Origin of the sequence: Pseudomonas sp. NBRC 111131 (assembly GCF_001320525.1) — a bacterium.
GTDB classification, from domain to species: Bacteria; Pseudomonadota; Gammaproteobacteria; order Pseudomonadales; family Pseudomonadaceae; genus Aquipseudomonas; species Aquipseudomonas ceruminis.
Genome location: NZ_BCBH01000007.1, coordinates 1 through 56213, shown reverse-complemented (window position 1 = coordinate 56213; position 56213 = coordinate 1). Strand labels below are relative to the sequence as shown.

General features: G+C 63.5%; 55 protein-coding genes, 1 tRNA gene, 1 pseudogene and 1 riboswitch (1 of these 58 running past the window's edge). Of the genes and pseudogenes, 32 read left to right on the top strand and 25 right to left on the bottom strand.

What is annotated here, in order from left to right; translation table 11 throughout:
• The 13 genes from eutC to APH34_RS08985 form a co-directional block, all read left to right on the top strand.
• Positions 1-693, top strand: the 3' portion of a protein-coding gene (eutC, locus tag APH34_RS09045; RefSeq protein ID WP_054900838.1) for an ethanolamine ammonia-lyase subunit EutC. 126 nt of this gene lie to the left of the window's left edge; the window shows 693 of its 819 coding nt (coding positions 127-819); its start codon lies off the left edge, out of view; the stop codon is at positions 691-693.
• A gap of 107 nt (positions 694-800) precedes the next feature.
• Entirely contained in the window at positions 801-1259 is a 459-nt protein-coding gene (locus APH34_RS09040; RefSeq protein ID WP_054900837.1) for an N-acetyltransferase, read from the top strand.
• Positions 1260-1451: 192 nt separating this feature from the next.
• Positions 1452-2099, top strand: a complete 648-nt coding sequence (locus APH34_RS09035) for a DedA family protein (protein WP_054900836.1) — start codon at positions 1452-1454, stop codon at positions 2097-2099.
• A gap of 9 nt (positions 2100-2108) precedes the next feature.
• On the top strand, positions 2109-2924 hold the full coding sequence (locus APH34_RS09030) for a zinc-dependent peptidase (RefSeq protein WP_054900835.1): 816 nt from the start codon (positions 2109-2111) through the stop codon (positions 2922-2924).
• Between the two features lie 93 nt (positions 2925-3017).
• A complete protein-coding gene (ppa, locus tag APH34_RS09025) occupies positions 3018-3545 on the top strand; it encodes an inorganic diphosphatase (protein WP_016484715.1) in 528 nt (175 codons plus the stop codon).
• A gap of 177 nt (positions 3546-3722) precedes the next feature.
• Positions 3723-4424 carry a S24 family peptidase gene (locus APH34_RS09020; protein ID WP_054900834.1) on the top strand — a complete coding sequence of 234 codons (702 nt, stop codon included), beginning with the start codon at positions 3723-3725 and terminating at the stop codon, positions 4422-4424.
• 317 nt (positions 4425-4741) lie between these two features.
• On the top strand, positions 4742-5248 hold the full coding sequence (locus tag APH34_RS09015; RefSeq protein ID WP_054900833.1) for a sigma-70 family RNA polymerase sigma factor: 507 nt from the start codon (positions 4742-4744) through the stop codon (positions 5246-5248).
• Positions 5245-6201 carry a FecR domain-containing protein gene (locus APH34_RS09010; protein WP_054900832.1) on the top strand — a complete coding sequence of 319 codons (957 nt, stop codon included), beginning with the start codon at positions 5245-5247 and terminating at the stop codon, positions 6199-6201. Before APH34_RS09015 ends, APH34_RS09010 begins: the two co-directional genes overlap by 4 nt.
• Before the next feature lie 96 nt (positions 6202-6297).
• Complete coding sequence (locus tag APH34_RS09005) at positions 6298-8760, top strand: TonB-dependent siderophore receptor (protein ID WP_054900831.1); 2463 nt, start codon at positions 6298-6300, stop codon at positions 8758-8760.
• A gap of 124 nt (positions 8761-8884) precedes the next feature.
• On the top strand, positions 8885-9577 hold the full coding sequence (locus APH34_RS09000) for a response regulator transcription factor (RefSeq protein WP_054900830.1): 693 nt from the start codon (positions 8885-8887) through the stop codon (positions 9575-9577).
• Positions 9577-10914 (top strand): sensor histidine kinase, encoded by a 1338-nt coding sequence (locus APH34_RS08995; RefSeq protein ID WP_054900829.1) that lies wholly within the window; start codon positions 9577-9579, stop codon positions 10912-10914. The genes APH34_RS09000 and APH34_RS08995 overlap by 1 nt, the downstream gene beginning before the upstream one ends.
• Positions 10915-10997: 83 nt before the next feature.
• Positions 10998-13229: a TonB-dependent siderophore receptor gene (locus tag APH34_RS08990; RefSeq protein ID WP_054900828.1), complete on the top strand. Its 2232-nt coding sequence runs from the start codon at positions 10998-11000 to the stop codon at positions 13227-13229.
• A gap of 20 nt (positions 13230-13249) precedes the next feature.
• Entirely contained in the window at positions 13250-14140 is an 891-nt protein-coding gene (locus APH34_RS08985; RefSeq protein ID WP_054900827.1) for an alpha/beta hydrolase, read from the top strand.
• Positions 14141-14179: 39 nt separating this feature from the next.
• On the opposite strand, the gene APH34_RS08980 is transcribed toward APH34_RS08985, so the two are convergent.
• A complete protein-coding gene (locus APH34_RS08980) occupies positions 14180-15385 on the bottom strand; it encodes an RtcB family protein (RefSeq protein WP_054900826.1) in 1206 nt (401 codons plus the stop codon).
• A gap of 92 nt (positions 15386-15477) precedes the next feature.
• Positions 15478-15619: riboswitch (FMN riboswitch) on the top strand.
• 80 nt (positions 15620-15699) lie between these two features.
• Here APH34_RS08980 and ribB point away from each other — a divergent pair.
• The 5 genes from ribB (at position 15700) to APH34_RS08955 (ending at position 21578) form a co-directional block, all read left to right on the top strand.
• Positions 15700-16350, top strand: a complete 651-nt coding sequence (gene ribB, locus APH34_RS08975) for a 3,4-dihydroxy-2-butanone-4-phosphate synthase (protein ID WP_054900825.1) — start codon at positions 15700-15702, stop codon at positions 16348-16350.
• Positions 16351-16448: 98 nt separating this feature from the next.
• Positions 16449-16691, top strand: coding sequence for an exodeoxyribonuclease VII small subunit (locus APH34_RS08970; RefSeq protein WP_054900824.1), 243 nt, complete (start codon positions 16449-16451; stop codon positions 16689-16691).
• A complete protein-coding gene (gene ispA / locus APH34_RS08965; protein ID WP_054900823.1) occupies positions 16688-17575 on the top strand; it encodes a (2E,6E)-farnesyl diphosphate synthase in 888 nt (295 codons plus the stop codon). The genes APH34_RS08970 and ispA overlap by 4 nt, the downstream gene beginning before the upstream one ends.
• A 125-nt stretch (positions 17576-17700) precedes the next feature.
• The gene (gene dxs, locus APH34_RS08960; RefSeq protein ID WP_054900822.1) at positions 17701-19596 is read left to right on the top strand and encodes a 1-deoxy-D-xylulose-5-phosphate synthase; all 1896 of its coding nucleotides are present in this window, start codon (positions 17701-17703) and stop codon (positions 19594-19596) included.
• 104 nt (positions 19597-19700) lie between these two features.
• Positions 19701-21578, top strand: coding sequence for a TonB-dependent receptor domain-containing protein (locus tag APH34_RS08955; RefSeq protein ID WP_054900821.1), 1878 nt, complete (start codon positions 19701-19703; stop codon positions 21576-21578).
• Here APH34_RS08955 and APH34_RS08950 read toward each other — a convergent pair.
• The 12 genes from APH34_RS08950 to nrdR all read right to left on the bottom strand — a co-directional run bounded on the left by APH34_RS08950 (position 21556) and on the right by nrdR (position 30253).
• Complete coding sequence (locus APH34_RS08950) at positions 21556-22368, bottom strand: cobalamin-binding protein (RefSeq protein ID WP_054900820.1); 813 nt, start codon at positions 22366-22368, stop codon at positions 21556-21558. The genes APH34_RS08955 and APH34_RS08950 overlap by 23 nt on opposite strands.
• A complete protein-coding gene (locus APH34_RS08945) occupies positions 22368-22787 on the bottom strand; it encodes a hypothetical protein (RefSeq protein ID WP_054900819.1) in 420 nt (139 codons plus the stop codon). Before APH34_RS08945 ends, APH34_RS08950 begins: the two co-directional genes overlap by 1 nt.
• Positions 22784-23401 carry a GTP cyclohydrolase II gene (gene ribA / locus APH34_RS08940; RefSeq protein WP_054900818.1) on the bottom strand — a complete coding sequence of 206 codons (618 nt, stop codon included), beginning with the start codon at positions 23399-23401 and terminating at the stop codon, positions 22784-22786. Before ribA ends, APH34_RS08945 begins: the two co-directional genes overlap by 4 nt.
• 133 nt (positions 23402-23534) lie before the next feature.
• A complete protein-coding gene (locus tag APH34_RS08935; protein WP_054900817.1) occupies positions 23535-24278 on the bottom strand; it encodes an ABC transporter substrate-binding protein in 744 nt (247 codons plus the stop codon).
• Between the two features lie 16 nt (positions 24279-24294).
• Entirely contained in the window at positions 24295-24798 is a 504-nt protein-coding gene (locus APH34_RS08930; protein WP_054900816.1) for a phosphatidylglycerophosphatase A, read from the bottom strand.
• The gene (thiL, locus tag APH34_RS08925) at positions 24795-25754 is read right to left on the bottom strand and encodes a thiamine-phosphate kinase (RefSeq protein WP_054900815.1); all 960 of its coding nucleotides are present in this window, start codon (positions 25752-25754) and stop codon (positions 24795-24797) included. The genes APH34_RS08930 and thiL overlap by 4 nt, the downstream gene beginning before the upstream one ends.
• A gap of 18 nt (positions 25755-25772) precedes the next feature.
• Positions 25773-26273 carry a transcription antitermination factor NusB gene (gene nusB, locus APH34_RS08920; RefSeq protein WP_054900814.1) on the bottom strand — a complete coding sequence of 167 codons (501 nt, stop codon included), beginning with the start codon at positions 26271-26273 and terminating at the stop codon, positions 25773-25775.
• Entirely contained in the window at positions 26270-26746 is a 477-nt protein-coding gene (ribE, locus tag APH34_RS08915; RefSeq protein ID WP_008092356.1) for a 6,7-dimethyl-8-ribityllumazine synthase, read from the bottom strand. Before ribE ends, nusB begins: the two co-directional genes overlap by 4 nt.
• 91 nt (positions 26747-26837) lie before the next feature.
• Positions 26838-27929 (bottom strand): bifunctional 3,4-dihydroxy-2-butanone-4-phosphate synthase/GTP cyclohydrolase II, encoded by a 1092-nt coding sequence (gene ribBA / locus APH34_RS08910; RefSeq protein ID WP_054900813.1) that lies wholly within the window; start codon positions 27927-27929, stop codon positions 26838-26840.
• Between the two features lie 18 nt (positions 27930-27947).
• Positions 27948-28613 (bottom strand): riboflavin synthase, encoded by a 666-nt coding sequence (locus APH34_RS08905; protein ID WP_003255399.1) that lies wholly within the window; start codon positions 28611-28613, stop codon positions 27948-27950.
• Positions 28614-28655: 42 nt separating this feature from the next.
• Positions 28656-29786 carry a bifunctional diaminohydroxyphosphoribosylaminopyrimidine deaminase/5-amino-6-(5-phosphoribosylamino)uracil reductase RibD gene (gene ribD, locus APH34_RS08900; RefSeq protein ID WP_054900812.1) on the bottom strand — a complete coding sequence of 377 codons (1131 nt, stop codon included), beginning with the start codon at positions 29784-29786 and terminating at the stop codon, positions 28656-28658.
• Between the two features lie 2 nt (positions 29787-29788).
• Entirely contained in the window at positions 29789-30253 is a 465-nt protein-coding gene (nrdR, locus tag APH34_RS08895; protein WP_016393425.1) for a transcriptional regulator NrdR, read from the bottom strand.
• A gap of 106 nt (positions 30254-30359) precedes the next feature.
• Between nrdR and APH34_RS08890 the strand changes: the two genes are divergently transcribed.
• The 3 genes from APH34_RS08890 to trxA are packed head-to-tail and all read left to right on the top strand — an operon-like array spanning position 30360 to position 32376.
• Positions 30360-30812 (top strand): YbaY family lipoprotein, encoded by a 453-nt coding sequence (locus APH34_RS08890; protein ID WP_054900811.1) that lies wholly within the window; start codon positions 30360-30362, stop codon positions 30810-30812.
• Positions 30813-31472, top strand: coding sequence for a methyltransferase (locus tag APH34_RS08885; RefSeq protein WP_054900810.1), 660 nt, complete (start codon positions 30813-30815; stop codon positions 31470-31472).
• Between the two features lie 31 nt (positions 31473-31503).
• The gene (gene trxA, locus APH34_RS08880; RefSeq protein WP_054900809.1) at positions 31504-32376 is read left to right on the top strand and encodes a thioredoxin; all 873 of its coding nucleotides are present in this window, start codon (positions 31504-31506) and stop codon (positions 32374-32376) included.
• Between the two features lie 54 nt (positions 32377-32430).
• Here trxA and APH34_RS08875 read toward each other — a convergent pair whose 3' ends face one another.
• Positions 32431-32775, bottom strand: coding sequence for a hypothetical protein (locus APH34_RS08875; protein WP_054900808.1), 345 nt, complete (start codon positions 32773-32775; stop codon positions 32431-32433).
• Positions 32776-32908: 133 nt separating this feature from the next.
• Here APH34_RS08875 and APH34_RS08870 point away from each other — a divergent pair, with 133 nt between their 5' ends.
• The 5 genes from APH34_RS08870 to APH34_RS08850 all read left to right on the top strand — a co-directional run bounded on the left by APH34_RS08870 (position 32909) and on the right by APH34_RS08850 (position 36865).
• Positions 32909-33478: a DUF2796 domain-containing protein gene (locus APH34_RS08870; RefSeq protein ID WP_054900807.1), complete on the top strand. Its 570-nt coding sequence runs from the start codon at positions 32909-32911 to the stop codon at positions 33476-33478.
• Positions 33479-34189, top strand: coding sequence for an ATP-binding cassette domain-containing protein (locus APH34_RS08865; RefSeq protein ID WP_054900806.1), 711 nt, complete (start codon positions 33479-33481; stop codon positions 34187-34189).
• Positions 34189-35454 carry an FtsX-like permease family protein gene (locus tag APH34_RS08860; protein ID WP_054900805.1) on the top strand — a complete coding sequence of 422 codons (1266 nt, stop codon included), beginning with the start codon at positions 34189-34191 and terminating at the stop codon, positions 35452-35454. The genes APH34_RS08865 and APH34_RS08860 overlap by 1 nt, the downstream gene beginning before the upstream one ends.
• A 123-nt stretch (positions 35455-35577) precedes the next feature.
• Positions 35578-36072 carry a DUF3299 domain-containing protein gene (locus APH34_RS08855; RefSeq protein WP_220462587.1) on the top strand — a complete coding sequence of 165 codons (495 nt, stop codon included), beginning with the start codon at positions 35578-35580 and terminating at the stop codon, positions 36070-36072.
• A 109-nt stretch (positions 36073-36181) separates the two neighbouring features.
• The gene (locus APH34_RS08850) at positions 36182-36865 is read left to right on the top strand and encodes an OmpW family protein (protein WP_054900804.1); all 684 of its coding nucleotides are present in this window, start codon (positions 36182-36184) and stop codon (positions 36863-36865) included.
• On the opposite strand, the gene APH34_RS08845 is transcribed toward APH34_RS08850, so the two are convergent.
• A complete protein-coding gene (locus APH34_RS08845; protein WP_054900803.1) occupies positions 36853-38046 on the bottom strand; it encodes an MFS transporter in 1194 nt (397 codons plus the stop codon). The two genes, APH34_RS08850 and APH34_RS08845, sit on opposite strands and share 13 nt — an antisense overlap.
• A gap of 102 nt (positions 38047-38148) precedes the next feature.
• On the opposite strand from APH34_RS08845, the gene APH34_RS08840 reads away from it, so the two are divergent.
• Positions 38149-38592 carry a helix-turn-helix domain-containing protein gene (locus APH34_RS08840; protein WP_054900802.1) on the top strand — a complete coding sequence of 148 codons (444 nt, stop codon included), beginning with the start codon at positions 38149-38151 and terminating at the stop codon, positions 38590-38592.
• A 69-nt stretch (positions 38593-38661) separates the two neighbouring features.
• Here the strand turns inward: APH34_RS08840 and APH34_RS08835 are convergent, their stop codons facing one another.
• Together APH34_RS08835 and APH34_RS08830 are read right to left on the bottom strand one after the other, a co-directional pair.
• Positions 38662-39594 carry an NAD-dependent epimerase/dehydratase family protein gene (locus tag APH34_RS08835; RefSeq protein ID WP_054900801.1) on the bottom strand — a complete coding sequence of 311 codons (933 nt, stop codon included), beginning with the start codon at positions 39592-39594 and terminating at the stop codon, positions 38662-38664.
• On the bottom strand, positions 39587-40471 hold the full coding sequence (locus APH34_RS08830) for a sugar nucleotide-binding protein (protein ID WP_054900800.1): 885 nt from the start codon (positions 40469-40471) through the stop codon (positions 39587-39589). The genes APH34_RS08835 and APH34_RS08830 overlap by 8 nt, the downstream gene beginning before the upstream one ends.
• Before the next feature lie 258 nt (positions 40472-40729).
• On the opposite strand from APH34_RS08830, the pseudogene APH34_RS08825 reads away from it, so the two are divergent.
• The 3 genes and pseudogenes from APH34_RS08825 (at position 40730) to APH34_RS08815 (ending at position 43284) form a co-directional block, all read left to right on the top strand.
• Positions 40730-41619, top strand: a pseudogene (locus APH34_RS08825) (hypothetical protein).
• A gap of 17 nt (positions 41620-41636) precedes the next feature.
• A complete protein-coding gene (locus APH34_RS08820) occupies positions 41637-42431 on the top strand; it encodes a TSUP family transporter (RefSeq protein WP_054900799.1) in 795 nt (264 codons plus the stop codon).
• Between the two features lie 13 nt (positions 42432-42444).
• Entirely contained in the window at positions 42445-43284 is an 840-nt protein-coding gene (locus APH34_RS08815; RefSeq protein ID WP_054900798.1) for an alpha/beta hydrolase, read from the top strand.
• Between the two features lie 11 nt (positions 43285-43295).
• Here APH34_RS08815 and APH34_RS08810 read toward each other — a convergent pair whose 3' ends face one another.
• Positions 43296-44105: a helix-turn-helix transcriptional regulator gene (locus APH34_RS08810; protein WP_054900797.1), complete on the bottom strand. Its 810-nt coding sequence runs from the start codon at positions 44103-44105 to the stop codon at positions 43296-43298.
• 179 nt (positions 44106-44284) lie between these two features.
• Between APH34_RS08810 and APH34_RS08805 the strand changes: the two genes are divergently transcribed.
• Both APH34_RS08805 and APH34_RS08800 read left to right on the top strand, forming a co-directional pair.
• Positions 44285-45727, top strand: coding sequence for a sodium:alanine symporter family protein (locus APH34_RS08805; protein WP_054900796.1), 1443 nt, complete (start codon positions 44285-44287; stop codon positions 45725-45727).
• Positions 45728-45803: 76 nt separating this feature from the next.
• Positions 45804-46793 (top strand): asparaginase, encoded by a 990-nt coding sequence (locus tag APH34_RS08800; protein ID WP_054900795.1) that lies wholly within the window; start codon positions 45804-45806, stop codon positions 46791-46793.
• Positions 46794-46877: 84 nt separating this feature from the next.
• Here APH34_RS08800 and APH34_RS08795 read toward each other — a convergent pair.
• From APH34_RS08795 to fdnG, 7 genes are all read right to left on the bottom strand, one after another.
• Positions 46878-46973, bottom strand: a tRNA-Sec gene (locus tag APH34_RS08795).
• A 6-nt stretch (positions 46974-46979) separates the two neighbouring features.
• On the bottom strand, positions 46980-48902 hold the full coding sequence (selB, locus tag APH34_RS08790) for a selenocysteine-specific translation elongation factor (protein WP_054900794.1): 1923 nt from the start codon (positions 48900-48902) through the stop codon (positions 46980-46982).
• On the bottom strand, positions 48899-50326 hold the full coding sequence (gene selA / locus APH34_RS08785; protein ID WP_054900793.1) for an L-seryl-tRNA(Sec) selenium transferase: 1428 nt from the start codon (positions 50324-50326) through the stop codon (positions 48899-48901). Before selA ends, selB begins: the two co-directional genes overlap by 4 nt.
• A gap of 85 nt (positions 50327-50411) precedes the next feature.
• The gene (gene fdhE, locus APH34_RS08780) at positions 50412-51338 is read right to left on the bottom strand and encodes a formate dehydrogenase accessory protein FdhE (protein ID WP_054900792.1); all 927 of its coding nucleotides are present in this window, start codon (positions 51336-51338) and stop codon (positions 50412-50414) included.
• A 4-nt stretch (positions 51339-51342) separates the two neighbouring features.
• On the bottom strand, positions 51343-51999 hold the full coding sequence (locus APH34_RS08775) for a formate dehydrogenase subunit gamma (RefSeq protein WP_054900791.1): 657 nt from the start codon (positions 51997-51999) through the stop codon (positions 51343-51345).
• Positions 51996-52946 (bottom strand): formate dehydrogenase subunit beta, encoded by a 951-nt coding sequence (gene fdxH, locus APH34_RS08770; RefSeq protein WP_054900790.1) that lies wholly within the window; start codon positions 52944-52946, stop codon positions 51996-51998. Before fdxH ends, APH34_RS08775 begins: the two co-directional genes overlap by 4 nt.
• Positions 52946-56014: a formate dehydrogenase-N subunit alpha gene (gene fdnG / locus APH34_RS08765; protein WP_156358073.1), complete on the bottom strand. Its 3069-nt coding sequence runs from the start codon at positions 56012-56014 to the stop codon at positions 52946-52948. Before fdnG ends, fdxH begins: the two co-directional genes overlap by 1 nt.
• Positions 56015-56213: the final 199 nt, after the last annotated feature.

The following is a 56213-nucleotide window of genomic DNA, read 5'->3' as shown; positions in this document are numbered from 1 at the left end:
GCCCATGCCCAGGCCCGCGACGCCGTACACCTGGCCTTCGACCACACTGCCCTGGCCGAGCAATTGAAGGGCCGCGGGCGCGACAGCCTGGTGCTGCACAGCGCCGCCAACGACCGTCATCAATATCTGCAACGCCCTGACTTGGGCAGGCGCCTGAACGAAGACTCGGCCGAGCAGTTGCGCCAGCACGCCCAGGCCAACCCGGGCGGAGTCGACCTGGCCATCGTCGTTGCCGATGGCCTTTCGGCCCTGGCCGTACATCGCCATACCCTGCCGTTCCTGGCCCGTTTCGATGAGCAAGCCGCCGCCGATGGCTGGAGCAGCGCACCGGTGGTGTTGGTGGAGCAGGGCCGAGTGGCCGTGGCCGACGAAGTGGGCCAACTGCTTGGCGCGCGCATGACCGTGATGTTGATTGGCGAACGCCCGGGGTTGAGCTCCCCTGACAGCCTGGGCCTGTATTTCACCTACGGGCCACGGGTCGGCCTGACGGACGCCTACCGCAACTGCATTTCCAACGTCCGCTTGGAAGGCCTCAGCTACGGCATGGCGGCCCATCGCCTGCTCTACCTGATGCGCGAGGCCTGCCGCAGGCAGCTGTCGGGCGTGAACCTGAAGGACGAAGCAGAAGTCCACGCCATCGACAGTGAACACACGCCAAATCAGAAAGGAAACTTCCTGCTCGGTGAAGGTTAAGCACATGTCACGGAAGGCGGATTGCGCTTCAGGCCGGCTTTGGGCAGCATGCCCTTGAACGCTGCTGGCATTCCGCTGTTTCCCCAAATGGACTCTGAGGACCGCACATGCGCATCATCAAGGCAAGCCTGCAACACCTCGACCTGCTCACCCCGCTGTTCGTCAGATACCGGGAGTTCTACGGGCAGTTGCCCTACCCGGACAGCTCGCGCAGCTTTCTGGAAAAGCGCTTGAAACGCGACGAGTCCGTCATCTACCTGGCGCTGCCGGATGATGACGACAACAAGTTGCTGGGCTTCTGCCAGTTGTATCCAAGTTTTTCGTCGCTGTCGCTCAAGCGGGTATGGATCCTCAATGACATCTACGTGGCCGAAGACTCGCGGCGCATGCTGGTGGCCGACCACCTGATGCGCGAAGCCAAGAAAATGGCCCGGGACACCAATGCCGTAAGGATGCGGGTTTCAACCAGTGCCAACAATGAGGTGGCGCAGAAGACCTATGAATCCATCGGCTTTCGCAAGGACACCGAATTCGAGAGCTACATCCTGCCGATCAGCCAGGACTGACTTGGGCCGGCCTCTTCGCACAAAACGCCGCGAAGAGGCCAGCACCGGCAGCTTCCGGTAACCCCCCGCTACAAACTCCCCGGGCATGATTCCGACTTAGTCGTATAATGCCTGCTCCTGACATGTGTGAAAATTTACCCTCCCGCAGGTCCCCGAGCCCGTAGCTGCGGGTCAAGAACACAGGTGCTGTACATGGATTTCAACCCGCTGGACCTTATCCTGCATCTCGATGCTTACCTCGATCTGCTGGTCGCCAACTACGGCCCCTGGATCTACGCCATCCTGTTTACCGTGATCTTCTGTGAAACCGGCCTGGTGGTAATGCCGTTCCTGCCTGGTGATTCCCTGCTGTTCATCGCCGGCGCCGTGGCTGCCGGTGGCGGCATGGACCCGGTGCTGCTGGCAGGCCTGCTGATGGTCGCGGCGATCCTGGGCGACAGTACCAACTACGTGATCGGGCGAACGGCGGGCGAACGGCTGTTCAACAACCCCAATTCGAAAATCTTCCGCCGCGACTACCTGCAGCGCACCCACGAGTTCTATGAACGCCATGGCGGCAAGACCGTGACCCTGGCGCGCTTCCTGCCGATCCTGCGCACCTTCGCGCCGTTCGTTGCCGGCATCGCCCACATGCATTACCCACGCTTCCTGGCGTTCAGCGTCGCCGGTACGCTGCTCTGGGTAGGCGGGCTGGTCACCCTCGGCTACTTCTTCGGCAATGTGCCCTTCATCAAACAGCACCTCTCCCTGATGGTGCTCGGCATCATCTTCCTGTCGCTGGTACCGATGATCCTCGGCCTGCTGCGGGGCCGCCTGAGCCGCGCGGCCAAGGCGCACTGACCCAAGGGCATGTGGTCCTTGAGCGCCTGGCGGCGCAAGCGCACCCTGGCGCGCTATCCGGTCGATGTACAGCAATGGCAGGCGGTTCGCCAACGTCTGCCAATGCTCGATGGCATCAGCGACGATGAAGACCGCTGGCTGCGCGAAGCCTGCATCCTGTTCCTGCTCGACAAGCACCTGACCACGCTGCCCGGCGTGGAGCTGGACGACGAGCAACGCCTGTTCCTCGCCGCCCAGGCTCAGTTGCCACTGCTGCACCTGGGCGAGCTGAACTGGTACCAGGGCTTTCACGAGATCATCCTCTACCCCGACGACTTCAAAAGCCCCCAGCGCCACCGCGACGCCAGTGGCGTGGAGCATGTATGGGACGGCGAGCACAGTGGCGAAGCCTGGCAGCAAGGGCCGGTGATCATGGCCTGGGCCGGGGTGCTGCACAGCGGCGGTTGGGAAGCCTACAACCTGGTGATCCACGAACTGGCGCATAAGCTCGACATGCTCAATGGCGATGCCAATGGCCTGCCTCCGCTGCACAGTGGCATGCACGTGGAGGAGTGGGCCAGCGCCATGCAGCAGGCCTATGACGACCTCAACCGTCAGCTTGACGCCAACCCTGACAGCGAAACCGCCATCGACCCTTACGCGGCCGAAAACCCGGCGGAATTCTTTGCCGTCACCAGCGAGTACTTCTTCAGCGCCCCGGACCTGCTGCACCAGGCTTATCCACAGGTGTACCGGCAGTTGTCGCTGTTCTACCGGCAAGACCCGCTGGCCCGCCTTGCCAAGCTGCAGGCCGAGCACCCGGACTACCGCGAAAGCCACGCCTGATGCGCCCGCGCATCTGGTCGGGCGTGGCATGCCCTGGCGGAATGTGCCTATAATCGCCGCCACTTTTTTGATCAAACACGGGGGCACTGCCCAATGAGCTACAGCAAGATTCCGGCAGGCAAAGACCTGCCGAACGACATCTACGTCGCCATCGAGATCCCGGCCAACCACGCGCCGATCAAATACGAGATCGACAAGGACAGCGACACCCTGTTCGTCGACCGTTTCATGGCTACCCCTATGTTCTACCCGGCCAACTATGGCTTCATCCCGAACACCCTGGCTGACGACGGTGATCCGCTGGACGTGCTGGTCGTTACCCCGTACCCGGTAGCGCCAGGTTCGGTCATCCGCGCCCGTCCGGTTGGCGTGCTGAACATGACTGACGACGGCGGCGGCGACGCCAAGGTCATCGCGGTGCCACACGACAAGCTGTCGCAGCTGTACGTCGACGTGAAGGAATACACCGACCTGCCAGCCCTGCTGATCCAGCAGATCGAGCACTTCTTCGCGAACTACAAGGACCTCGAGAAGGGCAAGTGGGTCAAGATCGAAGGCTGGGACGGCGCCGACGCCGCCCGCGCCGCGATCACCAAATCGGTCGCCGCCTACAAGGGCTGATACCGGTTGGTTCGCAAAAAGCCCCGCTTGTTCGGGGCTTTTTTGCGACCGCTGCTTAGGTAGTAAAAAACCCTACGCAGTCCTAATCCTGTGCCCTACACCCAGGCACTTTTCGCACAGAACGCGTCAACACCCAGTTCATATCCTTGCTAGCACTCGGCCGCTACACTCGGCCGCATGAACACATCCGGTGACCGCCTCAAGGCCCTCCTTCACGAGTGTGGCCTGACCCCTTCCGACTTCGCCGCCCAGCGCGGGGTCACCCCTCAGCACGTCAACAACTGGTTCAAGCGCGGCATTCCCCTGGCTCGCCTCGATGAACTGGCCGACCTGTTCTGCGTGCACCGCCGCTGGCTGCGCAGCGGCGAAGGCCCCAAGCACCCCTGCTCGATCCTGCGCACCTGCGCCACTCAGGTGGCATCGGGGGAGGCACCAACATCGCTGTGGAGCCACGATACCCAAGTGCTGCAAGTGCCCTATCACGAAGTGCGCGATGGCCAGCTCACGGTAATCGACGCCGTCTATCTGCGCCTTCCCGCCCAGGCGCTCAAGGCGCTGGGCGTTGCCGCACACCAGGCAGTCTGCCTGGCGATGCCCGCGGCCAACATGGCGCCCTGGATCCCCCGCGACGCGATGCTGGCCATCGACCTGAGCCAGACCCGCGTCATAGACGGTGAAACCTATGCCCTGCTGCACAATGGCCTGCTCAGGGTGAACAGCCTCAGCCTCGGGCACAACGGTACGTTGTGCTTGCATAGCTATGACCGGCGCAACTACACCGTGGAGCGCTTCACGCCCGCCCAGCGTCAGGCCGAACGCCTGAAAATACTCGGCTGGGTGTTTCACTGGTCACATTTCCGCCAGCAGCGCCCTGGCTGAAACACCCTGTGCCATTTTTTGCTGGGCATCCTGGGCGAGCCCTTGTATGCTACGCGGCACATTCAGCCCCGCCCGGCGTAAGCCGCGCAGCAGAGGGCTCGGCAGCGGTCCACACGATCGTTCGCCATCTCTTCAGGCCCTTGATGGCCACACAGTTAAGGCGGTTGCGGCTTACCATAAATTAGTCGGAAACGTCCCCGAGAAGCCGGCCACAAGCCGGCTTTTTAATGCCTGAAATCCACGCAGAATGTCGTTTTGCCAGTCTCCGCGTAACATGTAATGATAATCCCTATCATTACGGGCGTAGACCTTCCTCCATGGCCGCGACAGACAGCAGCGATACCCTTCATAGCCTTTATCGTGAAAACCATGGCTGGCTGCAGGCGTGGCTGCGCAGGCGCCTGGGCGATCGTGAACATGCCGCCGATGTCGCTCAGGATACGTTTGTGCGGCTGATGGTATCGGGGCGTTTGCCTGGCCCGCTGGAGAGTCGAAGTTACCTTGCGCAGATCGCCCGTAACCTCGTGATCGACCAGTGGCGGCGCCTGCGCATCGAACGCGCCTATCTGGAAAGCATCGCGCACTTGCCCGAGCCTGTGTCACCGTCGCTCGAAACCCGGGCGCTGATCCTTGAAACGCTGATGCAGATCGATGCGATGCTCGACCGCATGCCCGAGAACGTGCGCAAGGCGTTTTTGCTGTCGCAGTTCGAAGGCCTGAGTTACGCGCAGATTGCCGAGCGCCTTGGTGTCACGGTCAGCTCAGTGCAGAAGTACATGACCCAGGCGATTGTCGCCTGCTATCGCCTGGCCTACGAACCATGAGCAGGCCGGCCGATGGCCCGATCGACGCCCTGATCGTCGAACAAGCCAGTGAGTGGATGATGCTGCACTGGGGCGGTGAGCTGGACGCTGACCAGCGTCAGGCCTTCGCGGCCTGGCAGCACGCTCATCCTGAACATCGACGCGCCTGGCAGCGTTTACAGCAATTGCAGGAAACCTTCGGCGCGGTGCCGGTGGACTGTGCACGGGCGGTGCTGCGCGACAGGCCAGACCCCCAGCGACGCGCGGCCTTGAAGCAGCTCGGGCTACTGCTGGTCGCCGGCGGCGGTGCTTACCTGTTGCAGGATCAACTTCCCTGGCGTTCAACATTTGCCCAACACCGCACGGCCACCGGCGAAATCCGCCACATGGTCCTGAGCGACGGTACCCGGCTCGACCTCAATAGCAACAGCGCCATCGACCTTCGCTTCACTGCCCAGGAACGCCGGATCCGCCTGATCAGTGGCGAGATTCTGCTCACCAGCGGGCACGACGAAAACCGCCCATTGATCGTGGAAACCGGCAATGGTGACGTGCAAGCGCTGGGGACGCAGTTTTCGGTGCGTGAAGTGAACGACGGCACCCAGGTGCAGTTGTATGACGGCCAACTGCGCATCAGCCCGCGCCATGGCGCGGCGGTGTACATGAACGCCGGTAATAGCCTGTGGTTCAGTGACGATGCCGTCAGCCCCATCCGCCCCGTGAACCCCAACAGCAGCAGTTGGAGCACAGGCCGTCTGATAGCCGAACGTCAACCGTTGGGTCACTTCCTGGCTGAGCTGGCACGTTATCGGCCAGGCTGGATTCGTTGCGACGAGGCAGTTTCGAACCTGCTTCTGACCGGCGTGTTTCCGCTGGGCGACACCGACACCGTGCTCAACGCCCTCGAGCGTACGTTGCCGGTGCGGGTCGAGTCCGTCACCCGCTACTGGGTGACGGTGAAACGCCGCGCCTGAGCAAAAAAAATGTTCAGACAGCCTTGTCGGTTTTCGTCTCTCGTTCGGGATAGGTCTTGAAAGCAAATCAGACGCAATCTCACGGGGAGTTCCAGAGTGCCGTACCATCCGCCACAGAAAGTGTTTCCGTTGACAGGCGCGTTGCGCAAAGGCGTGTTCGCCACCTTGCTGGCCGCCGCGCCAACGCTGCCCAATCTGGCGTGGGCCGCCGACGCCAGCATGAGCCAGACGCGCCAATATGCCATCGCTGCCGGCAGCCTGGACCAAGTGCTGAATCGCTTTGCCAGCGACGCGGGCATTCTGCTGTCGGTGGATGCACAGTTGACCGAGGGCAAACGCAGCGCCGGCTTGCAGGGGCATTTCGACGTGGCCCAGGGGCTTGAGCGCCTGCTGGCCGGCAGTGGCTTGCAAGCCGTTTACACCCAAGGCGGCTGGTCCTTGCAACCGGTGCAAAGTGGCCCGCTGCAACTTGGCACCACCAACGTCAGCGCACCCGAGGCAGTTGAGAACGCCTGGGGGCCAGTGGAGGGTATCGTCGCCAAGCGCAGTGCAACCGGCTCCAAGACCGACTCGGCATTGGTGGAGATACCGCAAACCATCAACGTCGTGACGGCCACCGAGATTCAGTCCCGCGCCGCTCAAAGCGTGACCGAAGCGCTGCGCTACACCCCAGGCATCACCGGTGGCGGCTTTTCTGACCGGGTGAAGCTGTTTGATGAACCAACGTCGCGCGGCTTCTCGCCGACGCCGTTGTACCTGGATGGTCTGCACCTGCCCTATGGTGGCGGCAGCACTGGTGGCGCGCTGCAGATCGAACCCTACTCGCTGGAGCGCATCGAGGTGCTCAAGGGCCCGGCCTCGGTGCTGTACGGGCAAAACCAGCCTGGCGGCATCGTCAACCTGGTGAGCAAGCGCCCGACCGCCGAAGCGCTTCATCAGGTAAGGTTCGAGGCAGGCAGTTATGACCACAAAAGCGCCGCCATCGACCTCGGCGGGCCACTGGATGACGAAGGCAAATACCTGTACCGCTTGACCGCACTGGCCAACGACAGCAACGACGAAATCGATTACGTCGAGGACAAGCGCCAGTTCATCGCGCCCAGTTTTACCTGGCGGCCGAATGAAGACACCAGCCTGACGCTGTTCGCCCAGTACCAGAAAGACAAAGGCGTACCTGAAGCTCAGGGCCTGCCAGCAGTAGGCACGGTGTTCGACAACCCCAATGGCAAGATCGACCGCGACCTGTTTCTCGGTGAACCTGGTGTCAACGACTACCACCGTGAGCAATATGCTTTCGGCTATGAGTTCTCGCATCGGCTCAATGCCACCTGGACCCTCAAGCAGAATGCGCGCTATGCCCGGGTCAACGACCATTACACCGCGCCGTTGCATGGTTACCGTTTCGTCACCAACCCCATTACCGGGGTGAACGATCAGCGCTACACCACCCGGTATGGTGTGGACTGGCAACAGGACAACAAGGTCTTCGGCATCGATAACATCGCCCAGGCCGAATTCGACACGGGCCCGCTCAGCCATACCGCAATCGTTGGGCTGGATTACTACCACTTCAATTCGAAGTTCAATGGCCTGTACGACTACAACCCTCCGATCATCGACCTGTTCAACCCGGTCTACGGCCAGCCACTGCATTTTGGCAACAACTATCGCTGGGACAACACCATCACCCAGACCGGGTTGTACGCACAGGACCAGATCAAGCTCGACAAGTGGATTTTCGTCCTCGGCGGGCGCTACGACTGGGCCGAAACCAACAACAAGCAGCCACTGAGCAACGCCCGCACCGACAGCAAAAACGAAAAGTTCACCGGCCGTGGCGGGATCGTCTACCTGTTCGACAACGGTGTTGCCCCCTTCGTCAGCTACTCGGAGTCGTTCCTGCCGCTCACCGGCACCAATGCGCAGGGCAGCGCGTTCGACCCCTCGACCGGCAAGCAATACGAGGCCGGCGTAAAATACCAGCCGCCGGGGCAGAACAGTTTCGTGCAGGTTTCGGCGTATGAACTGGAACAGAAGAATATCCTGACCACCGACCTCGGCAACCCAGGCTTCAGCAATCAAACTGGCGCCATTCGCTCCAAGGGTGTCGAGCTGGAGGCCAAGGCCGAGCTGACCGAGGCCTTCAGTGTGATCGCGTCGGCATCGCGCAATGACATCAAGTACACCAAGGACAACGATGGCCGCAAAGGTCGTCACCCAGCAGGCAACCCACCGCTGACCGCAGCGCTCTGGCTCAATTACGTGGTGCTGGGTGAAACGCCATTGGCCGGTCTGGGTGCAGGCGTGGGCGCACGGTACGCCAGGAGCAACTACGGCGATGACTACGAAGGCGCATTCCAGATCCCGTCCTACACCGTGTACGACGCAAGCCTGACTTACGACCTGGGCCTCTCGGTGTTTCGCCTAAAAGGCTTGAAAATGGCGCTGAACGTTAAGAACCTTGCCGACAAGGAGTACGTCTCCAGTTGCATCAGCCAATGGGACTGCTACTACGGGGAAGGGCGCACCGTGGTATCGAGTGTGACGTACAACTGGTAATTGAAAGGCCCGGCGCAGCGATTTCGCGCAAAAGGCGTAGGCACTTGCACACTACGCCATTGCCCGAGATCGACGGCAGTGGGATGATTCGTAACTGATACGAATTCTCATCCAAGGCCCCGCCGTGCCCACCAAGCTGCTCCTCGCCGAAGACGATACGAACCTGCGCCAGGACCTGGAACGCCATTTCCTCAACCGTGGCTTCCTGGTCCAGGCCTGCGCCAGCGGCACCCAGGCACTGATCGCCATGCAGCAACACCGTTTCGACCTGATGCTGCTGGACATCATGCTGCCGGGTGTCGATGGCCTGACCCTGCTCGACGAACTGCGCCGCCAGCAGGCTGTACCGGTGGTGTTGATGTCGGCGCTGGGAGCAGAACAGGACCGTATCAGTGGCTTCACCCGGGGCGCCGACGATTACTTGCCCAAGCCGTTCAGCCTGGCCGAGCTGAACGCCCGCGTCGACGCCCTTCTGCGCCGCGTCGCCCTCGACCGGCAGCCGCCCGAACCACGCAGCGAAAGCTCAGTAACCCTCGACCAGGCGCGCCAGGATGTCATCCACCACGGCAAGCCTGCCGGCCTTACAGGCTCGGAGTACCGTCTGCTGGTCACCCTGCACGCGCACCCTGGCGAAGCGCTGAGCAAGGCATTCCTCTATCAGACCGTGCTGCACCGGGCTTACACGCGCCTGGACCGTGGCCTGGATGTACACGTCTGCAACCTGCGGCGCAAACTCACCGACATCGGCGCCCAGCACCTGCAGATTCAGGCCGTGCGCGGCCAGGGCTACATCCTGGTGGATACGGGAAACACCTGATGCGCCGCCACCCCTTGCTGTGGAAACTCGCACTGCTGCAGGTCGGCTTCTGCCTGCTGCTGACCTGGCTGATCTGGACCTGGGGCCTGTCGGTGGAACGCAGCACCTACTTCCTGTCCCCGGCGGACCAGGCGTATCTGGCCCGCTACGCACAACAGGCCGAAGACGCCTGGCGCAGCGGCGGTGCAGCGGGCGCCGAAGCCTACCGGCGGCAGCTGGAAGCCGACGAGGACACCTGGGTGGCGCTGGTCGGCCCGCGCCTGGAAAGCCTAGGCAGCACGCCGCTCACAGCCGAAGAAGCGAGCCACTTGACCTTCATGCGCAAGCTCGACTGGCCGATGAGCCGACGCCTGCAGGACGAGCTGCCCTATGTCAGCATCGCATTCCCCGAACACCCGCAAGACGGCCGCCTGGTCATTCAGTTGCCCGAGCGCCTGCTGCCCACCGGCCTTACGCCGTGGACCCACGTGATCACCCACGGCGTTGCGCCAGCGCTGCTCGCCCTGCTGATGGGGCTGGCCCTGTATCGCCATCTGGTGGCGCCCCTCAACCGCCTGCGCGACCGTGCCGACGCCTTGCGAGCCGACGACCTCGACAGCCCCGGCCTGCCGCTGCAAGAACGCCGGGATGAGCTGGGCGAGCTGGCCCAGGCCTTCGAGCACATGGCCGGGCGGCTGCGCCAGAGCCTGGACCAGCAGCGCCTGTTGCTGCGCACGCTGTCCCATGAACTGCGCACACCGCTGGCACGGCTGCGCATCGCTCACGACAGCGATCTGCCACCGGCCCAGTTGCGCGAGCGCCTGGACCGCGAAGTGGACGACATGCAAAAACTGCTCGAAGACACCCTCGATCTGGCATGGATGGATACCGAGCAGCCACAACTGCTCACCGAGCCTGTGCTGGTGCTGTCGGTGTGGGAGGCGCTGTGCCAGGACAGTTGCTTCGAAAGCGGTTGGGATCCGTCGCGTCTGCGCTGTTCGCTCGACACCACATGCGTGGTCCAGGCCCACCTGGACAGCCTGGCCCAAGCGCTGGAGAACCTGTTGCGCAACGCCATCCGCCATTCACCGGTCGACGGCAACATCAGCCTCGACGGGTGGCGCGAAGGCGATCACTGGCACCTGCGCCTGAGCGACCAAGGGCCAGGGGTGCCGCACGATGCGCTGGACCGCATCTTCAAGCCCTATCAGCGCCTGGCCGACAGTGGCGCCGGTTTTGGCCTGGGCCTGGCCATCGCCCGGCGGGCCATCGAGCTGCAAGGTGGCCGCCTGTGGGCCTGTAATGGCCACCCGGGCCTGCACCTGCACCTGCTGCTGCCGATCGCCAAGAATGTTTAGAAAGTTAATGCGCTTTACTCTCAATTAAGAGTAATTATCATCCGTGATCTCTTGCATTCCGCTCGATGTTCCGGAGATCGATGATGTCGCCCCGCCCGCTTCCTTTCGCCCCGTTCCTGCTGTTGTCCAGCTGCCTGCTGAGCAGCGCCGTGCATGCCGCCACCGACCAGCCTGCGCCCATCGAACTGGAGAGCCAGAATGTCGTGGCCACGGCACTGGAAGAAACCAAGCAGGCACCGGGTGTGTCGGTCATCACCGCCGAAGACATCAAGAAGCGTCCACCCGCCAACGACCTGTCACAGATCATCCGCACCATGCCTGGGGTCAACCTGACCGGTAACTCCACCAGCGGCCAGCGCGGCAACAACCGGCAGATCGACATCCGCGGCATGGGCCCGGAAAACACCCTGATCCTGGTCGATGGCAAACCGGTCAGCAGCCGCAGTTCAGTGCGCTATGGCTGGCGCGGCGAGCGTGACTCGCGTGGCGACACCAACTGGGTGCCCGCCGACCAGGTCGAGCGCATCGAAGTGATCCGCGGCCCGGCTGCCGCCCGCTACGGCTCCGGCGCCATGGGCGGGGTGATCAACATCATCACCAAGCAAGCCTCCGGCCAAACCCACGGCAACATGACCGTGTACCAGAACTTCCCCCAGCACGGTGACGAAGGCGCCACCAAGCGGGTGAGCTTCGGCCTCAACGGGCCGCTCACCGATGCCCTGAGCTACCGCGTGTACGGCAATGTCGCCAAGACCGACTCGGACGACTGGGATATCAATGCCGGCCATGAATCCGAGCGTAGCGGCAACCAGGTCGGCACCCTGCCCGCCGGCCGAGAGGGGGTACGCAACAAGGACATCAACGGCCTGCTCAGCTGGCGCCTGACGCCCGAGCAAACCTTGGAGCTGGAAGCGGGCTTCAGCCGCCAGGGCAACATCTACACCGGCGATACCCAGAACACCAACTCCAATGCCAACGTCAAGCGCATGCTGGGCAAGGAGACCAACATCCTGTACCGCGAAAACTTCGCCCTCACCCACCGGGGCGACTGGGACTTCGGCAGCAGCATGGCCTTCCTGCAATACGAAAAGACCCGTAACCAGCGGATCAACGAAGGGCTGGCCGGTGGTACCGAAGGCATCTTCAGCAGCACCGACTTCTACACCTCGACCCTGCGTGACCTGACCGCACACGGCGAGTTGAACCTGCCACTGCACGCCTGGCGCGACCAGACCCTGACCCTGGGCAGCGAATGGAGCCAGCAAAAGCTCGATGACCCGAGCGCCAACACCCAGACCACCAGCGAAGGCGGCGCCGTCGACGGCCTGACCAGCAGCGGCCGCGCCACCACTTCGCAGGCACAAATCTTCTCGCTGTTCGCCGAAGACAACATCGAGCTGCTCCCCGGCACCATGCTCACCCCGGCGCTGCGTTTCGATCACCACAGTATGGTCGGCGACAACTGGAGCCCCTCGCTCAACCTGTCCCATGCGCTGACCGACACACTCACCCTCAAGGCCGGCATCGCCCGTGCCTACAAGGCGCCGAACCTGTATCAGCTCAATTCCGACTACCTGCTCTACAGCCGTGGTCAGGGCTGTTATGGCCAGAGCACCAGCTGCTACCTGCAGGGCAACGACAACCTCAAGGCCGAAACCAGCGTCAACAAGGAACTGGGTATCGAGTACCAGCAGGGCGGCTGGGTGGCTGGCCTCACCTACTTCCGCAACGACTACAAGAACAAGATCGACTCCGGCCTGAGCCCGATCGGCACCGCCACAGGGGGTTCTGGCAGCTACGCCAACGCTGCGATCTACCAGTGGGAGAACATTCCCAAGGCGCTGGTCGAGGGCCTGGAGGGCACGCTGACCATCCCGCTGACCGAGCAGTTGAAGTGGAGCAACAACCTCACCTACATGCTGCAGTCCAAGAACAAGCAAACCGGCGAAACCCTGTCGGTAACCCCGGCCTACACCCTCAACTCGATGCTCGACTGGCAAGCCACCGACGACTTGTCGCTGCAGCTGAGCGTGGCCTGGTACGGCAAGCAGAAGCCGAAGAAATACGACTACCATGGCGACCGCGTCACCGGGTCTTCGAACGACCAACTGGCGCCCTATGCACTGGTCGGTACCAGCGGCACCTATGCGATCAGCAAAAACCTCAGCGTGACCGCAGGGGTCGACAATCTGTTCGACAAGCGCCTGTTCCGCGCGGGCAATGCCCAGGGGGTGAACGGTATCGACGGGGCTGGCGCAGCTACTTACAACGAGCCAGGCCGCACCCTGTACACCAGCCTGACCGCGTCGTTCTGACGCCCTGAGGAGACTGCCGGATGAGCAAGATGCCCTTGTACCTCGCGCTGGCGCTGGCCCTCACGGCCCCGGTGGCCCTGGCGCAGCCGCAGCGTGAGCAGAAAATGGATACGTCACTGCTACAGCGGCAGGACCTGGCCTATCACTTCAGCCACCTTGACCTGGATTCGGCCGATGGCCAGCGCCATTACCGCCTGTGGATCGGCAAGCCAGACCGCCCGGCGCCCGCCGCAGGCTACCCCGTGTTGTGGATGCTGGATGGCAATGCGGCGATCGGGGCGCTGGACAGCGCACAGCTGGAGAAGCTCGCCGCTGGCCAGGCGCCGCTGCTGGTCGCCGTGGGGTACCAGACCGAACAGCGTATCGAGCGTGCCGGGCGGACCTATGACTACACCCCGGCAATCCCTGGGCTGGCCGAACAGCGCGACCCGCTGACCGGCCAGCCCAGCGGTGGCGTGGATGCGTTTTTCGACCTGCTGACCCTACGTATGCGGCCGATGGTGGCCGGTGTGGCCCCCATCGACCTCCAGCGCCAGACGCTGTGGGGGCATTCCTATGGTGGGCTGGCGGTGCTGCATGCACTGTTCACTCGCCCGGGAGCGTTCAGTGACTACGCGGCTGCCAGCCCATCGTTATGGTGGCGCGACGGGGCCATCGTTGCCGAGGCGCAGGGCCTGCAACAGCGCTTGGGTAACAACCGGCCGCAGTTGCTGCTGATGCGCGGAGGCGAGGAACCGTCCAACCCGCGAGCAGCGGTAAAAGGGGATGTGGAGCGACCGGCGCGGGAACTGGCGGCTGACCTGGCCAAGGTGCAGGGGTTGCAGGTGCGCTTCGAGCGGTTCGAGGGGCTGGGGCATGGGCCGATGTTGCCTGCTTCGCTCAGAAAAGTGATCGAAGGGATGTCGCAGTAGACCTGTAAGGCCCTATCGCCGGCGATAGGGCCATTACGGTCAACCCTTCACGCAGACTACCTGCCGCAGCGTGTGTACCACCTCAACCAGCGCCTGTTGCGCCCGCATCACCGCATCGATGTCTTTGTAGGCCATCGGTATTTCATCGATGACCTCCTTGTCCTTGCGGCATTCCACATGCGCCGTGGCCCGCCGCTGATCTTCCACGCTGAAGCGGCTCTTGGCCTTGGTTCGGCTCATTACCCTTCCGGCACCGTGGCTGCATGAGCAGAACGCGTCCTCGTTACCCAGCCCTCGCACGATGAAACTCTTGGCCCCCATCGAACCGGGAATGATGCCCAGCTGCCCCTTCTGCGCCGACACCGCGCCCTTGCGCGTAATCAGCACTTCACGCCCGAAGTGCTGCTCACGCTGCACATAATTGTGATGGCAGTTGACCGCCTCCAAGCTGGCCTGGAACGGTTTGCCAAGCACCTTGCGCGTGGCTGCGACAACCGCTTGCATCATCAGCTCGCGGTTGTGGCGGGCAAAGTCCTGGGCCCATTCCACCGCTTCGACATAGTCGGCAAAGTGCCGGCTGCCCTCCTCGAAGTACGCCAGGTCCTTGTCCGGGAGGTTCGCCAGGTGCTGGCGCATGTCCGCCTGGGCAAGTTCGATGAACAGGTTGCCGATGGCATTGCCCACGCCCCGCGAACCACTGTGCAGCATGAACCACACGCGGTCGGCCTCGTCCAGGCAGACTTCGATGAAGTGGTTGCCGCCCCCTAGCGTACCCAGGTGGCGGCGGTTGTTGGTCTTTTCCAGCCTTGGGTACTTGTCGGTAATAACCTTGAAGCGCCCGGCAAGCTGGCCCCAGAGCCGCTCTGCCGTACCGGGCACGTTGTCCCACGCGCCGTGGTCACGACGGCCGAATGTCTTGCCATGGGGCACCGCCTGCTCGATGGCACTGCGCAGGCCGTGCAGGTTGTCTGGCAAGTCGCGGGCGTGCAGCGACGTGCGCGCAGCAATCATGCCGCAGCCGATATCCACACCCACCGCCGCCGGGATGATCGCACCGACGGTAGGGATGACGCTGCCGATGGTCGAGCCCTTGCCCAGGTGCACGTCCGGCATCACCGCCAGGTGCTTGAAGATGAACGGCATCCTGGCCGTGTTGAGCAACTGCCGGCGTGCGTCGTCTTCGACCGGAACACCGTCGGTCCACAGTTTGATCGGCTTGCCGCCGGCGGCTTGAAGAATGTCCATTGGGCTGTTCCAGAAAGGCCATTGCCCCATGATACCGCCGAAGGTCGTAGACAGCAGGCTTGCCAGCAGGGTGGCCCGGTGTTGTATGCTGGCCGGGTCTTCAGGGCGGGGTGAAAGTCCCCACCGGCGGTAAATCGAAAGATGAGCCCGCGAGCGCTCCGGCCATGCCGGGGGTCAGCAGATCTGGTGCGACTCCAGAGCCGACGGTCATAGTCCGGATGAAAGAAGGCGTCAGGCAAGCGCCATTCGGGCGCCCTTGCGCGCGCATTTTGTTCGCCCCGAGACGTTCATCGATCAATCACGAGGAGCGTTTCATGTCCACCACGTATCATCCGCAATTCCCCAATGTGTCCGCCGCCATCGCCGCCTTCCAGGCCGGGCGCCCTGTGCTGCTGCTCGACGATGACGACCGCGAGGACGAAGCAGACATCGTTGCTGCGGCAGAAAAGCTCTCCCTTCAGACCATGGCCATGATGATTCGCGACTGCAGCGGCATCGTCTGCCTGTGCCTGGACGAGGCCACCGTCGATGCCCTGCAACTGGCACCGATGGTGCAGAACAACCAGGCCCGCCATGGCACCGGCTTCACCGTTACCATCGAGGCGGCCGAAGGCGTTACCACGGGGGTTTCGGCCCAGGACCGCATTACCACCATCGAGGCAGCGCTGCGCTCCACGGCGGCGCAACGCCATATCGTCAGCCCTGGCCACGTGTTCCCGCTGCGCGCTCGCGACGGTGGGGTGCTGACCCGTCGCGGGCATACCGAAGGCTCGGTTGACCTGGCCCGCCTGGCCGGGTTGCGCCCGGCAGCGGTGCTGTGCGAGCTGATGAACCCCGACGGCAGCATGGCCCGCGGCGAACAGGTGGCGGTGTATGCCCGCCAGTACAATCTGCCCGTGCTGACCATCGAAGAGCTGGCGCGCTACCGTGAGGCGATGCTGGAGCTGGAAGCTGTGCCAGCCTGATCAATCGACGGGGCCGGGAAATTCACCCTCAAGTTTGCTCCCCCCGCCCCGCTCTGCTAGTGTCGCGCCGTTCTGAACAGCCTCCGAGACCCGTCGCCATGGCCCGCAAAAAAGCCTCCATCGATTTCGAGCAATCCCTCGCCGACCTGCAAACCCTGGTCGAACGCTTGGAGAACGGCGAGCTGTCGCTGGAGGACTCGCTGGCCGCCTTCGAGCAAGGTATCGCCCTGACCCGCGATTGCCAGGGCGCCCTGGCCCAGGCCGAGCAGAAAGTACAGATACTGCTCGAGCGCGACGGCGAGCTCGCCGCTCAGCCCTTCGATGCGGAGCCAGAGGCATGATCGGTGCCTACCAGGCCAGTAGCCAGGCGCGCGTCGATGCGGCCCTCGAACCCCTGTTCATCGCACCCACCAAGGAGCTTGAGCGGCTATACGCCGCGATGCGCTACAGCGTGATGAACGGTGGCAAGCGCGTGCGCCCGCTGCTCGCCTATGCCGCTTGCCAAGCGCTGGGCGCACCGGCCGAGCAGGCCAACGGCGCTGCCTGCGCGGTGGAGCTGATCCATGCGTATTCGCTGGTGCATGACGACCTGCCGGCCATGGACGATGACGACCTGCGCCGCGGCCAGCCGACCACCCACAAAGCCTTCGATGAAGCCTGCGCGATCCTCGCCGGCGACGGCCTGCAGAGCCTGGCCTTCAGCGCCCTGCTCGACCCACGGCTAAGCCCGCAGCCCGACGCCATACGCCTGGCCATGGTCCAGGCCCTGGCCAAGGCTGCTGGCCCTGCGGGCATGGTGGGCGGCCAGGCCATCGACCTCGGTTCCGTGGGCATCAAGCTGGACCAGAAGGCCTTGGAATTCATGCACCGGCACAAGACCGGCGCGCTGATCGAGGCCAGCGTACGCCTCGGCGCCCTGGCCAGTGCCCGCGCCGAACAGGCCCAACTGGACGCCCTGCAGGCCTATGCGCAGGCCATCGGCCTGGCGTTCCAGGTGCAGGATGACATTCTCGACGTGGAAAGCGACACCGCGACCCTTGGCAAACGCCAGGGCGCCGACATCGCCCGCGACAAACCGACCTACCCTGCCCTGCTTGGCCTGGAAGCGGCCAAGGCGTATGCGATCGAACTGCGCGACCAGGCGCTGGTCGCACTGGAAGGGTTTGGTGACAACGCAGAACCACTGCGGGCGCTGGCGCGTTACATCGTCGAACGCCGGCACTGATTGACCGGCGCCGTTCTGCGGCCCTTCGTCGGCAAGCCAGCTCCATACGACACCCGTCTGAATGGGCAGTATTTCCCACAATGGGGTAAACTGCCGCGTCTTAAACATCTATAACGACTCGCCTGATGCCCACGACGTTTCAAGAGATCCCCCGCGAACGCCCGGTCACGCCGCTGCTTGACCGTGCTGACACGCCTGCCGGCCTGCGTCGGCTGGCCGAAGCCGACCTGGAGACCCTGGCCGACGAGTTGCGCCAGGAGCTGCTCTATACCGTTGGCCAGACCGGTGGGCATTTTGGCGCCGGCCTGGGCGTCATCGAGCTGACGATCGCCCTGCACTACGTCTTCGACACCCCGGACGACCGGCTGGTGTGGGACGTAGGCCATCAGGCCTACCCGCACAAGATACTCACTGGCCGCCGCAACCGCATGCTGAGCCTGCGTCAGAAGGATGGCATCGCCGCCTTCCCGCGCCGCAGCGAGAGCGAATACGACACCTTTGGCGTGGGTCACTCCAGCACTTCGATCAGCGCAGCGCTGGGCATGGCCATTGCCGCCCGCCTGCAGAACAGCGCACGCAAGTCGATCGCGGTGATCGGCGACGGCGCCCTGACCGCCGGCATGGCCTTCGAGGCGCTGAATCACGCCCAGGAAGTCAACGCCGACATGCTTGTCATCCTCAACGACAACGACATGTCGATCTCGCGCAACGTCGGCGGGCTGTCCAACTACCTGGCCAAGATCCTCTCCAGCCGCACCTACGCGAGCATGCGCGAGGGCAGCAAGAAGGTCCTGTCGCGCCTGCCCGGTGCCTGGGAAATTGCCCGCCGCACCGAGGAATACGCCAAGGGCATGCTGGTACCCGGCACCCTGTTCGAAGAGCTGGGCTGGAACTACATCGGTCCGATCGACGGCCATGACCTGCCGACCATGATCGCCACCCTGCGCAACATGCGTGACCTCAAGGGCCCGCAGTTCCTGCACGTGGTGACCAAGAAGGGCAAGGGGTTCGCCCCGGCCGAGATCGACCCGATCGGCTATCACGCCATCACCAAGCTTGAGCCTGCCGACAAACCGGCTGCCCCGAAAAAAGCCAGCGGCCCGAAGTATTCCGCGGTGTTCGGCCAGTGGCTGTGCGACATGGCCGCCACCGACAAACGCCTGGTAGGCATCACGCCAGCGATGAAGGAAGGCTCCGACCTGGTCGCCTTCAGCGAGCGCTACCCGGAGCGCTACTTCGATGTGGCAATCGCCGAGCAGCACGCCGTCACCTTGGCGGCCGGCATGGCCTGCGAGGGCAGCAAGCCGGTGGTGGCGATCTACTCCACCTTCCTGCAGCGCGCCTACGATCAGCTGATCCACGACGTGGCAGTACAGAACCTTGATGTGCTGTTCGCCATTGACCGTGCAGGCCTTGTTGGCGAAGACGGCCCCACCCATGCAGGCAGCTACGACCTGTCGTACCTGCGCTGCATCCCGGGCATGCTGGTGATGACGCCAAGCGACGAGAATGAACTGCGCAAGATGCTCACCACCGGGCACCTGTACAACGGCCCCGCAGCCGTGCGCTACCCGCGTGGCAGCGGCCCCAACGCACCGATCACCGACGACCTGCTGCCGCTGGAAATCGGCAAGGGCGTGGTACGGCGCCAGGGCGAAAAAGTCGCACTGCTGGTGTTTGGCGTGCAGCTGGCCGAGGCGCTGCAAGTTGCCGAGCCACTCAATGCCACCGTGGTCGACATGCGCTTCGTCAAACCGCTGGACGAGGCCTTGGTACTTGAATTGGCCGCCAGCCATGAGCTGCTGGTGACCATCGAAGAAAACGCCATCATGGGCGGTGCCGGCGCTGCCGTGGGTGAGTTCCTGGCTAGCCAGGCTCTGCTCAAGCCGTTGTTGCACCTGGGGCTGCCGGACATCTATGTGGAACATGCCAAGCCGGCGCAGATGCTGGCCGAGTGCGGGCTGGATGCTGCCGGCATCGAGGTTTCGGTGAAGGCTCGGATGGCCAAGCTCGGCCTGTAAGGCTCACTGGCCAAGATGACCCATTCGCGGGTAAACCCACTCCCCCCGGGCTCAATACGGCCCCTGTGGGAGTGGGTTTACCCGCGAATGCTTTGGAAGCACCGATGAAACGTCCGACCCTTGTCACCTTGCTCTGCGTCCCCGCAACAGTCTTCGCCGGTGAAGCCGCCCGCGACGATGCGTTGAAACTGCCCGATGTACTGATCAGCGCCAACCGCCAGGTCGAGTCGCGCACCGCCACCAGCGCCGCCAACACCGTCTTTACCCGCAGCGACATCGACCGCCTGCAACCCACCAGTGTCACCGACCTGCTTGCCCGTGTGCCCGGTGTACAAGTCGCGCCCACCGGTGGTCGTGGCAGCCTGCCGGGCATCTTCATCCGGGGCACCAAGGCCGCCCAGAGCCTGGTGCTTGTCGATGGCGTGCGTATTGCCAACGCCACCTCCGGCGACAGTGGCCTGCAGTTTCTCGATGTCGACCAGATCGAGCGCGTCGAAGTGCTGCGAGGCTCGCGATCGGCCATCTATGGTAGCGACGCCATCGGCGGGGTCATCCAGATCTTCACCCGCCGAGGCGACAGTCAGGGTGTGCACCCCCGCCTGCGCCTGGCGGCAGGCAGCAATCAGACGTTCCAGCGCAGCCTGGGGCTTTCTGGCGGTGACGGCGCCACCCGCTTCAACCTTGGCGCCAGCCTCGACGAAACCGCCGGCATCGACTCGACCCGGCCGTCGTTCGCCAGCGACGCTGACCATGACGCCTACCGCAACCGGTCGTTCAACCTGAACCTGAGCCACACCTTGGGCGAACGCTTCGAGGCCGGCCTCACCCTGCTCGACAGCCGCGGCCGCAGCGAATACGACAACCCGTTCGGGCGCTTCGACCTCGCCACGTTCGAAAGCGTTGGGCAAAAGCCCTACACCGATTTCACTGTCAGCAGCCTCGGCACCTACTTCGACGCCCAGCTCAACGAACACTGGCATTCGCGGCTGGAACTGGGCCACAGCGAAAATCGCGATGACAAGCGTGACAAGCTGAGCGACGAACGCTTCGTCTTCAACACCTACCGCGACCAACTCACCTGGCAGAACGACCTGGCACTAACCGACCAGCACAGCCTGCTGATCGGTGGCGACTGGTATGAAGACCGTGTCCACGCCAGCACCGACTTCACCGAGGACAGCCGCTGGAACCGCGCCGCGTTCATCCAGCACCGCTTCAGTGGCGAGCAGTTCTCCACCGAAGTCGGCGTGCGTCGTGACCAGAACCAGCAGTTCGGCGGCCAGACCACCTGGGGTGGCAGCCTGACCGTGCCGCTGAATGCACACAACGATGTACTGCTGTCCTACAGCGAAGGTTTTCGGGCACCAACCTTCAACGACCTGTACTACCCGCAGTACAGCAACCCAGGCTTGAAACCCGAACACTCCAGGAGCTACGAGCTGCAGTGGCGTAGCCAGCTCACAGCCGACAGCCGCCTGGAAACCTCGCTGTACCGCACCGACCTGCGCGATGCGATCATCTTCGGCCAGGATTCGATCCCGGGGAACGTTGCCGCAGCGCGCATCAACGGCCTGGAAATGGCGCTGGACCAGCAGTGGGGCCAATGGCGCAGCCAGCTCGGCCTGGCCTTGACCGACCCGCGTGATCGCGACAGTGGCCACACCCTCGCCCGTCGCGCCCGGCGTACCTTGAGCCTGGACCTGGACCGCCAGTTCGAGCGCTTCAGTGTGGGGGGCAGTTGGCAGGCCGTGAGCGGCAGCTACGACGACGAGGCCAATGGCAACCGCCTCGGCGGCTATGGCCTATTGGGCCTGCGTGGCAGTTGGACGGCGAGCGATGCACTGAAGCTGGAAGTGAAGCTGGATAACCTCTTGGACAAGGCCTACAGCCGGGCGCTGTACCGCTACGACGATGCCAGCCACGGCTACCGCGAAGAGGGCCGCATGGCGCTGTTCAGCGTTACCTGGACACCGGCACTGTAGCCGCCAGCACTGCGCACAGGCGGGCAGTGGCTTCAATCATCTGCCCGCTTGGCCGCTCCAGGCCCTTGTCTGGCACTACCAGCAAACGGTCCCCCGCCACGGCACTGAGCCCAGGCCAGGCCTTCCAGCTTGCCAGCTGCGCCCGATCGCCTGCCAGGATCACCTGTGGATCGCGCTGCAGCACCGCCTCCACACTTACCTGCGGCGCCGGCTGGTTCAGGTCGGCAAAGATGTTGCGTGCGCCACACACCGCCAAGGCATCGGTGACCACCTGGTGCCCGCCGAGGGTGTACAACGGCCGGTCCCAGACCTGGTAGAACACCCGTAGCGGCTGCTCGCGCCGATACTGTTGACGCAACTGCTGCAGCCGACTGCGCAGGGCCAGTACCTGCTGCCGCCCCCGCTCGGCCCGGCCCACCTGCACCGCAACGGCTTCTATCTGCTCGAGCAATTGCTCAAGGTCATGGGGTTCGGCGCTGTAGGTCGCGATGCCCAGGCGCTTGAGCTGATCACGCTGGGCCGGTGCCACACCCCCTGGCCAGAGCAGCAGCAGGTTGGGCTTGAGGCTTAGCAAGCGCTCCATGTCCAATTGCCCCTGGCGCCCTACCGACGGCAGGTGGCGCAAGGCCGCCGGCCGCTCGCCGCCGTCGACCACGCCCACCAGCAGGTCGTCGGCCTGCAGCTCAAGCATGATTTCGCTCATAGAAGGCGCCAGGCTGACCACACGCAACGGTTCGCCAGCCTGGACGGCGCAGGCCAGCAGGGCCAGCAGGCAAAGCAGGCCGCGCATCACGCCAGTTGACGCGGTATGCGGTAGAGGTAGAGCAGCACCACGGTGGATAACGCCAGGAGGATCTGCGGCACCGCCTCCAGCCCAACCAGTACCGACAGTGCGGCGACCCAGGCGGGGAAGCAGGCGAACAACATGGCCATGCGCCGGACCTGCGCGAGGGTGATCCAGGCGGCAGGCTCTTCGGCAGTGCCCAGCACTTTGGACGTCGCGATCAAGGCGCGCTTGTACGCGCCGAAGCGCGGCAGGCTGAGGAACATGGTCGCCGCCCCCGCGATGAACAGTGGCATGGCCAGCACCGGAATCAGTGCTTCACCGCCGCCAAAGGCCCAGGCCATCACCGGCAGCGGCACCAGGCCGACCGCCAGGTACTGCCACCAGGCCAGCGCCAGACGCCGCTTCACCTCGCCCCGGGTCACGCCTGGGGCACCTCGCCCTGATGTTCGTTGCCCAGCATGTGACCGAGCTTGCCGGCCTTGGTCGCCAGGTAATAACGATTGTGCGGATTCTGCCCAGTGTGCAGCGGCACGCGCTCGGCGACCTTGATGTTCATGTCGGTCAGCGCCTTGACCTTGCGTGGGTTGTTGGTCATCAGACGCAGCGCTTTCACGCCCAGGTGCTCGAGCATCGGCAGGCATATGGCGTAGTCACGCTGGTCCGCGGCAAAGCCCAGGCGCTCATTGGCCTCGACCGTGTCGGCACCACCGTCCTGCAACTCGTAGGCACGGATCTTGTTCAGCAGGCCGATACCACGGCCTTCCTGGCGCAGGTACAGCAGCACGCCACGGCCTTCACGGGCGATGGCCTGCAGTGCCGCTTCAAGCTGCGAACCACAGTCGCAACGCTGGCTGAACAAGGCATCGCCAGTCAGGCACTCGGAATGCAGGCGCCCCAGCACCGGCTCGCCATCGGCGATATCACCCAGGCTGAGCACTACATGCTCACGGCCGGTGGCTTCGTCAAGGAAGCCATGCATGGTGAAAGTCGCAAAAGGGGTCGGGAGTTTAGAGGCGGCAACAAAGACGACGGGCACGTTGTGCTCCTGGATTAAGTTGGAAATTTCTCGTGGGCCGATTGTATCAGCAGGTCGGCGCCTGCGCGCTCGCTGAATACCGTGGCTTAAGATCGAAAAGTTCGATGCTTAGGCTGTCTGGACCGGGCCGGGGTCACAGCGGCTTGCTGTCAGTGGTGAAGGGGTACGGCTGCTTCCAGTGCTCGAAAATCGGCTTCAGCTCACCGCTGCGCACCAGCTCGGCCATACGCCTGTCGAACAGGTCGCGCAGTGCCTTGGCCTGTTCGCTGCGGGAAAACGCCAAGTACAACGGCAGTTCGGCCACGTGGCTACGGCGGAAGCGCTGCGGTTGCGGGCTCTGCCCGAGCACGTAATCGACCTCGGTTTGCGCGTCGATGTAGAAATCTACGCGGTCATGCTCGAGCATTGGCAGAATGCCTTCGCGGCGCTGGATTTCACGAAAGTTCTTCGCATTGGGCAGGTAGTTGCTGTAGTCGTAGCCACGCACCCAGGCCAGACGGTACTGGCCGACGGTGGCCAGGGTGGGCACCGGTTTGCTGGCGAGGCCAAGGGCATAGATGTGATCCATGTCGAAGTGCCAGCGAGGGTAGAGGTTGTCGCCGTTCTCCTCCTTGTAGGAGCCCACCCAGGCATCCGCCTCGCCACGCTTGACCAGCCCTACCGCACGGCTGTACGGCGCACTCTGGGTCACGACCTTGACCCCGGCAGGCTCGAAGACCTTGCGCAGCACATCCCAGGCCACCCCGGTGCCATCGGCATTGGTATAGTCGAACCACACTTCACTGACCAGGTGGACCTGCCTGGGCAGACCCTCGGCGGCCATGGCCCAAGGGGCAAGGCTCAGCATCATTGCCAGCAGCACAGTCCTTATGGCCATCAAAGCGCTCCCTGTTTCAGCCAACCGCCCATACCAGAACCTGCATGCCCAGCCAGGCGAACACGCCTGCCAGGATATCGTCGAGCATGATGCCGACCCCGCCGTGCACGTGGCGGTCGATCCAGCGAATCGGCCACGGCTTGAGGATGTCGAAGAAGCGGAACATCAGGAACCCCGCCAGGATCCACTGCCACCCGTCCGGCACCAGCCACAGGGTGATCCACATGCCGACCATCTCGTCCCAGACAATGCCTTCATGGTCATGCACACGCAAGTCATCGGCCACTTTGCCGCACAACCAGAAGCCGAACAGCATGGTTATGCCCAACAGCAGCCAGTAGCCCCAGTCGGGCAACATCTGCCACAGCGGGATGAACGGGATCGCCACCAACGAACCCCACGTACCGGGGGCCTTGGGTAGGGTGCCAGAGCCGAAGCCGAAGGCGATGAAGTGCCACGGATTGCGCCAGACCGAAGGCGGAACGAACTCCGCAGGCACCTGTTTGGGGTGGTCGGTCACGGTGTCTCCCTAAAGTGTTGATAACCCCGCTGTACGGGGGTGATGTCCTGGCCCTGGGGGTCAAGCAGGGTCACCCCCTGCCCTTCGAGCACACAACCGATGACATGCACATCGGCGTTAGCCAGGGTTGAAAGCGCCTCGGGCGGCAGGGTAAAGACCAGCACGTAATCATCGCCACCGGTGAGCGCCGCCTGCAGTGCCGCGTCCAGCCCGAGGAAAGCCACTAGAGCAGGAGACACTGGCACCTGCGCCAGGTTCACCTGCAGCGCGACCCCGGACCGTTTGGCGATATGCCCGCAGTCAGCGAGCAGGCCATCGGAGATGTCCATCGCGGCCGTGGCCCGGCCGCGCAGGCGTTGGCCAAGGGCGAGCTGCGGCATCGGCGACCAGTAGCGGGCCAGGAGCGGCTCGGCCTGCTCGGCGGGCGCGTTGCGCTCCCCCAATACCAGGGGCAACGCACCCGCCGCCTTGCCCAGATCGCCCCCGACACACAACAGGTCCCCAGGCCTGGCACCGCTGCGGCGCAAGGCCTGGCCGGCCGGCACGCTGCCGAACACAGTGACGGTGAGGCTCAGCGGGCCACGGGTCGTGTCACCGCCGATAAGGCTCATGCGGCATCGCTGAGCCATGTGGCTGAGGCCGTCAGCGAAGGCCTTGAGCCAGTCAGCGCCGACATCGGGGAGGGTCAGGGCGAGGGTGAAACCGATGGCCTGGGCGCCCATGGCTGCCAGGTCGCTGGCCGCCACGGCCAACGCACGCTGGCCAAGCAGGTACGGGTCGCAGACCGCCGGGAAGTGCACGCCAACGACCAGGGTGTCGGTAGACACCGCCAACTGCTCGCCAGCAGGCAGGTCCAGCAGCGCGCAGTCGTCACCGATCCCCAGGGCCACGCCTTCACCGCTCTGCGCACAGGGCGCGGCGGCGAAGTAATGGTTGATCAGCTCGAACTCACCCATGGCTCGGAAGCGCCAGGATCAGCGCTTGTTCGCCTTGACTTCTGCTTCGCGCAGCGAAGGTGCGAGCTTGTCCAGCACGCCGTTGACGAACTTGTGGCCGTCAGTGGCGCCAAAGACCTTGGCCAGTTCGACGCCTTCGTTGATCACTACGCGGTACGGTACGTCGACGCGCTTGATGAACTCCCAGGTGGACAGGCGCAGCACGGCCAGTTCGACCGGGTCGAGCTCTTCCAGGGCGATGTCCATGCACGGCTTGAGCGCGTTGTCGATGTCCGCCTTGATTGCCGGGACCCCATGCAGGATCTCGCGGAAATAGGCACCGTCGACATCGGTAAAATCGTTATCGACCCGAAATTGCGCTTCGATCTCGTTCAGCGAATGCTGAGCCATGTGCCATTGATACAGGGCCTGGGTCGCGAGCTTGCGGGCTTCGCGGCGCTTGGCGCTCTTCGATGGCTTGCCGGCATCCGCAGGTTTTGGATCGCGCGGGTTGAAACGATCGCTTTCGTCGCTAATCACTTGGCCTCCAACTGCGCCAGCAGGCTGACCATTTCCAGTGCGGACAGGGCAGCTTCAGCACCTTTGTTACCGGCCTTGGTGCCGGAACGCTCGATGGCTTGCTCGATGGAATCGACGGTCAGGACGCCAAAGGCAACCGGAACACCGAACTCCATGGACACCTGGGCCAGGCCCTTGGTGCATTCGCCCGCCACGTACTCGAAGTGCGGGGTACCGCCACGGATCACTGCGCCCAGGGCGATGATCGCGTCATATTCGCCTTGCTGGGCAACCTTCTGGGCCACCAGCGGGATTTCGAACGCACCCGGGGCACGGATGATGGTGATGTCGCTTTCGCTGACACCGTGGCGTACCAGGGCATCAACGGCACCGCTTACCAGGCTTTCGACGACGAAGCTGTTGAAGCGGCCAACCACCAAAGCATAGCGACCTTTGGGGGCGATGAAGGTACCTTCGATGGTCTTCAGGGTCATTCCGATGTTCTCATCTTCAAGAGCGAGGCCGCGCACTGGCGGCCTCGGGAGGGTTTGGACTCGAGCGTGAGGGCGCAAGCGCCGCCTCAAGTCACTCGGAGGGCACGTATTCTACAACTTCCAGATCGAATCCGGATATCGCATTGAACTTCATCGGCGAACTCATCAGGCGCATCTTGCGCACGCCGAGGTCACGCAGGATCTGCGAACCGGCACCCACGGTGCTGTAGGTGGTAGGGACCTTGGTCGGTGCATCGCCGGCGCTTTCGCGGATATGCGCCAGCAGCACATCGCCGTCCAGCGGATGGCCCAGCAGCAAGACCACGCCGCTGCCAGCATCGGCCACGGCGCTCATCGCGTTGCGCAGGCTCCAGCGGCCCGGCTGCTTGACCATCAGCAGGTCGCGCAGCGGGTCCATGTTGTGCACCCGTACCAGGGTAGGCTCTTCGGCGCAGATCTTGCCCAGGGTCAGGGCCATGTGCACATCGCCTTCCACCGCATCGCGGTAGGTGACCAGGTTGAACTGGCCCAGCTCGCTGTCCAGCGGCTGTTCGGAGACCCGCTGCACGGTACGCTCGTGAATCATGCGGTAGTGGATCAGGTCGGCGATGGTGCCAATTTTCAGGCCGTGTTCGGCAGCGAACACTTCCAGCTCGGCGCGCCGCGACATGGTGCCGTCGTCGTTCATCACTTCGCAGATCACGCCGCTGGGTTCGAAGCCGGCCATGCGGGCCAGGTCACACGCCGCCTCGGTGTGGCCGGCGCGGGCCAGGGTGCCGCCAGGCTGAGCCATCAGGGGGAAGATGTGGCCCGGGCTGACGATGTCCTCGGCCTTGGCATCCTTGGCAGCGGCGGCCTGCACGGTACGTGCACGGTCGGCAGCGGAAATGCCGGTAGTAACGCCTTCGGCGGCTTCGATCGACACGGTGAACTTGGTGCCGAAGCCCGAACCGTTGCGCGGTGCCATCAGGGGCAACTTGAGCGTTTCGCAGCGCTCGCGGGTCATCGGCATGCAGATCAAGCCGCGGGCGTGCTTGGCCATGAAGTTGATGTGCTCGGGCAGGCAGCACTCGGCCGCCATGATGATATCGCCTTCGTTTTCGCGGTCTTCGTCATCCATCAGGATGACCATTTTGCCCTGGCGGATGTCTTCGACCAGTTCTTCGATGCTGTTGAGCGCCACGCGGCACCCCCTTCTCAATCAGGATTTCAAGAAGCCGTTGGCGGCCAGGAAGCTTTCGGTAATGCCACTGCCCTTGCTCGGTTCGGCAGCCTTGTCGCCCAGCAGCAAGCGCTCCAGGTAACGGGCCAGCAGGTCGACCTCAAGGTTCACCCGACGCCCTGCGCGGTAGTCGGCCATGATGGTTTCGGACAGGGTGTGCGGGACAATGGTCAGCTCGAATTCGGCGCCATTGACCTCATTGACCGTCAGGCTGGTGCCGTCGACGGTGATCGAACCCTTGTGGGCGATGTACTTGGCCAGCTCCTTGGGTGCGCGCACGCGGAACTGGATGGCGCGGGCGTTATCGCTGCGCGAGATGATTTCACCAACACCGTCGACGTGGCCGCTGACCAGATGGCCGCCCAGGCGGGTGGTCGGGGTCAGGGCCTTTTCCAGGTTGACCTTGCTGCCGCTCTTGAGGTCGATGAAGGCGGTGCGCTTGAGGGTTTCGACGCTGACGTCAGCCCAGAAGCCATCGCCAGGCAGCTCGACGGCAGTCAGGCATACGCCGTTGACGGCAATGCTGTCGCCCAGCTTGACGTCACCGAGGTCGAGCTTGCCGGTCTCGACGTAGACGCGCACGTCCCCGCCCTTGGGCGTCAGGCTGCGGATGGTGCCGATGGATTCGATGATGCCGGTGAACATGGGGTCTTCCTCAAAAACGGATTGCGCGGGGCAAGCTCGGGATTATACGCCGGGCGCCGGCAGAGGGACGGCCGTGACCCGCCAGTCATCGCCCACTGCACGCATTTCGGTGATTTTCAGCCGCGGCGCTTCGCTCATCTTCGCCAATGGCCAATCCAGCAATGGGCGAGCCTGGGAGCCAAGGAAGGTACCGGCGACGAACAACTGGTACTCATCGACCAGGCCTAGTCGGGCAAAGGCGCCCACCAGGCCGGCGCCGGCCTCCAGCAGGATCTCGTTGATGCCGCGGGCCGCCAGCGCTTGCATCAGTGCGGGCAGGTCGACCTGGCCGGCGGTGCCTGGCAGGCTCAATAGCTCATGGCCAGCGGCGCTGTAGCGCGGGTCATCGCCCTGGGCAGTGACCACCAGAGCCGGGCCTGCCTGAAAGAACGGAGCGTCCAGTGGCAGGCGCAGGCGCCCATCGATCAGGATGCGCAGCGGCGTGCGGCTCAGGGCCAGCGCGGTGGTTGCTTCATCCAGGCCCAGCTCTGCCCCGCGCACGGTCATCCGTGCGTTGTCGGCCTGCACGCTGGTGGCGCTGGTCAATACTGCGCTGGCGCGCGCGCGCAGGCGCTGCACCGCCGAACGGGCCGCGGGGCCGGTGATCCACTGGCTCTCACCACTGGCCATGGCAGTGCGCCCGTCCAGGCTCATGGCCAGCTTGGCTCGCACGAATGGCAGACCATGCTCCATGCGTTTGAGAAACCCGGGGTTGAGTGCGCGAGCCTCGGTTTCGAGCACGCCGCTGGCCACGTCGATACCCGCTTCGGCCAGGCGCCGCAGGCCTTGGCCGGCGACTTGCGGGTTGGGGTCCTGCATGGCTGCCACCACACGCGCCACACCGGCGTTGACCAGCGCCTCGGCACACGGTGGAGTACGGCCATGGTGGCTGCACGGCTCCAGGGTTACATAGGCGCAGGCCCCCCGGGCACGCTCACCGGCCTGGCGCAAGGCATGCACCTCGGCGTGGGGCTCACCGGCGCGCACGTGCCAGCCTTCACCGACCACCTCGCCATCGCGGACGATCACACAGCCCACACGGGGGTTCGGGTGGGTGCTGTAGACGCCCTTGCGGGCCAGTTCGAGGGCGCGGGCCATGTAATGGGCGTCAAGAATCGCGGTCTGGCTCGGCATATTCACTCTTTGGCCGGCTCGCGGGCCAGGCGGTCGATTTCTTCGCGGAACTCGTCGAGGTCCTGGAAGCGGCGGTACACCGAAGCGAAACGGATGTAGGCGACTTCATCAAGCTTGCGCAGTTCAGCCATCACCAGCTCACCGACTACCAACGACTTGACCTCGCGTTCACCGGTGGCGCGCAACCGGCTCTTGATGTGGGCAAGCGCCGCTTCCAGGCGCTCGACGCTGACCGGGCGTTTCTCCAGCGCACGCTGCATGCCGGCGCGCAGCTTGTCTTCATCGAACGGCTGGCGGGTGCCGTCCTGCTTGATCAGCCGGGGCAACACCAGTTCGGCGGTTTCGAAGGTGGTGAAACGCTCGCCGCAGGCAACGCATTCACGCCGGCGGCGCACTTGTTCGCCCTCGGCGACCAGGCGCGAGTCGATGACCTTGGTGTCGTTGGCACCGCAAAAGGGACAGTGCATGGTGGCAGGCAACAAAAAAAGGGAGGGCCATGGTAGCGCATCCCACTGGCAAGACAAGCCAAAGGGGTTAACATCCAAGGGAAATCTGCCCGTGAAGGACTACCCCATGCATTATCGAGCGCTTGTCGTGCTGGGCTGCGCTGCCCTGCTCGCTGCCTGTGGCAGCGACCGGCCGAACACCGAGCAAGCCCCGGCGCCCGCGCCCGCCAAGGTGGCGAAAAAGGCCGTACCGCTTGGCCCGCTGCCTGCTTATCAACGTGAACTGAGCGGCACCCTGCTGGAGATTCCGGCAGGTGCCGACGTGGAATTGGCCTTGCTGGTCATCGACGATCGCGGCCGCCCGCAACAGCTACTGGCCAGCAGCACCCTGACCGGCACCGGCCAGGCCCTGCCCTACCAGTTGCGGTTCAACCCCGAGGCCTTCCCGGCTGGTGCCCGGGTCGAACTGCGCGGCCGTGCCAGCCGTTCCGGCCAACTGATCCTGCACCTGCCGCCGCTGCGTATTACCCAGGCCCAGACCCAGGCGACCGGCCCACTGCAATTCGAGAAGGCACCGTAGGTGGCGCCGCTGGCCTTGCAGCAGGCGCTCAGTGGCCTGATCGGTGAGGCGCGCCTGGTCGTCAGCGAGTTGCCGCACTGCGCGCTCAAGCTCTGGCTCATCGACGATCAGAACATGGACCGTGCCTTCAGCAGCGACGAAACCCGGCGCATCCTGGAAGAGCCACCGTACTGGAGTTTTTGCTGGGCCAGCGGCCTGGCCATGGCCCGCTACCTGGCCGCCAACCCCGCCTGGGTCGCCGGCAAGCGGGTGCTCGACTTTGGTGCGGGCTCTGGCATCGCTGGTATCGCCGCCGCCCATGCCGGAGCCGCGGAGGTGGTAGCCTGCGACCTCGACCCGCTGGCCCTGCAGGCATGCCGGGCCAATGCCCTGCTCAACGGGGTCGAACTTGGCTACAGCAGCGATTTTTTCGCCGAGGCAGACCGTTTCGACCTGATCCTGGTCGCCGATGTGCTGTATGACCGCGCCAACCTGCCGCTGCTCGACGCCTTTCTGGGGCGTGGCCGCCAGGCCCTGGTGGCGGACTCGCGGGTACGCGACTTCAGCCATCCGTTGTACCGGCAACTGGGGGTGCTTGAGGCGCTGACCCTGCCCGACCTGGCCGAGCCACACGAATTCCGCCGGGTCAGCCTGTACCACGCCAGCCGCGAGCCTTTATAGTGATGCCATACACGGATTTGCGAGAGTCGCGATGAGCCAGGAAACACCGTTTATCTTCGATGCCACCGATGCCAACTTCCAGCAACTGGTCATCGAAAACTCCTTCCACAAGCCGGTTTTGGTGGACTTCTGGGCCGAATGGTGCGCGCCGTGCAAAGCGCTGATGCCATTGCTGGCGAAAATCGCCGAGGGCTATCAGGGCGAGCTGCTGCTGGCCAAGATCAACTGTGACGTGGAGCAGCAGGTCGTCGCCCAGTTCGGTATCCGCAGCCTGCCGACCGTCGTGCTGTTCAAGGACGGCCAGCCGGTCGACGGCTTTGCCGGCGCCCAACCCGAGTCGGCGATCCGCGCCATGCTGGAGCCGCATGTGCAGTTGCCTGCCGCACCAACCGCGTCGCCGCTGGAGCACGCCAAGGGTTTGTTCGCAGAGAGCCGTTTTGCCGAAGCCGAAGCGCTGCTGCAAGCTCTGCTGGGCGAGGACAACAGCAATGTCGAGGCGCTGATTCTGTACGCCCGCTGCCTGGCCGAGCGTGGCGAACTGGGCGAGGCCCAGGTGGTGCTGGACGCGGTCAAGACCGACGAGCACAAGGCTGCCCTGGCCGGCGCCAAGGCCCAGCTGACCTTCCTGCGCCAGGCTGCCAGCCTGCCGGAGGTCGCCGACCTCAAGAGCCGCCTGGCACAAAACCCGGAAGATGATGAAGCAGCCTACCAGCTGAGCATTCAGCAGCTGGCCCGCCAGCAGTATGAAGCAGCGCTGGAAGGGCTGTTGAACCTGTTCAAGCGTAACCGTGGCTATGAGAACGGGTTGCCGCACAAGGCGATGCTGCAGGTGTTCGAGTTGCTGGGTGGCGATCATCCGTTAGTAGGTGTGTACCGCCGTCGGTTGTCTTCCGCCCTGTTCTGATGCTGTTCCGGCCCTGTCGCCGCCATCCCGGTGACAGGGCCAGCAACGCGCCCTTCAGCCGACCCAGTGATACACCGGCGCATCCGTGCCACTTTCCACCTTCACCTCACTGCTGTGTCGCAACCGCACCAACAGCCGCTTGCCTGCAGCGGTGCTGCCCGCCAGCCCTTCCAGACGGTCCAATAGCTGCGGCCCATTCATCTGGCCCGCCTCGCGCAGCACTTCGCGCGCTGCAGTCCACAGTCCGTCGTCCTGGCGCGGCGCCGCTACCGTAGTGGACGGCGCAGCCTCGGTACCGGCAGACGTTTCGAGCTGCCGCCCCAGCTGGGCCCATTCCGCCGGCTCAAGCTCGATAGTCAGGTCCACCGGCCAGTCACCAATCTGTCCACGAATTCTCACGATGCACTCCCTCACGCCCAGTCAATGTTGCCATGCTACAGCAACATGAAACCTGCGCCAGGCAGGCTGGCGGCAACGAGAAAAGTTGTTATAACATTACCAAATCATCCTCAGCCCGCTCCTGGAGTCCTCCATGCGTCGCCTGCTGCTCGCCCTGCCGTTCGCCCTGCTGCCCGTTGTCGCGGCCTATGCCCATGATGAACATGACCACGCCCACGGTACGCTCGCTGCACACGAGCACGGCGTGGCCAAGCTCAATGCTGTGTTGGACGGCAACACCCTGGAACTGGAACTGGACAGCCCGGCCATGAACCTGGTTGGCTTCGAACACAGCGCCACCAGCGATGCCGACAAGGCCAAGGTCGCTGCGGTGCGCCAACTGCTCGAACAACCGCTGAAGCTGTTCGGCCTGGCGGCGGCCGCTGGTTGCAAGGAAGACGCCCAGGAGCTGCAGAGCCCGCTGTTTGGCGATGCGGCAAAAGCAGATGACGACGGCGATGAACACGAACATGGTCACCAGCACAGTGACATCAACGCTCATTACCAACTGAACTGCTCGGCCCCGGAAAAACTCACCCAGCTTGACCTCACGCCACTGTTCAAGACCTTCCCGGCCACCCAGAAGATCAACGTGCAACTGATCGGCCCAAGTGGGCAGAAGGGCGTGGAAACCTCGCCTGCCAAGGCCGTGGTCACGTTCTGAATGAGCCAGCCGCTAATCGAACTGCATGACCTGGTGTTCGCCTGGCCAGGTCAGCCGCCGCTACTGGACATCCCGGCGTTTCGCCTGGATGCCGGCGAGGCCTTGTTCCTCAAAGGCCCCAGCGGCAGTGGCAAGACCACCCTGCTGGGCCTGCTGGGGGGCGTCAACCTGCCAGGCCAGGGCCGTATCCAGTTGCTCGGCAATGACTTGGGGGCCCTGGGCCAGGGCGCCCGCGACCGCTTCCGCGTCGACCATACCGGCTATATCTTCCAGCAGTTCAACCTGCTGCCGTTCTTGTCGGTACGCGAAAATGTCGAGCTGCCCTGCCGCTTCTCGCATAGCCGCGCAGCGCGTGCCCGCCAACGCCACGGCAGTGTCGACCAGGCGGCCAACGAGCTGCTCGCCCACCTTGGCCTGGGCGACCCTGCGCTGCTCGCCCGCCGCGCCGACAGCCTGTCCATCGGCCAGCAGCAACGCGTGGCTGCCGCCCGTGCGCTGATCGGCCAACCCGAGCTGGTGATCGCTGATGAACCGACCTCGGCGCTGGATGCCGACACCCGTGAGGCTTTTATCCGCCTGTTGTTCGATGAGTGTCGCGCCGCCGGCTCCAGCCTGCTGTTCGTCAGCCATGACCAGAGCCTTGCGCCGCTGTTCGACCGTCATCTGTCCCTGGCCGAGCTCAATCGCACGGCCAAGCCCCGGGAGGCCTGATGTACCTGCTTCGCCTTGCCCTGGCCAGCCTGGCCAATCGCCGTTTCACCGCTTTCCTGACCGCCTTCGCCATCGCCCTATCGGTGTGCCTGCTGCTGGCCGTGGAACGCGTGCGCACCGAAGCCCGTGCCAGTTTTGCCAGCACCATCAGCGGCACCGACCTGATCGTCGGAGCCCGCTCGGGGTCGGTGAACTTGCTGCTGTACTCGGTGTTTCGTATCGGCAATGCCACCAACAACATCCGCTGGGACAGCTTTCAACATTACGCTCAGGACCCCAGGGTGAAGTGGGCGATCCCTATCTCGTTGGGCGACTCGCACCGCGGCTACCGGGTGCTGGGCACCACCGGGGACTACTTCAGCCATTACCAGTACGGGCGCAGGCAGCACCTGGCGCTGAGCCAGGGCCGTGAGTTCGCCGGCGACCCATTCGAAGTGGTGCTGGGCGCCGAGGTGGCCGACGCGCTGCATTACACGCTCGGCGACAAGCTGGTGTTGGCGCACGGCGTCGCTGCCATCAGCCTGGTCAAACACGACGACAAACCGTTCACCGTGGTCGGCGTCCTCAAGCGCACCGGCACACCGGTCGACCGTACCCTGCACATCAGCCTGGCTGGCATGGAGGCTATCCACGTCGATTGGCACAACGGCGTGCCAGCCAGGGGGGCCGCACGCATCAGTGCCGATCAGGCACGCGCCATGGACCTGCAGCCCGCCGCCATTACTGCATTCATGCTCGGCCTGAACAGCAAGATCGCCACGTTCAGCCTGCAGCGCGAGATCAACGAATACCGCAGCGAGCCGTTGCTGGCGATCCTGCCTGGGGTTGCCCTGCAAGAGTTGTGGAGCCTGATGGGTACCGCTGAACAGGCGTTGTTCGTGGTGTCGCTGTTCGTCGTGCTGACCGGTCTGATCGGCATGCTCACCGCGATTCTCACCAGCCTCAACGAACGTCGCCGCGAGATGGCGATCCTGCGCTCAGTTGGCGCTCGGCCTTGGCACATTGCCGGGCTGCTGGTGCTCGAAGCACTGGCACTGGCAGGGGCCGGCATCGCGGCGGGGCTTGGGCTGTTGTATGCCGGGATTGCCCTGGCGCAGGGCTACGTGCAGGCCAACTATGGCCTGTACCTGCCGCTGGCCTGGCCCAGCGAGCATGAATGGACATTGCTGGCTATCATCCTCGGCGCAGCGCTGCTGATGGGTAGCGTACCGGCCTGGCGTGCCTATCGGCAGTCGTTGGCCGATGGCTTGTCGATTCACCTCTGAGAGCCCGTCATGACCGTAGACCTCATCGCCTTCTTCGCGCGCAAGCCTGCCTCCACAGGGGCTTCGGCGCAGCCTGTGGCCACGGGCTCACCCGCGAAGAGGCCAGTGCAACTGGTCCTTCTGATGCTGATTGCACTGGCGTTGCCTTGCTGGGCAGCCGAGCCCCGGGAACTCGACTGGCCTGCCCTGATCCCCGAGGGCGCGCCTATCATTCCACCGCAACTCACGCCCCTGCACGACATGTCGCAGTTGAGCAACGCGCTGTCCGTCGAGTCGGCGCCGCCGGCTCGCCAGCAAGCACCCGACGCCCCGGTGGTGAAAAGCCTGGATGGCCAGCAGATTAAGTTACCCGGCTATATCGTGCCGCTGGAAGTCAGCGAAGAAGGCCGTACCACCGAGTTTCTGCTGGTGCCTTACTACGGCGCCTGCATCCATGTGCCACCACCGCCTTCCAACCAGATCGTGCACATCTTCAGTGAGATGGGCGTACGCGTCGAAGACCTCTACCAGCCCTACTGGATCGAAGGAAAGATGCAGGTCAGAGCCTCCAGCAGCGAACTGGCCGATGCCGGTTACCAGATGGAGGCCGAGAAAATATACGCTTATGAGCTCAAGTGAGAACTGTTTCGAATTCTTGAATACGCTTCTTTGAGCTGGGTCAAACTTTCCGTTTAGACAGCTCCGTACCATTGGACTACTCGATTACTAATGTCCTTTGGGAGCTTCCATGAACAAGTCCTTGCTCGGCGCCTCACTCGTGGCCCTTGCGCTCGCCGCCCCTGCCGCCCACGCCTATCAGGCGGGGGATATGATCCTGCGCGCAGGCGCCATCACCACCGCCCCGAACGAAAACAGCAGCGACCTGAAGTTCGACGGCAACAAGGTGTCGGGCACCAAGGCAACCCTGGACAGCGACACCCAACTGGGCCTGACCTTCGCCTACATGCTCACCGACCACATCGGCCTGGAGCTGCTGGCCGCCACGCCATTCAAACACACCGTAGGCGTCAAGGGCCTGGGCGGCGGCCTGGACGGCAAGCTGGCCGACATCAAGCAACTGCCACCGACGCTGTCCGTGCAGTACTACCCGATGGAACCAAGCTCGCGCTTCCAGCCCTATGCGGGCGTGGGCATCAACTACACCCTGTTCTTCGATGAAGACCTGAGCAGCGCACGCAAGGAACAAGGCTTCAGCAACCTCAAGCTGCAGGACTCGGTCGGCATCGCCGGCCAGCTGGGCATGGACTACATGCTCACCGACAACCTGCTGATCAACGCCTCTGTCTGGTACGTCGACATCGACACCAAGGCCAGCGTCAACGGCCCGACCGCACTGGGCTACAGCAAGACCAAGGTCGACGTGGACGTCGACCCGTGGGTTTACATGGTCGGCCTTGGCTACAAGTTCTGATCGGAACACGGGAGGGCGACCTCGGTCGCCCTCTCTGGTCGTGACAACCGCCAGTAGCCCAACGCTGCCGCACTGATTGCTACGCCCAGTGCGCACACTGCACCCCATCCCCATTGGGCATAGACCCAACTCGCCAGCACCGCTCCCAACCCACTGCCAATCGAATAGCAGCACATGTAGGCGCCGATCAGTCGGCTGGCCATACCCGTACGCCCGGCCAACAGCAGGCTCTGGTTGGTGACGTGGACGGCTTGCACAGCAAAATCCAGCATCAGCACGCCCAACGTGAAAGCCATCAAGGACTGCTCGACGAAGGCGGTAGGCAGCCATGAAAGTGTCAGCAGCGCCAGCGCCATGCCCAGGGTGCGTTCGCCCAGCCCTTGGTCAGCCAACCGGCCGGCGCGTGAAGCGGCTAACGTACCCGCAATGCCTGCCAGGCCGAACAGACCGATTTCGGTGTGGCTCAGCGCCAGCGGCGCAGCGCCCAGCGGCAAGACCATGCTGCTCCATAGCACGCTGAACGCCGCGAATATCAACAGGGCAAACAGGCCGTGCCGCCGCAGCAGGCGGTCTTGGCGATACAGGCTGAACAGCGAGCCGATCAGCGCCAGGTAACCCAAGCGATGCGCTGGGCGGCCGCCGCCTGGCATGGAGTAACAAAGCACCAGGGCCATCAACAGCAACACCCCCGCTGCCACGAAGTAGACGCTGCGCCAACCGGCAAGATCGGCCAGCGCACCGGACACCAGGCGCGCCAGCAGAATGCCCAGCACCACACCGCTGGTAACCGTACCCACCGCCTGCCCCTGGCGGGCGGGTGTGGCAAGGGTCGCGGCATGCGCCACCATCACTTGCACCATCACCGCCATCAGCCCTACCACGGCCAGGGCGGCCAACAGTATCGCCCAGGCCTGCGCAAAGCCTACGCCCACCAGCGCCAGCGCGGCGACCAGCAGTTGGCCGAGCACCAAGCGTTTACGGTCAATCAGGTCGCCCAGCGGCACTATCAGGATCAGCCCCAGTGCATAGCCCGCCTGGGTGGCGCCGACGACCCAGCCTATGCGCGCCTGAGCGATCCCCAGGTCAGTGGCAATTGACTCGAGCAAAGGTTGAGCGAAGTACACCGTGGCAACCGCCATGGCGCAGGTGGCGGCAAGCAGCAAGGTAATCCAGCGTGTCATCAGGCCAGCTCCATTGAATCTGGTTTTTAATCGAAACCACTTACTGGCTATTTAACAAATGTGGTTTTAATCTGCAACCAGAGACTCAGGAAGGCCTGCCCAATGCTTGATGAAGTGAATGCCCAATGCCCTGTAGCGCGTGCCCTGGAGGTGTTGGGTGACCGCTGGGCGATGATGATCCTGCGCGACGCCTTCGATGGCTTGTGCCGCTTCAGCGCGTTTCAGAAAAACCTCGGGTTGGCGAAGAACATCCTCGCTTCGCGGCTGAAACTGCTGGTGGAAAGCGGCTTGCTGCAATTGCAGCCTGCCTCGGATGGCAGTGCGTACAAGGAGTACGTGCTTACCGACAAGGGGCGCTCGGTGTTTCCGATCGTGGTGGGGCTGCGCCAGTGGGGGGAGCGGTTTCAGTTCGAGCCGGGGGAAACGCGCTCAGCGTTACTGGACAGGGCCACAGGGCAAGTGGTCGAGACCTTGCAGGTACGAGCTCAGGATGGGCGGGTGTTGCGGCCAGAAGACTGCCAACGCAAGGTCGTGCGTCAGCGCTGAAGGGTGTAAACCGGTTATAGGAGCGGGTTGGCCGGGCCTGGAGGGCTTGAACGCCCCCCGAGGCCTGATTCAGACCTTGCCAAGCAGGTGAGCCAGGCCTTGGACCATCGATGTCGGCTGAGGAAAATCAAACCGCTCCAGCAACCGCTGGTTATCCGCCCGCGAATGGCGGATATCGCCTGAGCGGGCCTCTGCATAGCTGACCGGCGGCAGGCTGCCGACCACCTGCTCCAGCGCCTTGAGCAACTGGTTGAGTGAAGTTGCCTGGTTCAGGCCGATATTCACCGCGCCCTCTTCTACCTGCTGCTGTTCCAGCGCCTGCACCATCACATTGACCAGATCGCCCACGTAAAGGAAATCCCGCGTCTGCTCGCCATCGCCGAACACAGTGATCGGCAGCCCTTGGGTCGCCCGCTCACTGAAGATGCTGATCACCCCCGAGTACGGCGAGGACGGGTCCTGGCGCGGGCCGAAGATATTGAAGAAGCGGAACACCACCGGCTCCAGCGCATGCTGCCGGCGGTAGAAGTCCAGGTACTGCTCGCTGGCCAGTTTGTCCACCGCATAAGGGGTCAGCGGTGCCTTGGGCGTGTCTTCGGCAATCGACTGGCCTTCACCGTTGTTGCCGTACACTGCTGCGCTCGAGGCGAACAGCACGCGGCGCACCCCCTGCACGCGCAGGGCCTCACACACATTGAGGGTACCGATGAAATTGCTCTGGTGCGTTTTTACCGGATCCTCGACCGAGGCCTGCACCGAGGCCACGGCAGCCAAATGGACCACCGCCCGGCAACCTGCCGTAGCCCGCTGGACCAGGCCGGCGTCGGCAACGTCACCTTCGATCAGCTCAAGGCGCGGATTGCTCAGTTGCAGGTTGTCGCGCCTGCCCGTCGAGAGGTCGTCGAGAACGCGCACGGCGTAGCCCTTGGCCAGCAACGCATCGCACAGGTGGGAGCCAATGAAGCCGGCGCCGCCGGTGATCAGGATGGGGGCATCAGCCATGGCGGTAAAATCGGTCCAGTAGTGGCGGCAAGCCTGCGCGCCAGGCACGCGGCTTGATACCGAAGGTATGAAGTATTTTCTTGCACGTCAGCACCGCGTTCTGCGGTTCTTCGCTGGCATCCGGGCGCGCGGCATGGGCCTGCGCGGTCGGCGCCTGTACCGCCAGCTGGCGATACTGCCCGGCCTCGGTAAGGATCGCCTGGCCCAGCGCCAGGGGGGTGGTCGCCTCATTGCCGGCGTAATGATAGGTACCCCACAGCGGTGCATTGCAATCGAGTTGCTTGAGCACCGAGAGGATCACCCTGGCTGCGTCGTCCACCGGCGTCGGGTTGCCGCGGCGATCATCGGCCAACAGCAGTTCCTGAGGTTGCTCTGCGCGGGTCAGAAAACGGCCCAAGGTCCCGTCGACGCTCTCGTCCAGCAGCCAGCCAAAGCGCAGCAGCACATGCTGCGGGCAAGCCGCACGCACACTCTGCTCGATACGCCACAATGCCTGGCCACGCAGGCCCAACGGCACCGGCTCGTCCTTCTCGCTGTAGGCCGTGGCCCGCGAGCCGTCGAACACCCGGTAGCTGGAAGGCTGCACCAGGGTGATCTGGTGATGCTGGCACAGCTCCGCCAGCCGCTCCACCGCCCGCTCCTGCTGAGCCAGGCGCTGTTCGCTGACCGACTCGGCCTGGAACCAGTCGAAGTAATAAGCCAGGTTGACCAAGGCATCAGGGCGGTGATCGTCGAGCAGCTGAGTCAGGCTGGCCGCATCCCAGCCGTTTTCCGGTGGACGCGGCGCCAGGAATGCAATGTCCTCCTCGGCCCCGAGACGAATCAGCGCTTGCCCGAGGGCATTGCCACCACCCAACAGCATCAGGCGCATACGCATAGAGTCAGCAGATCCGAACAGGTTGATTGAGGGAAAGGGGTCATTTTGCGGTTTCCTGCCCGGGAAGTCCAACGCAGGGCCAAGGCCAACGACGGTAATAATTTCGATCGTTCAAATATCAAGACCGTCGCCACCAGAAATCTCCTACGAGATACCCGGAACGAGCTGGCTTTCGCGTAGCAGCATAACTGCATTGAATAGTTGACTCACCCACTAACCAGGTGGGAACGGCATAAAAACAACTACAGGGAACGTCCAATGCCTCATTCGGAAGTCGATTATCTGGACTTCAATTCGGAACAAAGCCGAGCCATAGCCTGCGCAAGCCTAGCCATCGCTGCATCGGGCGGCCCTGAAGTCAAGGGGGTTGCGATTCAAGCTCGCCGACTCGCCAAACAGCTTGAAAAGACCTTGAGCGAAGATCAGCGTTCGATCCTGCAGCGCTTTAGCGAAGGAAATCTGTCTGCCTTGATGTACAGGCAAATGCCTTGCCCTGACGACCCATTACCCGACCAGCTACCCGACATTTCCACCCTGATGCAGAGTCCTCGTTGCCAATATCTCGCTTCAAGAAATCAATTACTGCTGGAACTGGTGCGCCATCGTTGTTTCGCCTTCGATATCGACAACGAAGGCAAACAAGTCCGCTTGGTAGGAAATTTCAAAGGCGGTGGCTGCAACCCAAGACGTGATGAAGATCCTCGCGCGGAAGTCGAAACCAGCTCGCATGCTGGCTTACGCTTGGGACCACACACCGAAGCGCCTTACAACTGCTCGACAGTTGCCCGCAATTCTCACTCCCCCGCGCCGTCTGTACTGATTCTGCTGGAAAAGCCGTTTCAATGCTGCAATTCGAGGCCAATGGCGGCTTCTCATTGCGCTACAACAGTTACCGTTTCGCTGTGAATGATCACGCCAGCAGCGCAGCGGCGCGCGCTTTCGACATCTTTCAAAAAACCCTGAGTGCAGCCCAACCACTGGCGTTTGTTCTTCAGCCCGACAGCGCACTGCTGATCAACAATAGCCAAGCGTTGCACGGCCGCGACAGAGTCCGGGACAACCGGCGCCTACTTGTTCGTCAGTTCGGATACTCACCCTTCGCACATCCGCTGGTACTCGCTGAAGACCCCCTCCTGGTCCGTGGCTGAATACAGGAAGACATCCAATGATCGAACTCGACCTGAACCTCATACTAATACTTGCCTTGGCTGCACTTATGGCTGGATTTTTCGATGCGATTGCTGGAGGCGGAGGGCTGATCACGCTGCCAGTCTTGTTCATTGCCGGTATAGAACCCTTGGCGGCAATCGCCACCAACAAATTCCAGGCGGCTTCTGCCACGGTTTCGGCTACGTGTGCTTTTGCCCGCAAAGGCATGATTGACTGGAAGCGCGGCAGCCCAATGGCTGTCATGTCATTTATCGGAGGGGCCTTGGGCGCCTTGTCGATTAGCTACGTACCCAAGCACATTTTGCAGGCCTGCGTACCCATATTGCTTATTCTGGTAGCGGCCTACTTCGCGTTCAGTCCAACACCAAATGAACAAGCGCGCAAGGCGAAGATCTCGACTAGCCTGTTCTGCATGGCAGTGGCTCCCGTCATCGGTTTTTATGACGGAATCTTTGGCCCGGGCGTCGGGTCGTTTTTCATGCTGGCGTGCGTGATTCTGCTGGGTCAACATCTGATCCAAGCGGTGTGCAACGCAAAGCTTTTGAACGCAGCTTGCAACCTGGGCGCGTTGTCAGTGTTTTCACTCAGCGGAGCTATCATCTGGCCGCTGGCACTGGCTATGGCATTTGCTGCGTTCGTGGGTGCACAGTTGGGCGCACGCAGTGCAGTCCGGTTCGGCCCGCGTCTAATCAAGCCGCTGTTGATCTGCGTTTGCTGCATCATGGCGCTTAAGCTGCTGCTCGATACAGAGAACCCACTTGGCGAATGGCTGCACCTACGGGCTTTCTAGGGACACCAGGCAATTGGAAACGGGCATTGATCAGCGTCTGAAATGGCAGTTCGACGAGCCTGCTCCGGGCAGAGAGCTGTTCATCGACGAACACTTCGCAAGCTACCAGCAACAGGCCAGGTTGCTGGTACCTGATACCGAGCGCGCAGCGCCAGTATTCGTGCTGGGTGGCGCGCGTTCGGACTTTACCCGGCTCAACCCTCTGCTCTATCGCCTGCAAGCCGCTGGCATCGGGTCGCTCACGGGCAACCTTTCTGGTCACAGCCATGCCAGCGAGCCAGGCGCAGTGGCGCCGTCACTGGTTACCAACCTCGAAGAGGCACAGCGCTTCTACGCGCATATCGCACCTCGATGCAGAACGCTGATAGGCCACAGCCTGGGCGCGGCAATCACGCTGAAACTTGCAGCACGGTTGCCTCAAGTGGACAGCATCGTATTGATCTGCCCGGCAGTCTATCCAGATGATGCCCACCAAGCGCCGTTTGGCCCGGCATTCACTGCCGCCATCAGCAAGCCATATGGCTTTCTGGACAGCGACAGCTACGCCTTCCTCAAGCAGTTCCAGGGCAGAGTGCTGATGGTGATTGGCGAGTACGACGGGCTCAACTCACAACGCTTCGGCAAAGGGCCGGGCACCAGCGCAGGTAACCTGTGGCTGGGCGGCACCGAACGCTACAGCCCGATCCCTGAAGAAGTCACCCAAGCGCTGATGAGTGCCGTATCGGCGGCGCGTTTGCAATGCCTGTTTCTTACAGACTGCGACCACGGCATCGCCGCCCACCTGCGCAACACGCCAGCCATCGCGGACCAGGTTGCCAATGCGGTTGAAATGTTCATCCTCGACAGCGGCTAATGCGCGGACCATCACTCGATTTCGAACAGCCCGTTACTGAGCGGCCCCACGCTCAACCGCTCGCGCACATCGTCATCAATGCGCGGATCATCCGGTCGGTAGAGTTTGACCTGCCGGTAGGCATTGATGCGGTTGATCTCCTCGCCCAGGTATTCCCACACCACGCGGGTACAGGCAGGGTTGCGGCGGTCGCCGCTGGAAACCCCGGTCTTCAGGCCATTCAGGCGGGTGATGCGGCTCTTGAAGCTGGGGATCAGGACGGTCTGGCTCATCTCGTTCAAGGTCAGCGACTCGTAGTCGATGAGGAACATCCGGTCCTGCAACTGGAACGCCGCGCCCAGGTAACGGCAGCGTACTTCGGCATGCTGGTCGGTGGCGCTGGAGCGCTCCTGACGCTCCTGGCGCTCGAACAGGAACTGGCCACGCTCCTCGCGCAAGTGCACCAGCGACACCAGGATCGTGCCCGGTACCGACATGCAGTTGGAATACTCGAAGTAGTAACCGCAATAACGCGAAAGGTTGCCAGCATGCTCATGCAATGGCCGGAACAGTTCGCTGATCGGGTCGCTTGGCTGATCGGCCAGCGCGGTCACCCGCGCGCCTATCAGACGGGTGAACTGTTCGGGCGGCAGGTTCAGTTCGTAATCCTCGACGCCGAAGAAATCGCCGATGCGCTTGAGGTTGAATGCCGTCGGGCGGCTCTGCCCGCTCAGGTACTTGTTGAACTGGGCACGGTTGATCGACAGCTGGCGGCAAACTTCGGAGATAGAGCGGTAGTGGCTGCAGGCCAGTTTAAGGTTGGCAGCGAAATGATCGCTCATGTTCAGAATCCAGGGTGACGCGAATGACGCCATTGTAGCATCAAGTCGCATCAAGTCAGAGCAACCCGCGAAATTGTAACCACCCTTGTCATAGCCAACCATGCGCCCCCAACGATAGCGGTGCGCCTGCAGTCCGCTGGTCTTTCCATGCGAAGAATAAGAATCGAGGTCATTTTCCAATGCTCGAAGCACTCAACGATTTCCTCTCGGGGAAACTTCTTATCGTGCTGATCGTCGGTCTCGGCGGTTACTTCACCGTCCGTTCGCGGTTCGTCCAGTTCCGCCACTTCATCCACATGTTCGGTGTGTTCAAGGAATCGCTGCGTGGCCAGGCTGGCCAGCTGAGCTCTTTCCAGGCCCTGATGCTGAGCCTTGCTGGCCGCGTTGGCGCCGGTAACATTGCCGGTGTCGGCATTGCCGTTACCTTGGGTGGCCCAGGCGCGGTGTTCTGGATGTGGGTCACCGCACTGGTGGGCATGGCCAGCAGCTTCTTCGAATGTACCCTGGCCCAAGTGTACAAACGCGCCGATGGCGATGGGTTGTACCGCGGCGGCCCGGCCTACTACATCCAGCACGGCTTGAAGCTCAAGAGCATGGCAGTGGTGTTCTCGATCCTGCTGCTGGTCACCTACGGCTTCGCCTTCATGGGCCTGCAGTCGTACACCGTCACCCACTCGCTGCAAAACGCCTTCGGTTTCGACCCTAGCCACACCGGTATTGCCCTGGCAGTGCTGCTGGCCATCGTCTTCATCGGGGGTATCAAGCGCATCGCGGCGGTGTCCGACCTGCTGGTCCCGATCAAGACCCTGGCCTATATCGGCGTGACGCTGTATGTGATCGGCACCCAGATCGAGCACGTTCCGGCCATGCTGGAAACCATCTTCAAGAGCGCCTTCGGCCTCGACCCGGCATTCGGCGGCCTGCTCGGCAGCGCCATTGTCATGGGTGTGAAACGGGGCGTGTTCGCCAACGAAGCAGGCCTGGGCAGCGCGCCCAACGTCGCCGCCGTAGCGGCCGTTAAACACCCCGGTGCCCAAGGCGTGGTCCAGGCCTTCAGCGTGTTCCTCGATACCTTCGTGATCTGCACCTGCACCGCATTGCTGATCCTGCTGTCGGGCTTCTACACCCCAGGCTTCGAAGGTGATGGCATCGTCCTGACCCAGAACTCGCTGGCCGCCGTGGTCGGTGACTGGGGCCGCCTGTTCGTCAGCGTCGCCCTGTCGCTGTTCGTGTTCACCTGCATCCTCTACAACTACTACCTGGGCGAGAACAGCCTGCAGTTCCTCAGCCGCAACCGCATTGTCCTGTTGGGGTTCCGCGCCCTGGTCCTGGCGCTGGTGGTATGGGGCTCGGTGCAGGACCTGTCGACCGTGTTCGCCTTCGCCGACATCACCATGACCTGCCTGGCCTTCGTCAACCTGGTCGCCCTGGCCCTGCTGTTCAAGGTCGGCATGCGCGTGATGCGCGACTACGACGAGCAGCGCAAAGCCGGCATCAAGCAGCCTGTGTTCGATTCAGCCAAGTTCGCCGACCTGGACCTGGACCGTAATGCCTGGCCTGCCAATCCACAGGCCGAAACAGCCGCTGACAAAGCCGCCGGCCAGGTTCAGCCACAGCGCTGATATCCTCCCCTGCCCAGCCGCCCCGCTCGCGGGCGGCTGCTCTCTCTATCTCCGCTCACGGCTACGGATGCTTTCCATGCGTGCAGTCACGAATCTCCTCGTCCTCTACACCGGGGGCACCATCGGCATGCTCGAAACGGCTGAAGGCCTGGCGCCGGCCGGTGGTTTCGAAGCGCGGATGCGCGAACACTTCGCCCAACTGGCCGATGCGCCCCAGCTGCAATGGTCGCTGCAGGAAATGAACCCGCTGCTCGACAGCGCCAACATGCAACAACACAACTGGTTGGCGATGCGCGATGCCATCGTTGCAGCGGTGGACGAAGGTGGCCATGACGGCGTACTGGTATTGCATGGCACCGATACCCTGGCCCATAGCGCCGCGGCCCTGTCGTTTCTGCTGCTGGGCCTGCCGGCGCCGGTGCTGCTGACCGGTTCGATGCTGCCAGCGGGCGCCCAGGGCAGCGATGCCTGGGATAACCTCTGCGGCGCCCTGCGCCAGTTTGAACAAGGCCTGGAGGACGGCGTGCAGCTGTATTTCCACGGCCAACGGCTGCACGGCTGCCGTGCCTCGAAACTGCGCAGCGAAGCGTTCGACGCCTTTGCCGCGTTGCCGCGTCATCGCGAAGGCGTGCGGGCGAGCGATGTGCCTGCTGCCCTGGGTTATCGCCAACAGCGCCAGCCGGTCAACCTCGCCATCATGCCGGTGTTCCCTGGCCTGCAGGCCGAGCACCTGCGGGTGCTGCTCGACAGTGGCGTGCAAGGGCTGCTGCTTGAATGCTACGGCAGTGGTACCGGGCCTTCGGATGACCAGGCGCTCCTCGACGTGCTACGTGCGGCGCGCCAGCGCGGGGTGATGCTGGTTGCCATCAGCCAGTGCCCGGAGGGGTCGGTGGTGTTCGATACCTATGCGGCCGGCAATCGACTGCGCGCAGCAGGGTTGATCAGCGGGGGCGGTATGACCCGTGAAGCGGCGTTGGCCAAAGTGTTCGCCTTGCTGGGTGCGGGGCTGGGGGTTGAGGCAGCAGAGCAGTGGTTTGCACTGGACCTGTGTGGGGAGCGGGCCTAGGTTCTGCCTGGCAGGGCCTCATCGCCGGCAAGCAGGCCCCCACAGGCCAAGCGCAGCACTCAAGGGGCGCTCCAGCCATGAAATTGGCGGAAGGCAGCGGGAGTCGAACCTGCCCGGGAACGGCTGCCGTCCCCAACCGGGTTTGAAGCCCGGCCGCGCCACCGGGCGCGATTGCCTTCCTTGAACTCAGTGCCTGGCCTGCTGCTGGGCCAGTGCGCTGTCGGCACGGATATGACGCTGATCGGCAACCCTCCGGGTCAGGCCGATGCGGTCGAAGTACTCAAGAATCTGCACACTGCGCTTGCGACCGATGCCCAACATATCGCGAAACGCGGCAACCTGCACTACCGGCGTTTCCCCCGCCTGCCCAAGCAGCAGCGCTGCCATGCGCTGGAGCGTCGCTTCCGGGTAGAACAGGTCACGTACCACCTGATGCACCAGCCCGAGCCTGGCCAGCTTGCGTAACAACAGGCGCACCTCGGCCTCCCCACACTGCACTTCGCTGGCCAGCGTCCTGACCCACGGTGGATCGAAGCATCCTTCGCGCAACATCGGCTCTAACCGCGCCCACAGCGCGGTGTCGGCGTCGCTCAACTGCACGTTGTGATCGGGCAGGTGCAGCCAAGGCCCACTGCTGGCAATTGCACCGTCACTCAGCAGTTCATCAAGCAGGCTGACGAACGCAGGCCGCTCCAGCGCCAAGGTGGCGAAGCGGCGCAGGCGATCGCGGTCCGGGCCGAGCTGATCGGGTTCCTGCTCATGGAACAGCGCCAATTGCGCCAGCACCTGGCGCTTGAGCGCTTGCCACTGGGCATTGGCGAACAGCAATTGGCCCTGCCGTGTGGCAACGACCTTTGCAGCGCTGGGTAGCTGCCAGGTTTCGCGCAAGCGGTTGAATTGACGCTCCAGGCGTTGCGGGTCGAGGCCACCGGGCGCTGCCTCGAGCAACGCCATCAAGCACTGCTCCAGGCTCTGGGCGTCAGCCAGCACCTGCAGTTGGCGCAACCGCGCCTCACTGCGACGCTGCCGGCTTGGGGCGAACGGGTCCAGCACGCTACCCCCACCCAAGGTGCGCTGGGCACGTTGATCGCGCAGCACCAGGCGATCCCCATGTACAGCCTGCAGCGGTGCGTTGAGCAGCAACTGGGCAAACATGCGCTGGCCTGGGGCCAGGCGTTCCCCCTGCAGCAACGCGACGCGGGCAGTGACATCCTGGGTACCCAAATGGACGTGCACAGCACTGAAATGCTCGAAGGCACGCTCCTCGTTGGCCAACAGATGCAGCTCGATATCCACCCGCACGCTGGGCCCATGCAGCCACTCAGGCACCAGCCAGTCACCACGGTGCACCTGTGCCACCGCCAACCGCTCGGCGGCGATGTTCAAGGCCACTCGCTGCCCCGCTTCAGCGACCAGCGCGGCCTGGTTCTGCGCATGCAGGCCGCGCACCCGTACCGGCTTACCGGCCTTGCCCAGCAACAAGGTGTCGCCGGCGCTAACCCGCCCGGCCAGTGCAGTGCCAGTGACCACCACACCGGCCCCCGTCACAGCGAAGGCGCGATCGATGGCAAGGCGAAAGCCCCCACCCACGCTGCGCTGGCGCACGCTGCCTTGCGCCTGGACCACTGCTTGGCGCAGTGCCTCGATTCCCTCACCGGTGATGCTTGAAAGCGGGAACTGCGGCGCGCCTGCATAGGGGCCGGTGGCCAGCAGTTCGGTAACCTGCGCCTGCACTTCGACCAGGCGCGCCGGCTCGACCCGGTCGCATTTGGTAATTGCCACCAGCGCCTGGGGGATACCCAGCAGCTCGATGATCGCCAGGTGCTCACGGGTCTGTGGCATGACCCCGTCGTCCGCAGCCACCACCAGCAACACCAGGTCTATGCCGTGGGCTCCCGCCAGCATGTTGTGGATAAAACGCTCGTGACCAGGCACATCGATGAAGCCGATCAGAGGGGCACCTTCGGCCAGCGCTGCATAGCGATAGCCGAGGTCGATGGTCATGCCACGGGCGCGCTCCTCCTGGCGCTGGTCGCCGGCCTGGCCGGTGAGGGCCTGGAGCAACGCAGTCTTGCCGTGGTCGATGTGGCCGGCAGTACCAACGATCACTGCACCGGCCCCAACTGCAAAGCAGGCAGTTGCGCCAACCACTGGGCTTCATCGTCCAGCTGGCGCAGGTCAAGCCACAGCGCATCGTCGTCGATGCGGCCCAGTACCGGCACCGGCAGGTCGCGCAAGGCACGCTCCAGCACATGCAGGCTGCGCCCGCGCAGCTTTTTCGACACCTGCGGGCGCAGGCACAGCGCGGCGCTGGGCAGGCGGGCAACGGGCTGGCTGCCACTGCCGATCATGCCCAGCGCCGGCTCCACGCTCACCGTCCATTGCGCATCGAGACGCGCCTTGAGCTCAGGCGCCAGGCGCTCGGCCTGGGCCTGGATCTCGGCCTGGCTGCGGGTCAGCAGGCGCAGGCTCGGCAGGCGCTCGGCCAGTCGGTCCGGGTTGCGGTACAGCGCCAGCACCGCCTCGAGCGCGGCAAGGGTGATCTTGTCGACGCGCAGCGCACGTTTGAGCGGGTTCTTCTTGATCCTGGCAATTAGCTCTTTGCGCCCGACGATGATGCCAGCCTGCGGGCCGCCAAGCAGCTTGTCGCCGCTGAAGGTCACAATATCGGCACCGTCGGCCAACGCCTGGCGCACGGTCGGTTCGGCGGGCAGGCCCCAGCGGGTCAGGTCGAGCAGGCTGCCGCTGCCCAGGTCTTCGAGCAGCGGCAGTTCATGCTGATGGGCGATCCGCGCCAGTTCGGCGGTGGCTACTTGGGTGGTGAAGCCCTGAATGCTGTAATTGCTGCAGTGCACACGCATCAACAAGCCGGTGCGTGGGCCGATGGCGGCCTCGTAATCACGGGCGTGGGTGCGATTGGTGGTACCAATCTCGTGCAGTTTTACGCCAGCGCGAGCCATGATGTCGGGGATGCGGAAAGCGCCGCCGATCTCGATCAGCTCGCCGCGAGAAATGATGCCTTCCTTGCGCGCGCCCAGGCTGTTGAGCGCCAGTAACACGGCGGCGGCATTGTTGTTGACCACGGTGACGGCTTCGGCGCCGGTCAGTTCGCGGATCAGGCCCTCGATCAGGTCATCGCGATCACCGCGCTTGCCCGTGGCCAGGTCGAACTCCAGGTTGAGCGGGTAGCGGGCGGCAGTCTGCATGGCTTCGACGGCCTCTTCCGGCAAAAGTGCACGGCCAAGGTTGGTATGCAGTACGGTGCCGGTGAGGTTGAAAACGCGGCGGACCTGGCTGCGTTGCTGGATAGCCAGACGCTCGCCGGTGCGGCCCAGGAGGATTTCAGCAGCCAGTTCGGCGGCGCCGAGCTGGCCATTGCGAACCGGGTCGCGCAGGTCATCGAGCAGTTGGCGCAAGGTGGCGAGCACGGCGTCGCGGCCGTGGCGATCGATCAACGGCAGGCAGGCCGGATGGCGCAGCAGGGTGTCGATGGAAGGCAATCGTGGGGTGTCGCTGGCGGGGCGTGAAGACATCAGGTACTACCTTGTCCATTGTCTGCTTGAGCCCCATCGCCGGCTTGCCGACGATGGGGGCAACTCATGACGCAAGTGTAGACACTCACCCACCACCCGGGGCCAGCATCAGGTTGGGCGCCAGGCGGTGAAAGCCCTCCTCGTCCAGCCGGATGTCCAGTGCCAGACTGGCCAGGTCATCGGCCAGCGCCTCGGCAGCGGCATCGTTCTCCAGATAGTTCTGCTTCAGGTACGTATTGCACCCCGGGCAGCATTCGGCCCGCAATGGCGCCTTGCCCGGCGCATGGCGGTCATCCTCCAGGCTGGTGTAACGAAGGTCCTTGCTTGACTCGCAGTACACGCACTTGACCCGCACCACATGCCACTCGCACGCGCACAGAGAGCAGGCCAGGTAACGCAGGCCATTATGCTTGCCGCGGTTGCGCACCACCCCGGCCATGGCCGGTGAGCCGCACGCTGGGCATTGGGCCAGGCTGGCTGAAGGCTTAAGTTCCGGTGACGGCAACGCCAGCAGCCAACTTGCCCAGGCCGCCTGCAGCGCGGCGCCCAGCAACGGTACCAGTGCAGCCGGCACGGCGTCGTACTGCCCGGCAAGCAATGCGATGCCCCAGCCCTTTCGCTGGCTTTCATCACTCTCTTGCAGGGCTTGCAAGGCAGCGGCCAGCGGCGGCTCAACATCAGTATGAAAATGCCCGAGCAACGCCTGCAGCCAGACCAGCCATGGCCCTTCGCGCACCAGGCTATCGGCCGCCAGCGGTGGCAAGCCATGGCTTATGCACAGGCGCTGACGCTCGCCAGCGACCGGTAAACCCCCAGGGGGGTTATCCACGAGCTGCTGCTGAATGCGGCACAGCCGCGCGACCAGCCGCAGGTAGGCGCCAAGGGCATGCCCTTCGGCCAGGTGCTCGAGCCGCGCGGCGCGCAGTTCGAAGAGGTTGGCAGGCGGCAGATGCAGAAACGGCGGCATCACTGCCGACGCTTCGATCTGCCCAGGTTCGAGTATCGTGCTCAAGCGGTCATCCTTCTTTGCTTCCATGATTGCTCGGCGTCTTGTCGCCGGTCACTTCGCGGTACCACAGTTCATGGTGCTTGCGTGCCCAGGCCCGGCTGACCCAGCCATGCAGCATGGCGCCGATCGAGCCCTTGATCCAGATGCCGGCGTAGATGTGCACGATGATGCTGAGCACCAGCACAAACCCCGCCAGTGCATGTGCCAACGCAGCAAGGCGAATCGAGCCTATATCGAAGAAGTGGCTGAAATACGCCCGCCAGATCACCACGCCGCTGAGCAACAACACCAGCATGCAGATCAGCAAGGTCCAGAACAGCAGCTTCTGCCCGGCGTTGTACTTGCCGATCGGTGGCACGCCCTCTTCCTTGTTGAGCATCACACGGTCGATGCGGCGCAGCCACAGGCGGTCGTTGGCGGTAATGAAGTTGGCGCGCCAGAAGCGCAGCACCAGGCCAAGGAAGAACACGAACATCGCCACGCCCATGAAGGGATGCAGGATGCGCGTCCATGGCCCACCGCCGAACAGATGGCTAAGCCAGAACAGCGCCGGATGAAACAGCGCCAGTCCGGAAAGCCCGGCAAGGATGAACAAAATGGCGACGATCCAGTGGTTGGTCCGCTCGTTGGCGTTGTAGCGCAGGATTGGCTTGTTGTCGTTCATGGCCGCTGCTCCCCTTGCCCACCGGGCCGGTTCGGGTCATAGACATGCACCGACGGGTCGACCTGATGCACGCTCTCGTCGGGTGGCGTGGGGTGCTCGTCCTCCTCGACCCGCTGCGGCCCGACCCGGACGTAGTGGAAGAACCCAGCCAACACCGCCGCGCCCATGGCCAGCAGCGCCAGCGGTTTGGTGAACCCTTTCCACAACCCCACCAAGGGGCTGATCACCGGCTGGTCCGGCAGGCCGGCATACAGCTTCGGTGTGTCGGCATGGTGCAACACGTACATCACGTGGGTGCCACCGACGCCGTCCGGGTCGTACAGCCCGGCGTTGTCGTAGCCACGCGATTTGAGGTCGACGATACGCTCGGCGGCATGCACTTTCATCTCGTCCTTGCTGCCGAACACGATCGCGCCGGTCGGGCAGGTCTTCACGCAGGCCGGCTCCAGGCCCACACTCACACGGTCGGAACACAGGGTGCATTTGTACGCCTTGTGGTCCTTCTGCGAGATGCGCGGGATGTTGAACGGGCAACCGGTGATGCAATAGCCACAACCGATGCAATGGTCCTGGTTGAAGTCGACGATGCCGTTGGCGTGCTTGATGATCGCGCCCGGGCTGGGGCACGCCTTCAGGCAACCGGGGTCGGCGCAGTGCATGCAGCCATCCTTGCGGATCAGCCACTCCAGGTTGCCGTCGTCGCGCTCGTGCTCGGTGAAACGCATCAGGGTCCAGGTCTCGGCAGTGAGGTCCTGGGGGTTGTCGTAGGTGCCGTGGTTATGGCCGACCTCGTCACGCAGTTCATTCCACTCCGAACACGCCACCTGGCAGGCCTTGCAGCCGATGCACTTGGTGGTGTCGATCAGCTTGGCGACCTCCTGCTGCTGGCGTACCGAAGGCGGTACGGTGGTGGTGGCCGAGCGGGCGATGATGTCTTGGCTGGCCATCAGAGTTTCTCCACTTTGACGAGGAACGACTTGGATTCCGGCGTCTGGGTGTTGCCGTCACCGAGGAACGGCACCAAGGTGTTGGTCAGGTAGCCATGCCGGGTGGCGCCGGTGAAGCCCCAGTGCAACGGGATACCGATCTGGTGCACGGTCTGATTGTTGACCTGCAGCGGACGAATCCGCTTGGTCACCACCGCCACCGCATCGATGTGCCCGCGCTTGCTCGACACCCGTACCCGATCACCTGCCTTGATGCCTTTCTCGTTAGCCAGTACCTCGCCGATTTCAACGAACTGCTCGGGTTGGGCAATGGCGTTGAGCCGGCAATGCTTGCTCCAGAAGTGGAAGTGCTCAGTCAGCCGGTAGGTGGTTGCCGCATAGGGGAACTCATCATGCTTGCCGAGGGTGTCCCACACCGAATCGAAGATCCGCCCGGCCGGGTTGCTGGTGGCCTTCTTGTTCTGCGGGTGCAGCGGGTTGATGCCGATAGGCGTTTCGAACGGCTCGTAGTGCTCTGGGAACGGGCCTTCGGCCATCTTGTCGATGGCAAAGAACCGCGCCACGCCCTCGGGGTTCATGATGAACGGGTTCATCCCCGCTTCCGGGGGCGAGTCGACTTTGAAGTCCGGCACATCGGTGCCGGTCCAGGTCTTGCCGTTCCACCACACCAGGCGCTTCTTCTCCGAGTCCCAGGGCTTGCCTTGCGGGTCGCTGGAGGCACGGTTGTAGAGGATGCGACGGTTGGCCGGCCAGGCCCACGCCCAGTTCTGCACCTGGTGCATGCCGTACGGGTCGCTGTTGTCGCGGCGGGCCATCTGGTTACCCTGCTCGGTCCAGCAGCCGGCAAAGATCCAGCAGCCCGAGGCGGTACTCCCGTCATCCTTGAGCTGGCCGAAACCGGCCAACTGCTGCCCACTCTTGATGACCGCGCCGGTCGGGTCGGTGACATCGGTGACTGCCCAGCCGTTCATCTCCTTGGCCAGTTCCTCTGGGGACGGCTCTTCAGGGATCTTGTACGGCCAGCTGATGTTCATCATCGCATCAGGGTAAGCACCGCCCTCGGCCTGGTAGCGTTGGCGCAGGCGCAGGAACAGCTCGCTCATGATGTGCACGTCGGTGCGGGTCTCGCCCGGGCCGTCGGCGCCCTTCCAGTGCCACTGCAGCCAGCGGCTGCTGTTGACCAACGAGCCGTCTTCTTCAGCGAAACAGGTGGTGGGCAAGCGAATCACTTCGGTCTGGATGCTGGCCGTGTCGACGTCGTTGAACGGCCCGGCGTTACGCCAGAACTCCGAGGTCTCGGTGGCCAGCGGGTCCATGATCACCAGCCACTTGAGTTTGCCCAAAGCTGCCGTTACGCGGTTCTTGTCCGGCAACGCGGCAATCGGGTTGAAGCCTTGGCACAGATAGCCGTTGACCTTGCCCTGGCCCATCATCTCGAACATGCGCAGCACGTCGTAGGCCGGCACATCGAGCTTGGGCAGCCAGTCGTAGCCCCAGTTGTTTTCCGCCGTGGCATTGGCCCCGTACCAGGCCTTCATCAGGCTGACATGGAACTTGCCGTAGTTCTGCCAATAGGACAGCTGCCCGGGGCGCAGCGGTTTGGAGGCACGCTTGTCGATGAAAGTGGCGTAATCCTGCTCGGCATCCCCGGCCAGGGTCAGGTAACCCGGCAGCGAATTGGACAGCAGGCCGAGGTCGGTCAGGCCCTGGATGTTGGAGTGCCCGCGCAAGGCATTGACGCCACCGCCAGGCATGCCGACGTTACCTAGCAGCAGTTGCACCATCGCCGCACTGCGGATGATCTGCGCACCAATCGAATGCTGCGTCCAGCCCAGCGCATAGAGAATCGTCATGGTCTTGCCCGGGACCGAGCAGGTGGCGATCTCTTCCCAGATCTTCATCATGGCGTCCTGTGGCATGCCACAGGTCATGCTCGCCACTTCCGGGGTGTAGCGGCTGTAGTGCTGCTTCATCAGCTGATACACGCAGCGCGGGTGCTGCAGGGTCGGGTCGACCTTGGCGAAGCCGTCCTCACCCAGCTCGTAACCCCAGCCCGACTTGTCGGCGTACACACGCTTGGCCGCGTCGTAGCCGCTGAACAGCCCGTCCTCGAAGCCATAGCTCTCTTTGACGATGAACGAGACGTCGGTGTAGTTACGCACGTACTCGTGCTGGATCTTGTCGTTGCTCAGCAGGTAGTTGATCAACCCACCCATGAAGGCAATGTCGCTGCCGGTGCGAATCGGCGCGTAGTAATCCGCCACCGAGGCGGTACGGGTAAACCGCGGGTCGACCACGATCAGCCGCGCCTTGTTGTGCGCCTTGGCCTCGGTCACCCACTTGAAGCCGCACGGGTGCGCTTCTGCTGCGTTGCCACCCATCACCAGGACCAGATTCGCGTTGGCGATATCTGACCAGTGGTTGGTCATGGCGCCACGGCCGTACGTCGGGGCAAGACTTGCCACCGTCGGGCCATGTCAGACACGTGCCTGGTTATCGAACCCCAGCATGCCTGTTGCGCGGACGACCTTGTGGGTCAGGTAACCCGCCTCGCTGGAGGCGGCTGATGCAGCGAGAAAACCGGTGGTGAGCCAACGGTTGACCGTTTGCCCCTGGGCGTTCTTTTCGATGAAATTGGCGTCGCGGTCCTGCTTCATCAGGTCAGCGACGCGGTCGAGCGCCTCATCCCAGCTGACCCGCACCCACTCTTTGCTGCCCGGCTTGCGTACTTCGGGGTACTGCAGGCGGCTTGGGCTGTGGATGAAGTCCAGCAGGCCTGCGCCTTTCGGGCACAGGGTGCCGCGGTTGACCGGGTGGTCGGCGTCGCCTTCGATATGGATGATGTTCTGTTTGACGTTCTTGCCCGCATCGCCCTGGCTGTACAGGATCAGGCCGCAGCCGACCGAGCAGTAGGGGCAGGTGTTCCGGGCTTCTTTGGTGTGCGCCAGCTTGAAGTGGCGCACCTGCTCGGCGAACGCGGGCGTGGGGGCCATGCCCAACGCCGCGAGGCTCGAGCCTCCAAGGCCGACGGCGGCGACCTTGAAGAACTGCCGACGGTTCAGGTCCATCGTGCACTCCTGATCAGATAGTGGACGCACGGAACATGGCCGGCGTCTCCTGGTAGTCACGGTGGCGGTTTTTGACGGCCGCCAATGGGTAAGACTAGTCAAGAATCGGGAAGGTGTGGTGACTTGGGTCACATGGGCGGTGGGGGGCGTTATGGTCGCCAGGTGCATGGCTTGGGTTTTATGGGGATGCGTAAATCGA

What these genes read in the sequence shown, in the direction of transcription:
- APH34_RS08980 (WP_054900826.1), bottom strand. Translation starts at nt 15,385, where the DNA reads ATGGACATTCTTCAAGCCGCCGGCGGCAAGCCGATCAAACTGTGGACC.
- APH34_RS08870 (WP_054900807.1), top strand. Translation starts at nt 32,909, where the DNA reads ATGCGTCGCCTGCTGCTCGCCCTGCCGTTCGCCCTGCTGCCCGTTGTC.
- trxA (WP_054900809.1), top strand. Translation starts at nt 31,504, where the DNA reads ATGAGCCAGGAAACACCGTTTATCTTCGATGCCACCGATGCCAACTTC.
- APH34_RS08830 (WP_054900800.1), bottom strand. Translation starts at nt 40,471, where the DNA reads ATGCGTATGCGCCTGATGCTGTTGGGTGGTGGCAATGCCCTCGGGCAA.
- APH34_RS08855 (WP_220462587.1), top strand. Translation starts at nt 35,578, where the DNA reads ATGCTGATTGCACTGGCGTTGCCTTGCTGGGCAGCCGAGCCCCGGGAA.
- APH34_RS09010 (WP_054900832.1), top strand. Translation starts at nt 5,245, where the DNA reads ATGAGCAGGCCGGCCGATGGCCCGATCGACGCCCTGATCGTCGAACAA.
- APH34_RS09035 (WP_054900836.1), top strand. Translation starts at nt 1,452, where the DNA reads ATGGATTTCAACCCGCTGGACCTTATCCTGCATCTCGATGCTTACCTC.
- fdxH (WP_054900790.1), bottom strand. Translation starts at nt 52,946, where the DNA reads ATGGCCAGCCAAGACATCATCGCCCGCTCGGCCACCACCACCGTACCG.
- ribD (WP_054900812.1), bottom strand. Translation starts at nt 29,786, where the DNA reads ATGCCGAGCCAGACCGCGATTCTTGACGCCCATTACATGGCCCGCGCC.
- APH34_RS08810 (WP_054900797.1), bottom strand. Translation starts at nt 44,105, where the DNA reads ATGAGCGATCATTTCGCTGCCAACCTTAAACTGGCCTGCAGCCACTAC.
- APH34_RS09015 (WP_054900833.1), top strand. Translation starts at nt 4,742, where the DNA reads ATGGCCGCGACAGACAGCAGCGATACCCTTCATAGCCTTTATCGTGAA.
- APH34_RS08995 (WP_054900829.1), top strand. Translation starts at nt 9,577, where the DNA reads ATGCGCCGCCACCCCTTGCTGTGGAAACTCGCACTGCTGCAGGTCGGC.
- APH34_RS08775 (WP_054900791.1), bottom strand. Translation starts at nt 51,999, where the DNA reads ATGAACGACAACAAGCCAATCCTGCGCTACAACGCCAACGAGCGGACC.
- APH34_RS08970 (WP_054900824.1), top strand. Translation starts at nt 16,449, where the DNA reads ATGGCCCGCAAAAAAGCCTCCATCGATTTCGAGCAATCCCTCGCCGAC.
- APH34_RS09020 (WP_054900834.1), top strand. Translation starts at nt 3,723, where the DNA reads ATGAACACATCCGGTGACCGCCTCAAGGCCCTCCTTCACGAGTGTGGC.
- thiL (WP_054900815.1), bottom strand. Translation starts at nt 25,754, where the DNA reads ATGGGTGAGTTCGAGCTGATCAACCATTACTTCGCCGCCGCGCCCTGT.
- APH34_RS08950 (WP_054900820.1), bottom strand. Translation starts at nt 22,368, where the DNA reads ATGCGCGGCCTGCTTTGCCTGCTGGCCCTGCTGGCCTGCGCCGTCCAG.
- APH34_RS08850 (WP_054900804.1), top strand. Translation starts at nt 36,182, where the DNA reads ATGAACAAGTCCTTGCTCGGCGCCTCACTCGTGGCCCTTGCGCTCGCC.
- APH34_RS08990 (WP_054900828.1), top strand. Translation starts at nt 10,998, where the DNA reads ATGTCGCCCCGCCCGCTTCCTTTCGCCCCGTTCCTGCTGTTGTCCAGC.
- ribE (WP_008092356.1), bottom strand. Translation starts at nt 26,746, where the DNA reads ATGACCCTGAAGACCATCGAAGGTACCTTCATCGCCCCCAAAGGTCGC.
- APH34_RS08805 (WP_054900796.1), top strand. Translation starts at nt 44,285, where the DNA reads ATGCTCGAAGCACTCAACGATTTCCTCTCGGGGAAACTTCTTATCGTG.
- APH34_RS08845 (WP_054900803.1), bottom strand. Translation starts at nt 38,046, where the DNA reads ATGACACGCTGGATTACCTTGCTGCTTGCCGCCACCTGCGCCATGGCG.
- APH34_RS09030 (WP_054900835.1), top strand. Translation starts at nt 2,109, where the DNA reads ATGTGGTCCTTGAGCGCCTGGCGGCGCAAGCGCACCCTGGCGCGCTAT.
- APH34_RS08890 (WP_054900811.1), top strand. Translation starts at nt 30,360, where the DNA reads ATGCATTATCGAGCGCTTGTCGTGCTGGGCTGCGCTGCCCTGCTCGCT.
- APH34_RS08840 (WP_054900802.1), top strand. Translation starts at nt 38,149, where the DNA reads ATGCTTGATGAAGTGAATGCCCAATGCCCTGTAGCGCGTGCCCTGGAG.
- APH34_RS08860 (WP_054900805.1), top strand. Translation starts at nt 34,189, where the DNA reads ATGTACCTGCTTCGCCTTGCCCTGGCCAGCCTGGCCAATCGCCGTTTC.
- APH34_RS08820 (WP_054900799.1), top strand. Translation starts at nt 41,637, where the DNA reads ATGATCGAACTCGACCTGAACCTCATACTAATACTTGCCTTGGCTGCA.
- APH34_RS08955 (WP_054900821.1), top strand. Translation starts at nt 19,701, where the DNA reads ATGAAACGTCCGACCCTTGTCACCTTGCTCTGCGTCCCCGCAACAGTC.
- dxs (WP_054900822.1), top strand. Translation starts at nt 17,701, where the DNA reads ATGCCCACGACGTTTCAAGAGATCCCCCGCGAACGCCCGGTCACGCCG.
- ispA (WP_054900823.1), top strand. Translation starts at nt 16,688, where the DNA reads ATGATCGGTGCCTACCAGGCCAGTAGCCAGGCGCGCGTCGATGCGGCC.
- APH34_RS09040 (WP_054900837.1), top strand. Translation starts at nt 801, where the DNA reads ATGCGCATCATCAAGGCAAGCCTGCAACACCTCGACCTGCTCACCCCG.
- APH34_RS08935 (WP_054900817.1), bottom strand. Translation starts at nt 24,278, where the DNA reads ATGGCCATAAGGACTGTGCTGCTGGCAATGATGCTGAGCCTTGCCCCT.
- APH34_RS08835 (WP_054900801.1), bottom strand. Translation starts at nt 39,594, where the DNA reads ATGGCTGATGCCCCCATCCTGATCACCGGCGGCGCCGGCTTCATTGGC.
- selA (WP_054900793.1), bottom strand. Translation starts at nt 50,326, where the DNA reads ATGTCTTCACGCCCCGCCAGCGACACCCCACGATTGCCTTCCATCGAC.
- APH34_RS08905 (WP_003255399.1), bottom strand. Translation starts at nt 28,613, where the DNA reads ATGTTCACCGGCATCATCGAATCCATCGGCACCATCCGCAGCCTGACG.
- APH34_RS08985 (WP_054900827.1), top strand. Translation starts at nt 13,250, where the DNA reads ATGAGCAAGATGCCCTTGTACCTCGCGCTGGCGCTGGCCCTCACGGCC.
- APH34_RS08800 (WP_054900795.1), top strand. Translation starts at nt 45,804, where the DNA reads ATGCGTGCAGTCACGAATCTCCTCGTCCTCTACACCGGGGGCACCATC.
- APH34_RS08865 (WP_054900806.1), top strand. Translation starts at nt 33,479, where the DNA reads ATGAGCCAGCCGCTAATCGAACTGCATGACCTGGTGTTCGCCTGGCCA.
- nrdR (WP_016393425.1), bottom strand. Translation starts at nt 30,253, where the DNA reads ATGCACTGTCCCTTTTGCGGTGCCAACGACACCAAGGTCATCGACTCG.
- ppa (WP_016484715.1), top strand. Translation starts at nt 3,018, where the DNA reads ATGAGCTACAGCAAGATTCCGGCAGGCAAAGACCTGCCGAACGACATC.
- ribB (WP_054900825.1), top strand. Translation starts at nt 15,700, where the DNA reads ATGTCCACCACGTATCATCCGCAATTCCCCAATGTGTCCGCCGCCATC.